At 35.9% G+C, this 57,671-nt stretch carries 58 protein-coding genes and 4 pseudogenes (1 of these 62 running past the window's edge); 56 read left to right on the plus strand and 6 right to left on the minus strand.

Annotation, left to right across the window (positions count from 1 at the left end; translation table 11 throughout):
• The 22 genes and pseudogenes from ACQKFG_RS24620 to ACQKFG_RS24725 form a co-directional block, all read left to right on the plus strand.
• Positions 1–95 (plus strand): annotated as a pseudogene (locus ACQKFG_RS24620) (transposase); the annotation flags it as partial.
• Between the two features lie 207 nt (positions 96–302).
• Positions 303–392, plus strand: a complete 90-nt coding sequence (locus tag ACQKFG_RS24625; protein WP_427563775.1) for a hypothetical protein — start codon at positions 303–305, stop codon at positions 390–392.
• A 497-nt stretch (positions 393–889) separates the two neighbouring features.
• Positions 890–1,903 carry a polysaccharide biosynthesis protein gene (locus ACQKFG_RS24630; RefSeq protein ID WP_427563777.1) on the plus strand — a complete coding sequence of 338 codons (1,014 nt, stop codon included), beginning with the start codon at positions 890–892 and terminating at the stop codon, positions 1,901–1,903.
• Positions 1,904–1,935: 32 nt separating this feature from the next.
• Positions 1,936–2,400, plus strand: a pseudogene (locus ACQKFG_RS24635) (NUDIX hydrolase).
• Between the two features lie 86 nt (positions 2,401–2,486).
• Positions 2,487–3,581 carry an undecaprenyldiphospho-muramoylpentapeptide beta-N-acetylglucosaminyltransferase gene (locus tag ACQKFG_RS24640; protein ID WP_427563651.1) on the plus strand — a complete coding sequence of 365 codons (1,095 nt, stop codon included), beginning with the start codon at positions 2,487–2,489 and terminating at the stop codon, positions 3,579–3,581.
• A 75-nt stretch (positions 3,582–3,656) separates the two neighbouring features.
• Positions 3,657–4,304 (plus strand): response regulator transcription factor, encoded by a 648-nt coding sequence (locus ACQKFG_RS24645; protein WP_427563653.1) that lies wholly within the window; start codon positions 3,657–3,659, stop codon positions 4,302–4,304.
• Complete coding sequence (locus ACQKFG_RS24650; protein WP_427563655.1) at positions 4,297–5,688, plus strand: ATP-binding protein; 1,392 nt, start codon at positions 4,297–4,299, stop codon at positions 5,686–5,688. Before ACQKFG_RS24645 ends, ACQKFG_RS24650 begins: the two co-directional genes overlap by 8 nt.
• Before the next feature lie 104 nt (positions 5,689–5,792).
• Entirely contained in the window at positions 5,793–8,102 is a 2,310-nt protein-coding gene (locus tag ACQKFG_RS24655; RefSeq protein WP_427563657.1) for a glycoside hydrolase, read from the plus strand.
• A 158-nt stretch (positions 8,103–8,260) separates the two neighbouring features.
• Positions 8,261–9,154, plus strand: a complete 894-nt coding sequence (locus tag ACQKFG_RS24660; RefSeq protein ID WP_427563779.1) for an LCP family protein — start codon at positions 8,261–8,263, stop codon at positions 9,152–9,154.
• Positions 9,155–9,439: 285 nt separating this feature from the next.
• Positions 9,440–9,784 (plus strand): hypothetical protein, encoded by a 345-nt coding sequence (locus ACQKFG_RS24665; RefSeq protein WP_427563659.1) that lies wholly within the window; start codon positions 9,440–9,442, stop codon positions 9,782–9,784.
• Between the two features lie 157 nt (positions 9,785–9,941).
• A complete protein-coding gene (locus tag ACQKFG_RS24670) occupies positions 9,942–10,358 on the plus strand; it encodes a bleomycin resistance protein (protein ID WP_427563661.1) in 417 nt (138 codons plus the stop codon).
• 974 nt (positions 10,359–11,332) lie between these two features.
• Positions 11,333–11,503 carry a DUF2283 domain-containing protein gene (locus ACQKFG_RS24675; protein ID WP_427563663.1) on the plus strand — a complete coding sequence of 57 codons (171 nt, stop codon included), beginning with the start codon at positions 11,333–11,335 and terminating at the stop codon, positions 11,501–11,503.
• Positions 11,504–11,867: 364 nt separating this feature from the next.
• Entirely contained in the window at positions 11,868–12,062 is a 195-nt protein-coding gene (locus tag ACQKFG_RS24680; protein WP_081109037.1) for a CDGSH iron-sulfur domain-containing protein, read from the plus strand.
• Positions 12,063–12,439: 377 nt separating this feature from the next.
• On the plus strand, positions 12,440–13,198 hold the full coding sequence (locus ACQKFG_RS24685) for a class I SAM-dependent methyltransferase (protein WP_427563665.1): 759 nt from the start codon (positions 12,440–12,442) through the stop codon (positions 13,196–13,198).
• A 340-nt stretch (positions 13,199–13,538) separates the two neighbouring features.
• A complete protein-coding gene (locus tag ACQKFG_RS24690) occupies positions 13,539–13,697 on the plus strand; it encodes a hypothetical protein (protein ID WP_427563667.1) in 159 nt (52 codons plus the stop codon).
• A gap of 301 nt (positions 13,698–13,998) precedes the next feature.
• On the plus strand, positions 13,999–14,508 hold the full coding sequence (locus tag ACQKFG_RS24695) for a YfiT family bacillithiol transferase (protein ID WP_214796044.1): 510 nt from the start codon (positions 13,999–14,001) through the stop codon (positions 14,506–14,508).
• Positions 14,509–14,696: 188 nt separating this feature from the next.
• Positions 14,697–15,239, plus strand: a complete 543-nt coding sequence (locus tag ACQKFG_RS24700; RefSeq protein WP_427563781.1) for a GNAT family N-acetyltransferase — start codon at positions 14,697–14,699, stop codon at positions 15,237–15,239.
• A 520-nt stretch (positions 15,240–15,759) separates the two neighbouring features.
• Positions 15,760–16,143: a DUF1259 domain-containing protein gene (locus ACQKFG_RS24705; protein ID WP_427563669.1), complete on the plus strand. Its 384-nt coding sequence runs from the start codon at positions 15,760–15,762 to the stop codon at positions 16,141–16,143.
• 258 nt (positions 16,144–16,401) lie between these two features.
• Positions 16,402–17,055: an ArsR/SmtB family transcription factor gene (locus tag ACQKFG_RS24710; RefSeq protein WP_427563671.1), complete on the plus strand. Its 654-nt coding sequence runs from the start codon at positions 16,402–16,404 to the stop codon at positions 17,053–17,055.
• An 11-nt stretch (positions 17,056–17,066) separates the two neighbouring features.
• On the plus strand, positions 17,067–18,338 hold the full coding sequence (locus ACQKFG_RS24715) for an MFS transporter (protein WP_427563673.1): 1,272 nt from the start codon (positions 17,067–17,069) through the stop codon (positions 18,336–18,338).
• Positions 18,339–19,065: 727 nt separating this feature from the next.
• Entirely contained in the window at positions 19,066–20,166 is a 1,101-nt protein-coding gene (locus ACQKFG_RS24720; RefSeq protein WP_349730193.1) for a CotS family spore coat protein, read from the plus strand.
• Positions 20,163–21,296, plus strand: a pseudogene (locus tag ACQKFG_RS24725) (glycosyltransferase family 4 protein); the annotation flags it as partial. The gene ACQKFG_RS24720 and the pseudogene ACQKFG_RS24725, both read left to right, overlap by 4 nt.
• A gap of 464 nt (positions 21,297–21,760) precedes the next feature.
• On the opposite strand, the gene ACQKFG_RS24730 reads toward ACQKFG_RS24725, so the two are convergent.
• Complete coding sequence (locus ACQKFG_RS24730) at positions 21,761–23,101, minus strand: nucleobase:cation symporter-2 family protein (RefSeq protein ID WP_427563675.1); 1,341 nt, start codon at positions 23,099–23,101, stop codon at positions 21,761–21,763.
• A gap of 247 nt (positions 23,102–23,348) precedes the next feature.
• Here ACQKFG_RS24730 and ACQKFG_RS24735 point away from each other — a divergent pair, with 247 nt between their 5' ends.
• Entirely contained in the window at positions 23,349–24,536 is a 1,188-nt protein-coding gene (locus tag ACQKFG_RS24735) for a PucR family transcriptional regulator (protein ID WP_427563677.1), read from the plus strand.
• Between the two features lie 112 nt (positions 24,537–24,648).
• On the opposite strand, the gene ACQKFG_RS24740 is transcribed toward ACQKFG_RS24735, so the two are convergent.
• Positions 24,649–25,839: a PucR family transcriptional regulator gene (locus ACQKFG_RS24740; protein WP_427563679.1), complete on the minus strand. Its 1,191-nt coding sequence runs from the start codon at positions 25,837–25,839 to the stop codon at positions 24,649–24,651.
• 237 nt (positions 25,840–26,076) lie between these two features.
• Here ACQKFG_RS24740 and uraD point away from each other — a divergent pair, with 237 nt between their 5' ends.
• The 7 genes from uraD (at position 26,077) to ACQKFG_RS24775 (ending at position 31,960) form a co-directional block, all read left to right on the plus strand.
• The gene (gene uraD / locus ACQKFG_RS24745) at positions 26,077–26,574 is read left to right on the plus strand and encodes a 2-oxo-4-hydroxy-4-carboxy-5-ureidoimidazoline decarboxylase (protein WP_349730197.1); all 498 of its coding nucleotides are present in this window, start codon (positions 26,077–26,079) and stop codon (positions 26,572–26,574) included.
• 13 nt (positions 26,575–26,587) lie between these two features.
• Entirely contained in the window at positions 26,588–27,571 is a 984-nt protein-coding gene (gene pucL / locus ACQKFG_RS24750; RefSeq protein ID WP_427563682.1) for a factor-independent urate hydroxylase, read from the plus strand.
• A complete protein-coding gene (gene uraH, locus ACQKFG_RS24755; protein WP_192206602.1) occupies positions 27,571–27,930 on the plus strand; it encodes a hydroxyisourate hydrolase in 360 nt (119 codons plus the stop codon). Before pucL ends, uraH begins: the two co-directional genes overlap by 1 nt.
• Before the next feature lie 30 nt (positions 27,931–27,960).
• Positions 27,961–28,500 carry a thiol peroxidase gene (gene tpx, locus ACQKFG_RS24760; RefSeq protein ID WP_427563685.1) on the plus strand — a complete coding sequence of 180 codons (540 nt, stop codon included), beginning with the start codon at positions 27,961–27,963 and terminating at the stop codon, positions 28,498–28,500.
• 620 nt (positions 28,501–29,120) lie between these two features.
• A complete protein-coding gene (locus ACQKFG_RS24765; RefSeq protein WP_192206600.1) occupies positions 29,121–29,879 on the plus strand; it encodes a carbon-nitrogen hydrolase family protein in 759 nt (252 codons plus the stop codon).
• A 265-nt stretch (positions 29,880–30,144) separates the two neighbouring features.
• Positions 30,145–30,996, plus strand: coding sequence for a hypothetical protein (locus tag ACQKFG_RS24770; RefSeq protein WP_427563687.1), 852 nt, complete (start codon positions 30,145–30,147; stop codon positions 30,994–30,996).
• A gap of 58 nt (positions 30,997–31,054) precedes the next feature.
• The gene (locus tag ACQKFG_RS24775; RefSeq protein ID WP_192206598.1) at positions 31,055–31,960 is read left to right on the plus strand and encodes a VanW family protein; all 906 of its coding nucleotides are present in this window, start codon (positions 31,055–31,057) and stop codon (positions 31,958–31,960) included.
• Between the two features lie 752 nt (positions 31,961–32,712).
• Here the strand turns inward: ACQKFG_RS24775 and ACQKFG_RS24780 are convergent.
• Positions 32,713–33,129: a hypothetical protein gene (locus tag ACQKFG_RS24780; protein WP_427563689.1), complete on the minus strand. Its 417-nt coding sequence runs from the start codon at positions 33,127–33,129 to the stop codon at positions 32,713–32,715.
• A gap of 239 nt (positions 33,130–33,368) precedes the next feature.
• On the opposite strand from ACQKFG_RS24780, the gene ACQKFG_RS24785 reads away from it, so the two are divergent.
• The 14 genes from ACQKFG_RS24785 (at position 33,369) to ACQKFG_RS24850 (ending at position 42,929) form a co-directional block, all read left to right on the plus strand.
• Positions 33,369–33,860, plus strand: coding sequence for a nucleotidyltransferase domain-containing protein (locus ACQKFG_RS24785; RefSeq protein ID WP_427563691.1), 492 nt, complete (start codon positions 33,369–33,371; stop codon positions 33,858–33,860).
• A gap of 172 nt (positions 33,861–34,032) precedes the next feature.
• Complete coding sequence (locus ACQKFG_RS24790) at positions 34,033–34,596, plus strand: MOSC domain-containing protein (protein WP_427563693.1); 564 nt, start codon at positions 34,033–34,035, stop codon at positions 34,594–34,596.
• A gap of 206 nt (positions 34,597–34,802) precedes the next feature.
• Entirely contained in the window at positions 34,803–35,381 is a 579-nt protein-coding gene (locus tag ACQKFG_RS24795; protein WP_427563695.1) for a hypothetical protein, read from the plus strand.
• A gap of 95 nt (positions 35,382–35,476) precedes the next feature.
• Positions 35,477–36,253, plus strand: a complete 777-nt coding sequence (locus tag ACQKFG_RS24800; protein WP_427563697.1) for an SDR family oxidoreductase — start codon at positions 35,477–35,479, stop codon at positions 36,251–36,253.
• A 151-nt stretch (positions 36,254–36,404) separates the two neighbouring features.
• Positions 36,405–36,761, plus strand: a complete 357-nt coding sequence (locus ACQKFG_RS24805) for a DUF6157 family protein (RefSeq protein ID WP_427563699.1) — start codon at positions 36,405–36,407, stop codon at positions 36,759–36,761.
• A 117-nt stretch (positions 36,762–36,878) separates the two neighbouring features.
• A complete protein-coding gene (locus ACQKFG_RS24810; protein WP_427563701.1) occupies positions 36,879–37,586 on the plus strand; it encodes a DNA alkylation repair protein in 708 nt (235 codons plus the stop codon).
• Between the two features lie 176 nt (positions 37,587–37,762).
• The gene (locus ACQKFG_RS24815) at positions 37,763–38,452 is read left to right on the plus strand and encodes an HAD family hydrolase (protein WP_427563703.1); all 690 of its coding nucleotides are present in this window, start codon (positions 37,763–37,765) and stop codon (positions 38,450–38,452) included.
• Positions 38,453–38,620: 168 nt separating this feature from the next.
• Positions 38,621–38,830 (plus strand): hypothetical protein, encoded by a 210-nt coding sequence (locus ACQKFG_RS24820; protein ID WP_076370451.1) that lies wholly within the window; start codon positions 38,621–38,623, stop codon positions 38,828–38,830.
• Positions 38,831–38,942: 112 nt separating this feature from the next.
• On the plus strand, positions 38,943–39,584 hold the full coding sequence (locus tag ACQKFG_RS24825) for a DUF4272 domain-containing protein (protein ID WP_427563705.1): 642 nt from the start codon (positions 38,943–38,945) through the stop codon (positions 39,582–39,584).
• Positions 39,585–40,101: 517 nt separating this feature from the next.
• Positions 40,102–40,899, plus strand: coding sequence for a fumarylacetoacetate hydrolase family protein (locus ACQKFG_RS24830; RefSeq protein WP_076370456.1), 798 nt, complete (start codon positions 40,102–40,104; stop codon positions 40,897–40,899).
• Between the two features lie 300 nt (positions 40,900–41,199).
• Positions 41,200–41,283, plus strand: a complete 84-nt coding sequence (locus tag ACQKFG_RS24835; protein ID WP_427563783.1) for a DUF3953 domain-containing protein — start codon at positions 41,200–41,202, stop codon at positions 41,281–41,283.
• Between the two features lie 42 nt (positions 41,284–41,325).
• Complete coding sequence (locus ACQKFG_RS24840; protein ID WP_192206585.1) at positions 41,326–41,538, plus strand: hypothetical protein; 213 nt, start codon at positions 41,326–41,328, stop codon at positions 41,536–41,538.
• Between the two features lie 208 nt (positions 41,539–41,746).
• Positions 41,747–42,166, plus strand: coding sequence for a VOC family protein (locus tag ACQKFG_RS24845; protein WP_427563708.1), 420 nt, complete (start codon positions 41,747–41,749; stop codon positions 42,164–42,166).
• 298 nt (positions 42,167–42,464) lie between these two features.
• A complete protein-coding gene (locus ACQKFG_RS24850) occupies positions 42,465–42,929 on the plus strand; it encodes a phage tail protein (RefSeq protein ID WP_349730212.1) in 465 nt (154 codons plus the stop codon).
• Between the two features lie 314 nt (positions 42,930–43,243).
• On the opposite strand, the gene ACQKFG_RS24855 is transcribed toward ACQKFG_RS24850, so the two are convergent.
• On the minus strand, positions 43,244–44,161 hold the full coding sequence (locus tag ACQKFG_RS24855) for a class I SAM-dependent methyltransferase (RefSeq protein ID WP_427563711.1): 918 nt from the start codon (positions 44,159–44,161) through the stop codon (positions 43,244–43,246).
• Between the two features lie 417 nt (positions 44,162–44,578).
• On the opposite strand from ACQKFG_RS24855, the gene ACQKFG_RS24860 reads away from it, so the two are divergent.
• Positions 44,579–45,082: an N-acetyltransferase family protein gene (locus tag ACQKFG_RS24860; RefSeq protein WP_427563713.1), complete on the plus strand. Its 504-nt coding sequence runs from the start codon at positions 44,579–44,581 to the stop codon at positions 45,080–45,082.
• A gap of 251 nt (positions 45,083–45,333) precedes the next feature.
• Positions 45,334–45,867 (plus strand): DinB family protein, encoded by a 534-nt coding sequence (locus ACQKFG_RS24865; RefSeq protein WP_427563715.1) that lies wholly within the window; start codon positions 45,334–45,336, stop codon positions 45,865–45,867.
• 501 nt (positions 45,868–46,368) lie between these two features.
• On the opposite strand, the gene ACQKFG_RS24870 is transcribed toward ACQKFG_RS24865, so the two are convergent.
• Positions 46,369–46,527: a hypothetical protein gene (locus tag ACQKFG_RS24870; RefSeq protein WP_192206579.1), complete on the minus strand. Its 159-nt coding sequence runs from the start codon at positions 46,525–46,527 to the stop codon at positions 46,369–46,371.
• Positions 46,528–46,692: 165 nt separating this feature from the next.
• Here ACQKFG_RS24870 and ACQKFG_RS24875 point away from each other — a divergent pair, with 165 nt between their 5' ends.
• From ACQKFG_RS24875 to ACQKFG_RS24900, 6 genes and pseudogenes are all read left to right on the plus strand, one after another.
• The gene (locus ACQKFG_RS24875) at positions 46,693–47,175 is read left to right on the plus strand and encodes a hypothetical protein (protein WP_427563718.1); all 483 of its coding nucleotides are present in this window, start codon (positions 46,693–46,695) and stop codon (positions 47,173–47,175) included.
• Between the two features lie 360 nt (positions 47,176–47,535).
• Positions 47,536–47,889, plus strand: a complete 354-nt coding sequence (locus ACQKFG_RS24880) for a hypothetical protein (protein WP_427563720.1) — start codon at positions 47,536–47,538, stop codon at positions 47,887–47,889.
• 390 nt (positions 47,890–48,279) lie between these two features.
• Positions 48,280–48,768: a GNAT family N-acetyltransferase gene (locus ACQKFG_RS24885; protein WP_427563722.1), complete on the plus strand. Its 489-nt coding sequence runs from the start codon at positions 48,280–48,282 to the stop codon at positions 48,766–48,768.
• Positions 48,769–49,024: 256 nt separating this feature from the next.
• On the plus strand, positions 49,025–49,303 hold the full coding sequence (locus ACQKFG_RS24890) for an ArsR/SmtB family transcription factor (RefSeq protein WP_076370470.1): 279 nt from the start codon (positions 49,025–49,027) through the stop codon (positions 49,301–49,303).
• A gap of 109 nt (positions 49,304–49,412) precedes the next feature.
• Complete coding sequence (locus tag ACQKFG_RS24895) at positions 49,413–49,796, plus strand: VOC family protein (RefSeq protein ID WP_192206572.1); 384 nt, start codon at positions 49,413–49,415, stop codon at positions 49,794–49,796.
• A gap of 444 nt (positions 49,797–50,240) precedes the next feature.
• Positions 50,241–51,423: pseudogene (locus ACQKFG_RS24900) on the plus strand (dicarboxylate/amino acid:cation symporter).
• 529 nt (positions 51,424–51,952) lie between these two features.
• Here the strand turns inward: ACQKFG_RS24900 and ACQKFG_RS24905 are convergent.
• Entirely contained in the window at positions 51,953–53,329 is a 1,377-nt protein-coding gene (locus ACQKFG_RS24905) for a sigma-54 interaction domain-containing protein (protein WP_342615873.1), read from the minus strand.
• Positions 53,330–53,675: 346 nt separating this feature from the next.
• On the opposite strand from ACQKFG_RS24905, the gene ACQKFG_RS24910 reads away from it, so the two are divergent.
• The 4 genes from ACQKFG_RS24910 to brnQ all read left to right on the plus strand — a co-directional run.
• Positions 53,676–54,683: a proline racemase family protein gene (locus tag ACQKFG_RS24910; protein ID WP_192206570.1), complete on the plus strand. Its 1,008-nt coding sequence runs from the start codon at positions 53,676–53,678 to the stop codon at positions 54,681–54,683.
• A 123-nt stretch (positions 54,684–54,806) separates the two neighbouring features.
• The gene (gene pruA, locus ACQKFG_RS24915; protein WP_427563725.1) at positions 54,807–56,372 is read left to right on the plus strand and encodes an L-glutamate gamma-semialdehyde dehydrogenase; all 1,566 of its coding nucleotides are present in this window, start codon (positions 54,807–54,809) and stop codon (positions 56,370–56,372) included.
• A gap of 231 nt (positions 56,373–56,603) precedes the next feature.
• The gene (locus tag ACQKFG_RS24920) at positions 56,604–57,563 is read left to right on the plus strand and encodes a proline dehydrogenase family protein (protein WP_427563785.1); all 960 of its coding nucleotides are present in this window, start codon (positions 56,604–56,606) and stop codon (positions 57,561–57,563) included.
• Between the two features lie 90 nt (positions 57,564–57,653).
• Positions 57,654–57,671, plus strand: partial view of a branched-chain amino acid transport system II carrier protein gene (gene brnQ / locus ACQKFG_RS24925; protein WP_192206569.1) — the 5' end (the start) only. Its footprint extends 1,344 nt past the window's final position; only the first 18 of its 1,362 coding nucleotides appear in the window; the start codon lies at positions 57,654–57,656; its stop codon lies off the right edge, out of view.

Below are 57,671 nucleotides of genomic sequence, written 5' to 3' on the forward strand. Positions count from 1 at the left end.
GGTTTAATCACCCGAAAAAACTAGTTGCCTTCGCTGGAGTAGATCCAAGTGTTCACTCATCAGGTAAGTTTACGGCAACCATTAATCGTATTACTGACAGTGAAAAGCTTAATCGACTGAAATGTAATCATGGTTTTAAGATAGAAATATTAGATTACAAACATTTGTCACAATATGAATTTTGAGCAGCTATTAAAGGCAGCTTTTTCTTCTCTAACTTATGTGTGCGTTAGTGATATCAGGGGCTGCTATTTGGTGGCCTTTTTGGCTTAATGAACTAAAGGGGTTGTCCACTTATTTTCATCTTTTTAGGGATTATTAGTATCGTATCTGGCCCTTTAGTTGTAGGGGGTTTTGAAGGAATGGCTGTTTCCATATCAGGTTTTGTTTAATTAGGGTTAGGAGCCATTACACAACTTATAAACAGTCTAATTATTTACAGGGCAAAAAATCATTTCTAAATTCCTAAAATAGCTACAGGTAATGAAATCAAAAAAATCTTATACAATTCATTAGACGGTAAATCCGTCTTTTTTTATGTAGTTTGTGTCATACAATAAGCGATTTTATAGAATACACTCAACAAATTCAAAAGCTATCAAAAAAAAGCAACAGTTTAAATAAGCAGAAATCGCAAAGTGGTTTCTGTTTATTTTTTTAAACTTAGGTTTTTATTTGCATGTTACTACCTAACTTATTAATAATTCAGAGTCTTATTGTTTATCATGTTTTTTTATAACTATTACGATTGTCAAACTAATGTAACAAACAAAAACTATTATATATCTAGAATAAAAAATCAAATATTCGTCATGATGGTTGTTACGAATTGTTATCATTTTTTCAATATGCAATGTAAAGGGATTGATTGAATTATTTTAAGATTTATATGGAGGGAAAAACATTGAATAATAGTACATTTTTAATTACAGGTGGTACAGGATCATGGGGTCTTGAAATTGTGAAACAGATTTTTGATCATAATCCGAAAGAAATTCGTATTTTTTCACGGAATGAAACAAGACAAGTTGAGATGCAACAACAATTTGCTAATGATGATAGATTCAAGTTCATTATCGGTGACATCCGTGATAAGGAAGAACTTATGCAAGCATGTGAGGGTGTCGATTATGTTTTTCATCTGGCTGCATTAAAGCATGTGCCTGTTTGTGAATATCAACCTTTTGAAGCCATAAAGACAAATGTACTTGGTACGCAAAATGTGATCGACGCAGCCATTGAAAACGATGTGAAAAAAGTCATATACGTTTCAACTGATAAAGTTGCGGATCCGTCAAATACTTACGGAATCACGAAGGCTCTTGGAGAAAAGCTAATTATTCAAGCAAATTTAAAAGAAACAAACACTAAATTTATTTGTGTAAGAAGTGGTAATGTTCTCGGATCCAGTGGCAGCGTTATTCCTATTTTCAAAAATCAAATAAAACAATTTTCACAAATAGGTATTACTGATCTAGGTATGACACGTTTTTTCTTATCGATTGAAGATGCCGTTCAATTATTGTTTAAGGCAACTAATAACGGTAAAGGTGGAGAAACATTTGTTATGAACATGCCTTCTATAAAGATAGCTGATCTAGCCAAAGTGTTAATTGAATCATCAGGTAAAAAAAATATTGAAATAAAGGAAATAGGTGTTCGTCCAGGAGAAAAATTGAATGAAACACTTTTTACCGAATGTGAAAGCAGCCGAACTGTATATTTTGATAATGATTATTTTGTAGTCCTGCCTTCTATTCCTATGCCAGGACTTCAAGAACATTATACTAGCAGTACGCCGGTAACCCTGAAGGAATATAGTTCTGCTACAAAGCAAATTTCAAATAGCGAAGTGGAACAAATGTTAATGAAAGGAGGTTTTTCGTCGTGGAACGAAAACTGACGATCTCATCCTATGTAAGGAGCTGATATAGGATGGGGTATGTTGGCGAATTAAGGAAAGCTGTAGGACATCGACCAGTTATTTTGGTTGGCGCGGTTGTGATTCTAATTGATAAAGGTAATGGTGTTCTATTACAACAACGTAAAGAACCGGAGGGTTTATGGGGCATTCCTGGCGGTTTAATGGAGCTGGGGGAATTAACTGAAAATACAGCAAAAAGAGAATTGTATGAGGAAACCGGACTTCTTGTAGTTAATCTCACCTAAGTTGGTGTATTTTCTGGAAAAGAATACTTTGTAAAATTGCAAAATGGAGACGAGTTTTATGCTGTAACAGTTGTTTATACTTCGAAAGATTTTAAAGGAGAATTGTTAGTATCCGATACAGAATCTTTAGATTTACGTTTTTTTAAGTTGGATGCAATCCCAGAAGATATGATGAACTCTCATAAAGACATTTTCCATAGTTTCTTAAAAAAAGGAAACTTTATTATTTGAATTGTAATAGGCTGAAGAAATACACGGATAGTATGAATGTATGTAGCATGATGATATTTGTTAATGATAAAGGCAGGGGAAATAAGTTGAAAAAAAGTATTGTTTTTACTGGAGGGGGATCTGCTGGCCATGTAATGGTCAATCTAGTGCTGATTCCGAAGTTTATTCAGGCAGGTTGGGATGTTCATTACATTGGCTCTGAGAACGGAATCGAGAAACAATTAATGACAAGTATCCCCTCCGTTCAATATTATAGCGTTTCAACTGGGAAGTTAAGGCGCTATTTTGATTGGAATAATGTGAAAGATCCCTTTAAAGTAATCAAAGGAATCTTCCAATCGTATCGGTTATTTAGGAAGGTAAAAGCTAATGTTGTATTTTCTGCAGGAGGATTTGTAGCTGTACCTGTCGTTTTAGGGGGATGGTTAAACAAAGTTCCAATCGTGATTCGTGAACCTGATCGGACACTAGGACTTGCCAACAAACTATCTCTTCCTTTTGCAACAAAAGTATGCACGACTTTTCCTGATACTGGACAAGACCTAAAGACCAATAAGACAATTCATATCGGAGGTATTATTAGAGATGAATTGAAAAAAGGCCATTACACTCGGGGGTTGTCCTATTGTGGATTTACAGAAGAGAAACCCGTGTTGCTAGTTATGGGTGGAAGTCAGGGCGCGCAACGTATTAATGAAACTGTCAGATCATGTTTAGATAAATTACTAACTGATTTTCAAATTGTACACATTTGTGGTAAAGAAAAAGTCGATCCATCAATTCAGGTAAGAGGCTATCGACAATTTGAATATATCAACGAAGAATTATCTGATATCATGGCTATGACCGATTTTGTGGTTTCAAGGGCAGGTTCAACAGCTATTTTTGAATTATTGTCTTTGCAAAAGCCAATGCTTCTTATTCCACTTTCCAATGGTGCCAGCAGGGGAGAGCAAGTCTTAAATGCTCAATCTTTTCAAAATGCTGGATATGCAGAAGTACTTTTACAAGAGAATTTGAACAATGATACATTTAACGATGCGATATACATGTTATATCAAAATCGTGAAAAATACATCGGAAATATGAAAAAGAATAAATATAACAAGGCAATAGATAAGCTAATTGATTTAATTAAGAAAGTGGCTGATAGAAGTTTTTGGCTCAGGAAATTTTTATAAATGTAAATACTAGTGTGTGATTAGTCAAGTTGAAGAATCAAATCTGTATCTAAATTCGATAACTCGGAGGAAAAAATGAAAGTACTAATCGCAGATGATGAAAAAGATATGTTGAAAATTTTAAAGGCTTATTTTGAGAGAGAAGGATTTCATGTTTTTCTAGCTGAAGATGGAGAAGAGGCACTGACTATTTTTTATAGTAACAAAATCAATTTAGCTATATTGGATTGGATGATGCCTAAGGCAAATGGTTTGCAAGTTTGTAAAGAAATAAAAAGTAATAGTGACACAAAAGTATTAATGCTCACGGCGAAAAGTGAAAATGAAGATGAGTTAGCAGCGTTAAAGATTGGAGCAGATGATTACGTAAGGAAACCTTTCCATCCAGGAATTCTATTAGCAAGAGCAAAGAAACTTCTTCGTAAAGAGAAGATTGTTCAATTAAAAGACATAAAAATTGACTTAGAAGCAAAAAAAATTTATAAAAAGGAAAAAAATTTGAATGCGACAAAAACGGAATTTGAACTTTTGAGATGCTTTCTAAATCATAAAGGGAGTATACTAACACGAAAAAAACTCCTTGATATCGTCTGGGGATTTGATTACTTTGGGGAAGAAAGAACGGTTGATACACATATAAGAAGGCTAAGAGATAAAATCGGAGAAGGCGTGATCAAAACTCATAGAGGGTTGGGATATAGTTTGGGGGAAGAAGATGAATAAGCTTGGAAGAAAGCTATCCCTAAGCATATCCTTAGCAGTAATCGTCATTTTTTCTATCTCAATCTTGCTTACTCAATATTTTTTACCTAAATATTACTTGCATAAAACAAAAGAGAGGTTAGAGCAAGTTTCTAATGAGATAAAAGAAATGGATAAGACTACATTTATTCATTCCAAAGAAACTATTGAAAATAAATATGGAATAACCATTGTTTACGTGCCTATTCATAGTAATGTAGATGAATTAAATGAAGAAGTATTTAGTCAATTATACAAAAAACGAATCACATTAAATAAATTTTGGATTACAGATGAAACACTTCAAAAATTGGCAGAAGGAAAAAAAGTGAATAAAATATATGACCAGGGAAAGCTAAAATCAAGCTTCTTTGCCAGTTTTATGCAAAGAGACGATATGCTCGTGCTAGTCGGCAATTCCATTGTACATTTTAGTGATACGGCAAAAATCGTCAATGAATTTAATTTATATATGTTGCTATTTTCTATTATCCTCATCGTTGCGTTAGTCTGGATATTGTCAAAAAAGATAACCACTCCGTTGAAAGAGTTAAAAGATGTTTCTAAAGATATTTCAGAATTAAAATTTGAAACTGTTCATATCAAAACAAATGATGAAATTGAGGAACTTGCCAACAGCATTAATTTGATGAGTGATAAGCTTAATAATGCTCATCAAGACTTAAAACGAAAAAATGTGAACTTAAAAATAGTTATGTCTGATCTTACGCATGAACTGAAAACACCGTTGTCTTTAATAAAAGCATATTGTGTAGGAATCAAAGATGGGCTAGACGACGGTACTTATATTGACACGATTATAAAACAAACAGATAATATTTCCAAAGTAATAGAGGATTTATTAAACTTTTCAAAAATTGAAAGAGATGAGATTGAAAAGACCACTTTTGATCTTATCGACTTATTTCATTCATGCCTTGTAAAACATAAAATTGAGATCGAAACAAAAGAAATAGATGTTAGAATTTCTAATTCTCATTTACTTCAATTATTTGTGTTGGCGGATAAAGAGAAGATCGAGATAGTGTTTAACAATTTAATAAGTAATGCGATTAAATATACAGAAGATCATAAAATTGACATTGAATTTGAGGATTTAGAACAAGAAATCGTATTTCAAATTAAGAACGGCACAAACGTACAACAAACAGAAAAGATTGAGAAAATTTGGGAGCCTTTTTATGTATTAGAAGCATCTAGAAACAAAAAAGCCTCTGGCACAGGCTTAGGGCTTGCTATTGTTAAATCCATTCTTATTCGTCATCATGTTAAACATGGAGTCTCGATTTTAAATAATCAGATACAATTCTATATTTGTTTTCAAAAGAACCCTTTCAATCATTAGGGTTCTTTTTTTATGAGCCCCAAAGCCAACGCAATTTTGTGGAGAATTGTAAAACTAATGTAACAAATAGAAGTTATATTTTAGGTGAAGAGGAGGAATGAAAATTGAAAAAAGTACTTATCGTATCACTTGTTATTACTTTAGTTGTTACTTTCTTTACCGGCTGTGCTAAAGGAAGCCCTCAGCAAAAAGCAATAAAAAAGCCTACAAATTTTAAGTTTAGCAATTTTACATTCGACGTTAACCCAGAAACATTTGAAGTTTTCATTGAAAAAGATGGAGTGACAGAAAGGGCCTCTATGCCTTTACCGAAAATGAAAGTATCGGACTTAAAAAAGGAGGATAACAAAATATCATGGAACTATCCTGATGAGAAAGTGAAAGTAAAAATGGAAAAGAAAGAAAATTATTTAGATATTGATATTAAATCAACAGGTGCAAAACAGTTCGAATGGCCAAAAATAAGTGCAGATAGTTATATGCTTCCTTTAGGGGAGGGAAAATTCATACCTAACAATGATAAATATTGGAGAGAATTTTTGAAAGATGAGACTTTGACATTCAGCGAGTCATTTTCAATGAGTTTTTTTACATTAAATATGCCTAAATATTCCATGGTTTATATTGCAAAAAACATGTTTAACGATAAGATTCATTTTGATACAACTTCTAAAATTGAATTTGGTTTTTCTCATGAATTTCCTGCTACGAATCAAAACAAAGAGTATGGATTTAGACTATATGTAACGAACAATGACCCTGTACATGTAGCACAAATATATAAAAACTATATACAAGAGAAAGGAGAATTCAAAACTTTAAAGGAAAAAGCTAAAGAAAATCCTAACATTAAGAAGCTATATGGAGCACCACATATCTACTTATGGAATGATGAAGCGATTACTGAAGAAAATATTCATTGGAATCAATTAAAACAACAATTAAATGGGAAGCTAGTTCAGTGGATAAAAGAATTGTCGAGTAACTATTCAGAAGATGGTTCAAAGGAATTTGAAGATGTAATCCTACAGGTGAACAGTCAAGAGTATATTGATAAATATCAAAAGAACGTCATCGTTATAGCCATCAATCAAGTATTGAAACTAGAACAGTTTTATAATGAACAGGTCTTTCAACATATAGATGCTGATTCCAAGAAATTAATTAAAAAGGGAATTGGAAATTTGAGTGAGCAAGAGTTGTATGAATTAAATAAAGGGTTACTTAAAGGTGAGCTGAAAGATAGCGTTGATGAGATTGAAATGTGGGGGAAAAAAGAATCTACGGATCTTTTAGATGATATGTATGAATCAGGCATAGAAAAAGCCTGGATTGGACTGCCAAACTGGGCAAACGGTTTAATGAATCCCGATATGGTACAAGAAGCAAATCAATTAGGCTATCTCATTGGACCTTATGATTCATATCACTCCATTCACCAAAAGACAAGCAAAGATTGGAACACGGCTTCTTTTAAAGATGAAACACTATATGATCAGGCCACCATTACAGGCGAAAATGGCGAAAAAATAAAAGGCTTTTTAAAAAGAGGGAGAAAGTTAAATCCAACGTTGACATTGCCAAGTGTTAAGCAGCGTGTAGACGATATTTTACGAGAGGGCATTCCATTTAATTCCTGGTTTGTAGATTGTGATGCGACAGGTGAATTTTACGATGACTATTCTCCGGAACATATTACAACACAAGAACAAGACATGAAAGCAAGATTAAAGAGGATGGATTATATTGCAAAAGAAAAACATATGGTAGTTGGTTCAGAAGGCGGCAACGATTATACAAGTAATGTGATTGCTTTTGCCCACGGTTTAGAAACCCCTGTGATTAAGTGGGGAGACCCGGACATGAGAGAAAACAAAAATAGTCCGTATTATGTTGGTGGATACTGGTCCCAAAAAGGAACGGTTCCTGAACGATACAGTAAACAGGTTCCGATCAAAGAATTGTACAAACACATTTATCTTGATCCAGCCTATTCCCTTCCTCTTTATAAGTTAGTATATAACGATTCCGTCATCACAACCCATCATTGGGAATGGGGAAGTTTGAAAATTAAAGATATGGTTGATGAGAGAAGACTATATGAGTTTTTGTATAATGTGCCGCCTTTATACCATCTCGATAAACAAGAATGGGATGAAAATAAAGATATGATCGTTTCCCATGTAAAAGACTGGTCAACTTTTCACCGTAAGGCGGTTACAAAGCAGATGACAGGATTTAAGATACTTTCAAAAAATCGCCTTGTTCAATCTACAGAATTTGACACAAATTTAAAAGTAGTAGCCAACTTTTCAGATAAAGACTTTATCTATAACAACGAAACCATTCAAGCAAAATCCGTTGTAATTTATGAAGGGAATTCCAAAAAGGTAAATGAACCTTTAAACAACTAAAGACAGACGTTCCACTCATATAGAAAGAGTTATATTTATATGGGTGGAGTGTCAAAATTAGAGCAATAGTTCAGCTATTATTGACTAGAAAGAGGATATACATGGAAAATTCAAAAAGTGAAAAACAAATAAAATGGAGAAAGTTTACCCTTATTGGAATGGTCTCGTTGTCAATCATCAGTGGTTTATTCGGTTACAGCATTTATTATGCCGTTGCAAAATCAGTATACCATATGTATAAACCACTGCATAGCGACACTAAAAAGCAGCCATTATTCAATTCACACAACCCGATATCTATACTGTTGTTAGGTGTTGATGAACGACCTGGTGATGTTGGACGGTCAGATTCGATGATTATCATGACCGTTAACCCAGAAACAGAAACAACGACAATGGTGAGCATCCCACGTGATACGAGAGCATTCATTGCATCCAAGAACACCTATAATAAAATCAACGCGGCGTATGCCTATGGCGGAATAGAAGGGACTGCCCAAACGATCGAACAGTTTTTGAATATTCCAATCCATTATTACATCAAAGTGAATATGGATGGGTTTAAGGATATTGTCGATGCGGTTGGCGGTGTTAACGTGAACAGCCCGTTCCCTTTTACTCTTGAAGGAATCCACATCTCGAAAGGAAAACAACATATCAACGGAGAAGTCGCCCTTAAATATGTACAGATGAGAAAAGAAGATCCTCGCGGTGACTTTGGTCGGCAACAGCGACAACGCGAGGTCATTAAACAAATTATTCATGAAGGCTCTCAATTAACTTCATTAGCTAACTATCAAAAGATATTAAAAGCACTAGAAAAAAATGTTCAAACGAACTTAACAATGGATCAAATGATTGCTATTCAACGCTCCTATAAAAGTGCTTCTAAGCATATTAAACAAATGGAGATCCCAGGTGATGGAGGTATGGTTGGCGATATATGGTATCATACAGTGAATGATGAAACAAGATCGACTTTATCCAACAAGCTTCGCCAACAATTGAATTTACCTAAGGGAAATTTAATGAAAGAGTCGAGTAATAATTAGGTTTAATTCTTTGGGGTAAAATCCTCAATAATACTATCGATCTTCAAGAATCGCTTTTCTTATTGAACTATAGGGAGCTGAGTTGAATAACGGAGGTAGTTGCGGCACCTCTTTTTCCTATTCCAAAGTTATTTTGTGAAGGATTGTACTTAAACTAACGGGTGCTTTACTTCAATAACAGGGGTTGCTGTGGCAGCCTTTTTCTTATGGCACTAACGGGGCAGGTTTGTTCAATAAGGGACTTGAGTACAAGCTGCTAAAATATTTAGAAATAGGCAGGGAAAGGTGAAGAAAATGTGTGGAATCAATTTCATTTTAGCTAACACCTATAAAGAAGCTTATAAGAAAGAAACATATGTAGAGTTTGAAGAGGGAATACACTCATATCTTTTAAGCAAGGAAAAGGACTCTAATAATGAGTTTGGTTTACTTCTAAATCTTAATATTTATGGTGAAACAATATTGTATAGAGACGAGATTAATGAATTAATAGGTATATGTGATGGCGTAATTAATAAATACACAGGGGAGGACAAAGAACAAAAAGTTAGACGTTTTGCTAAAGAGTTAAAGTTTTTTTGCATAGAAGCGTTACAGCGAAAAAAACATATATTTGCCATAGGTGATTAGTTTTAAAAAGTCTTAAACTTGGTGCGTTAGTACAAGATCGGAGCTGTCTTTAAGGCAGCTGTTTCTTATGGAACTATCGGGGCTAGATTGTTGAACAAGGAATGATATAGTATAAAGGGTACATTTATTAACAAAATTGGAAATGGAGATAAATATGATGTTTAGACTAAATACATTAGTACCAGAGTTATCAGTTTCAGATATAAATAAAAGTCTTAATTTTTATTTAAACATTCTCTTGTTTAAGTTAGAGTATCAACGTCCAGAAGATAAGTTCGCTATGCTATCACTAAATGACTGTCAAATTATGATTGAAGAGATAAATGGCTATTGGCAGACTGGGGAGTTATCATATCCTTTTGGGAGGGGAATTAACTTTCAAATAACGGTAAGTGATATTAACGAATTATATAAGAGTCTAAGAAAGCATCAGTATCCGATTAAGATGGAAATTCAGGAGAATTGGTATAGAGCAGATACTAAATTAAGAGGGCAGACGGAATTTTTAATCATGGACCCAGACGGATATTTATTAAGATTCGTCCAAACCTTGGGGGAAAGAGAAAATGAATGAGTTCTAGTTGTTGGTGATTAACTTGTTTTCTTGGAAAACTGCATGCACTAATTGTATCTCGTTCTTAACTAACGGGTTCTTTACCTTATTATCAGGAGCTGATCAGCAGCTCTTTTTTGTATGGAACTAAAGGGGCAGGCTAGTTCAATAAGACGACTGGGAAATGGTATAACTTAAATAGTCAAATTAAGAAATGAGTGATGATGAAGTCGATTTTAATGAATTGATGCAAGAGAAGGGGTGTATTTATTTGGAAAAATAATAGAACCCAAAGAAAATTCATTACGATTGCTTATTAATAGAAGCACGATCAACATCGATTTACCTATGGTGCAATTAGAATTTGAATCATATATTTCATATTCTGTTATCGATGAATGTTTTTCATATTCTATAGATAATTCTGAAATATCAAAGGGAGAGCTATTTCGGATATATACCAAGTCAAGGTACTTAGATTTTATAAAAGTAGCCACGAATGAACGAGAAGATATATGTCCCTCTGAAAATTACATTCATTATCAGTTTCCCTGCTTAAATCACACGATTGATGTTATTTCTTGTGAAGAACCAAAAGTAACCGTGGTTACAGGTTAAACTAACTTAGGGAATCCTTTTCTTGTTGAACTACCATGAAAATAAGATTCTTTAATAATGAAAAATGACAATATTTAAGAAGACCCTGCTCAATCGTTTAAAAAAAGAGGAGAGCGTTAATTAATTAGTCTATGGATTAGGGTTGACTGGATTAAGGTCAATATCAGTATTGACACTTCCAAACCATTTTCATTCTTTGTGGTGAATCACTGATTTTTGCGATTCATGGATGGCTAACGGGTGCGTTAGCTGAAGATCAGAGCTGTCTTTAAGGTAGCTTTTTCTTATTGAACTAAAGGGGCAGGTTAGCTGAACAAGAAAATGATATAATTTTGGCATAAAACGAGAACAAGAATAAGCTTAGGAGGATTGATCTTATGAGATACAAAGGTCAGGTTACTTATGATAAGGAAGTAGAGATGGGCTATATTTACTTTAGTGAACCATCTAAATATACAATTACTCATACGGAAGAACTTCCAGAAAACGATGATATAATGTTAGATTTTGGAGGGTCATTTGGCATGGCCAAAAATAGTATATCATAAGGGAAATGAAAATTTTAGAGAAAGATATTGACATCCTATTAGCTGGTTTAGTTCATTAAGAAGAAGCAAAAAAAGTCGATTCCTTAACGTTGAACTAACGGGCGCGATTCTTCATTAAGAAGGATTGCTTTTTCTTATGCAGCTAAAGGATCAGGTTAGTAGAATAAGCTTTTTGGAACTTTTTAAAGTAATATCCTCTAAAAATAAGGGGGAGGGCGATAAAATGTGGTGTGTTTTTATTGGTATAACACTTCTTTTTTTGGTAATTTCAGGATGATAATCAAATAGTATTGAGGAAGTAGAACTTATTTATCGTTTAAAGTTATTCCCACATGGCAAAAATGTTTTAAAAAAGAGGTGATTTATTATAGCTACTATTAAAGTTAATGATAATGGTTCATTACGTGTATCAGGGAATGTAGAGCTAGTCGATGGTGAAGGGAATAAAATTGAAACAAAAGAAGCCTTTTCCCTATGCAGATGTGGACTTTCCGATAATAAACCTTTTTGTGACGGATCCCACAAAAGTAATTTCGAAAGCGTAGTTAGGGCTGAATAAAGCTAGTGGGACAGAAGCTTTAGGGCACCCTTTTGGGAAATCGAACCCCAAAAAGTCGCCGGATTCATTTTTCTTTTACGAAAGAGTATGTTGTTGAACTATCGGGTGCGTTAGTTGAGAACCGGGGCTGCCATTTGGTGGCCTTTTTGCTTAATGAACTAAAGGGGCAGGATAATTGCATAAGATATTTACGGACGTAATACACATTGAAATAACCGTATTGAGTCTAAAGAAAGTGTATAATGTAACAATATTGTATAGAAAGTGAGTGATTTAATATGATAGTCAGCTCTTTACCTACATCTAACAAACTTGAGGTGCGGAAGTTTTAAGAATCCTATTAAAATTCTTCCGCATATAATATCGGAGGAAATGAAATGTTTAGTTATTATGGTGCATTAAGTACGGAAGTATATGATTTTACCAAACCAGTGGGGTATTCAATTGACGGTGATATTGAATATTATCTTGAAAGATTAAAAGGGACTAAAGGGAAGATACTTGAAGCTGCTGTCGGTTCAGGTCGATTCTTAATTCCCTTGCTTGAAAATGGATTTATTGTTGATGGCATTGACTATTCTACTGAAATGTTAGATTCTTGTCGAAAACGATGCAAAGAAAGAGGCTTAAATCCGAAGCTATATGAGGGTAACTTACGTAGTTTTTCTTTGGAATCAAAATATGAAGCTGTCGTTATACCTACAGGCTCCTTTTGCTTGATTGAAAATTTAATGGATGCTAAAGATGCTCTGAAATGCTTTTATAATCATTTAATGCCAGGAGGACGTGTAATTGTTGATTTGGAATTACCAAGCAATTGGCGTACAGGAGAAATTACTACTGCAGCCTTTCCTCTTTCTAACGAAGAAGGCATTTCATTAGAAAGCAAATCAATTGAAATCAACTGGGTCGACCAATATACCTTATCTTATTTAAAATACGAGAAATGGAGAAAAGGTAAGCTGGTAGGCACAGAATTACAGAAGTTTGCAATGAGATGGTACGGAATCGAAGAATTCAAACTTATATTAGAAACAATTGGTTTTTCTAATATTACTTGTTCTGCCGATTATACTTATAAAAAGGAACCATCAAAAGATAGCCTACTCATTACATTTGAAGCTGTACGAAAATAATATAAAAGCATATTTATGAAACTGGATGTTTGCAAAAGAACTGAGCGAAAAATAACGCTCAGTTCTTTTATTTATTTTAAAAAGACTTCTAACTAAACCTGCTAATAGTTTGTGAAGATTACACTTAAACTAACGGATCCGTTAGCTGAGATCAGAGCTGTTTATAAGGCAGCTCTTTTCTTATGGAACTAAAGGGGCAGGATAGTTGAAGAGTGCTGTTTGATCTTTGTTCAACAATTGGGTCATTTTCTTGAATAATAGAAGGGATCATTCGTAAGTAAATCGAAGTTAATTCAGAAGATGTTTTTACTCATTAAATTCAAGAAGAATAGAGGGGGATATGGGGAAAATAATTGCAAACGTAAGCAACACATTGGACGGTATCTTTACGGGGCCGAAAGGTGAAGAAAACAACATGGTAAGCTGGGCAATGCCTGGCATCGTGGATTCCACAAAGCATGGTCTTGTCATGTTCCAGAAGGGGCTGACGCAATCTTGATGGGGCGGGTCACATATGAAGGCTTTGCAGGATATTGGCCGTTCCAAGAGGGAGATTGGGCTGATGCCATGAATAAAACTCGAAAGTATGTAGTAACTAATAATAATGAGCTTACGGTAATTCACTGGGGAACGATGATACCATTTCTCTGCTTAACTATGATGTAATGTCGAAAATAGGGCCATTTAATTGAATAAGCTTTTGAATTACGAAGCAGTTTGTTGAAGTGATATAATTAAATAAAATTAAACGTTAATACCGAAATATAATGAAATAAGAATAAGGAAAAGGGGGATTGAAAATGGATGTAAGATACCCAATTGGGAAACTACAAGTTCCTGAAAAAGTAACATTAGAAAATATTCAAGAATGGCTAAAGGAAATCGAAACTTACACGATTCGATTAAGAGAAACTGTCGACTCATTAAGTGATGAGGAATTAAGCAGAACTTATCGTGAAGGTAGCTGGACAGTTCGTCAACTTGTTCATCACATTGCAGATTCTCAGTTGAACATGTATCAACGTTTGAAGCTGGCTTTAACAGATGAGAATCCAACAGTACCAGCTTTTGATGAAGAAAAGTGGGCTATTCAACCGGATACAAAGCTTCCTGTAGAAAGTTCTATTAAAATGTTAGAAGGTATAAATGAGCGCATCGTATCTTTAGGACATAGTTTAACTGAAGAGCAATTAGATCGAGCTTTTACTCACCAGATAAACGGTATAATAACAGTTGCAACTAAAGTTGCAAAATTAGCTTGGCACGAAGAGCATCATTTAGCCCATATAAAAATCGCATTATCAAAATAATACAATATGTATAAAAGTGGCTTATCGAACCTCGATAAGCCATTTTTAAAATTAAAATAAGGAATAATTACAGAAGTTTTATTCAACTAAAGGGGCAGGTTAGCTCCATAATAAACAAGTGATTTATCTATTAATCGTATATGTTAATATACAAAATAAACCAATAGAAAAATTAGGGGGATGAGAGTCTGTTTTTACATAATATTGATGAGGAGTTATCATTGAAACTGTTAGAATTAAAGGATGCAGAAAGAGTTTTCGAAAGAACAAATCAATCCAGAGAATACCTACGAGAATGGCTCCCTTGGCTGGATAATACAACAAAACTTGAAGATACAAAAGGGTTCATTAATATTTCTTTAAAAGGTTTTGCTGAAAACAAGAGTGTCAATACAGTTATAGTGTATAAGGGACAAATTGTTGGTGTAGCAGGTTATAACCAAATAAATTGGTCAAATAAAACTGCATATATTGGTTATTGGCTCGGAGAAGAATATCAAGGTAATGGAATTATGACAAGAGTAGCTAAGGCATTGACTGATTATGCATTTATTGAATTGAAACTAGATAAAGTGGAAATAAGGGTTGCTGTGGAGAATAAGAAAAGTAGAGGAATTCCCGAAAGAGTGGGTTTTGTTAATGAAGGTTGTATCAGACAAGCAGAATGGTTGTATGACCATTATGTTGACCATATCGTTTACGGTATGTTAGCTAAGGATTGGAATAAGTAGTCATCATACCTTAATGAACTAAAGGGTGCGTTAGCTGAAGATCGGAGCTGTCTTGGGCGGCTTTTTCCTATGGAACTAAAGGGGGTATTCTCAATTAAATTTCTCCAAAAAAATGAAGTCCATATTTATTTAATTCTTCTAGCATTCACTACAATTAATGGATTCTTTAATAAACCCGAAGACGAAGGAACACTAGATATTAGTATTGGTATTGCCCTTTTCATAGTTTTAATTCTAAAGATAGCATTGATTTTTTATGAAAAAAAAGCTTCTGATTAAGCAGTTATGACAAATTTTTAATCAACACAGTTTGTTTCAACTCACAAAAATTCTTAAAGAACCATCGGTTGCGTTAATTCATTAAAGAGCTTTGACATCAGCTCTTTTCTTATAGAAGCTAACAGGAGCAGGATAGTTTGAATAAGATATAAAAATGATTTTCATTTCAAAATAGATGCATATCCGTTTCGAATCTATTCATTGATTCATATCCTATTAATATTAGGGAGGGGATGAATAGATGGCATCTAATGATGAATTAATTTGTCAAAAGTTTGCTAGGATTATCGGCGGCCAAGAAGGATTTGCGGGTGGAAAATGTGTGACAACCATAAATCGAAATGAAATAAAAGCAAAAATTTTAGGAAAACGTTTTAGGGTGACCTCTTCTTTCTCATTTGAATCAAGAGATAAGACTGGACAAGCATTGTGCCTAGGTAGGGTAGCACTCTTGCAAAGTGAAGTCGAGAATTTTGTCGCTTTGATTCTTAAACAAGGAATAATAGTTTCATCGATACACAATGAGTGGCTATTTGATGATCCGAATTTGATATATGTTAATATCGAAGCTGTTGATGATCCATTAGTTTTTGCAAAGAAAGTCAGAAAAGCGTTAAAGAACTAACGGATTTCCCACTTGTCTGATTTTTATATGAGCATAATACACGGTGAAAACCCGGTTTTGTTGACCTGATATGTGCGTTAGCTGATGATTGGAGCTGTCTTTAAGGCGGCTTTTTCTTATGGAACCTAAGTACTAAAGGGGGATTTTTAACAAACGGTTGGAGTGGAATTTTTTAAGGAATTGTTTGACTTTTCTTTTAACTTTACTTAATATTCAAGTATTCAATAAAACACTTGAATAGATAGATGGTGATTTTACATGTTTAAGGATCGTAACTTAAAAGATTTATTGTATCAAGAGTTCGCAAGAATAGGTAAAAGTCTTTCTAGTCCAAAACGATTGGAAATTCTTGATATTTTATCTCAAGGTCCAAAGTCGGTGGAGGCATTATCTAAAGCTGCTAATATGTCTGTGGCGAATGTATCTCAACATTTACAAACCCTTGCTAATTCTAGATTGGTAAAGTTTCAGAAGAAAGGGAACTACGTCATTTACGAGCTGGCGGATGCAGCCATTTCGGATTTTTTAACTTCCTTGCATACATTATCAGAAAAACAGTTTGTACAGGTTCAACAAATTAAGCAGGAGTTCTTAAATGTCAATCTTGGCATGGATGGGGTTTCACTTTCAGAACTTAAAGAACGGATGGATAAAGGTGAAGTTATTTTGTTGGATGTAAGACCTATGGAGGAATATGAAGAAGCTCATATCCCTGGTGCAGTTTCTATACCAATTGAAGAGTTAAGTGAGAAACTTTCAACTTTACCAACCAATTGTGATGTGGTTGCTTATTGTCGTGGTTGTTACTGTTTAATGTCAGTGGAAGCTGTTGAACTTTTAAGATCCAAAGGTTTTAATGCATTTCGTCTAGAGGAAGGTGTACATGATTGGAAATTACAGAATGATAAATGAGGTATTAACAAATGTCCAATAAAGCATATCAATTGAACCGGAGTTATGTAGATTCTCAAGAAAAACAAAAAATGTTATACAAACGCACACTAATTATTGTAAGTATTTCTCAAATTTTTGGTGGTGCTGGGTTAGCTGCTGGAATTACGGTGGGAGCACTTCTTGCACAACAAATGCTTGGCACAGATGCATTTGCTGGACTTCCTTCGGGTTTATTTACTTTAGGGTCTGCAGGGGCTGCTTTAATCGTAGGGAGACTTTCTCAACGTTACGGTCGTCGTACAGGTCTAACAGCGGGTTTTATGATAGGTGGACTTGGGGCAATAGGAGTCATAACTGCAGCTATAATAAATAGTGTTTTCCTTTTATTTTCTTCCCTGCTTATTTATGGTGCAGGTACTGCGACAAATTTACAAGCTCGTTACGCTGGTACGGACTTAGCGAACAATAAACAACGAGCTACTGCTATTAGTATTACAATGGTGTTTACAACATTTGGTGCAGTTGCAGGTCCGAATTTAGTGAATGTAATGGGGGATTTTGCTACATCTATTGGCATTCCATCACTTGCTGGTCCTTTCATTTTATCAGCAGCAGCATTTATCCTGGCAGGTCTTGTACTTTTCGTCATGCTTCGCCCAGACCCATTAGTGATAGCAAGAACGATAGAAGCGTCCAACCAAGAAAGAAAGGTATTAGAACATTCGACTGATACTGAACAAATAGCAAACAAAAGAGGAATTATTGTTGGTGCGACAATTATGGTCCTTACTCAAATCGTAATGGTGGCTATCATGACAATGACACCAGTTCATATGGGACATCATGGACATAACTTGGGTGATATAGGTCTTGTTATTGGATTTCATGTATGTGCCATGTATCTCCCGTCACTGGTTACAGGTTTCCTTGTTGATAAGTTTGGTCGTACTGCCATGGCAATTGCCTCTGGAGCCACTTTGCTTCTGGCAGGTTTGATATCAGCGATTGCACCAGGTGATTCCATGATTTTTCTAGTAATTGCTCTTTCCTTACTTGGATTAGGTTGGAATTTTGGTTTAATAAGTGGGACTGCTCTGATTGTTGATTCAACTGAAACTTCAACTCGGGCTAAAACGCAAGGTAAAGTGGATGTTTTAATTGCATTATCAGGAGCTTCTGGCGGAGCCTTATCCGGAATGATTGTGGCTGGTTCAAGTTATACAACATTATCATTTATTGGAGGGTTATTATCTTTATTATTGATTCCAGTGGTTATCTGGTCCCGGGGAAGTAAAAAATGAGATTTGAACTAACAGATGCTTTAGCACAATAGGCGAAATAAAAAAGTCATTTCCTAACGTATAGGAAATGGCTTTTTTTGCTGGGAATTGCTCATCATACAAAATGCCGTAGTTTGGGTGCTTCCCCTTCGATGATAAAGGCTCTTTTCGTAAAGATTGTTGTTTTTAAAACTAAACTATTTAAGGTTGATTGGAGTGCAAGTGCGAGACTCCTGCGGGAGCACCGCGGAAAGCAAGCATCTGGAGGGAAAATCAACCACACCGCTTTACTTGGTAAATAGCAACAAAGTATGCGAAAACAGCCATGATAAAAAAGCGACAAACAAACGAAAGGTAAGCGTGTTTTAAAAGTTTGATCAGAACATGCTTTTATATATTCAATTGAATCATCCGAGGCGAGCTTGAATTCATCAATGAATTATTTGGAGCAGCCTATATTCCATTGACGATTCTAACGGGGCATATTTGCACTAGAACCCAATTACCTAACAATTTGGGTGAATTGTCTGATACAAAAGTTTTTTTCCCACATAGGTTAATAAAAAGTATGACTACTCCAGCTGTGTTGACTAATCACGGATATTTAATAAAGAACAATATTCAACATTAGAGTATAAAACTATGCTTGTATATGGATACAACCTGATATTGGAAATAATGAATCTGTCGTGACCTTATCCTTTATTTGGTTGAAAATACTTTTAAATATATTACAGGAGGGGTTTTCATGGAGAACGCAATAATTGTGCCTTGGGAAGAAGATGAACTTACTTATGAGTTTTTTGTTCCTGAATATATTGAGAAAATGGCACTGGAAGTTCTTGAACATTACGGTTTCTCCGTTCAGAACATGCATGTTGTTACAACAAAACCAGATAAAGGCGGCTCTATATGGAAAATGGAAACAAGTTCAGGGCCAAAGAGCTTAAAGCTTTTACACAGAAGACCTACTAGAAGTATGTTTAGCTTGGGAGCACAAGAATATTTAGTCAATGTTAAGGAAGCAAGAGTACCGCCCATCGTGAAAACCAAAGATGGAAAAGATTATGTTGAGGCTGGAGGGAAGTTATGGTTCGTCGCTGAGTGGATCGAATCATTGGCACCTGTAACAAAAGATTTGGAAGGAGCCAAACACCTTTGTAATGCTCTCGGCGAATTCCACCTTTTAAGCAAAGGTTATGTTCCGCCGCAACAAGCTGAAGTTGCATCCAGATTATATAAATGGCCAGCGACTTATGAAAAAGTCATTAACAAAATGGATTGGTTTCGAAACATTGCCAATGCATATGAAGAAATGCCTGCAAGCCCCCACTTGCTGAATGTTTTAGATCAATTCGAAGAACAAGCAAAAAGAAGCTTGGAAAAATTAAATGAATCAAGCTATTTAGAGTTAGCACAACAAGGAAATGAGTATTGGGGGTTAGTGCATCAAGATTATGGCTGGTCAAATGGTCAAATGGGAGCTAATGGTATGTGGATTATTGACCTTGACGGTGTTGCTTATGACCTTCCCATTCGCGATTTGAGAAAACTGATTACCGGCACAATGGCAGATTTATATAGATGGGATGCAACTTGGGTAAGAGAAATGATCAAGTCCTATCACGAGGCAAATCCAATTTCATCGCAGCTATATGATATCTTAATGATCGATTTATCTGGTCCAAATGAATTTTACAAGAATGTTAAAGAAGTAGTATATGAACCTGAATTATTTCTAAATGATCAAACAACAGCCATGATTCAAACAATTGTTGATACCGATCAGACAAAATGGCCAGTTTTAGAAGAAATTAAAGATGATTGGAAGGGAATAGAACAAACATGAAAATTTTAATGATTTGTACCGAAAAGCTTCCGGTTCCTCCAGTACTAGGTGGTGCCATCCAAACCTATATATCAGGCACCCTGCCATATTTAAGTAAAGTCCATGATATTACGGTTTTGGGAATTAATGACCCATCACTCCCTGATCAAGAAACGATTGATGGAAACCGTTATGTACGTGTACCAGGAAAAATATTCGAAGTATATCGAGAAGAGGTTATTAGCTATCTTCAAACAAATCATTTCGATCTAATTCATATATTCAATCGACCTCGACTAGTCCTTCCTGTCCGAAAAGCGGCACCTAATTCAAAAATTATCCTCAGCATGCATAATGATATGTTTAATCCAGAGAAAATCAATCCGGAAGAAGCAAAAGCTGCCATTGAAGAAGTTACAAATATTGTAACTGTCAGTGATTATATAGGCAATGTCATAAAAGACTTATATCCACAAGCTTCATCAAAGATTAGCACAATCTATTCTGGTGTAGACACCAATCGATTTCTACCCGGCAGTCACTCGAAAATGCAAGGAATTCGTAATGAAATACGTAAAGCAAACGGTCTTGAAAACAAAACGGTCATATTATTTGCAGGAAGACTATCCAATAATAAAGGCGTTGATAGGCTAATCCGGGCATTACCTGAGCTTTCAAGTAAATTTAAGGATTTAGCTTTAGTTATTGTAGGAAGTAAATGGTTCAGCCAAAATGATGTAACTGATTATGTAGCTTATGTAAGAGCATTGGCAAAAAAGCTGCCTATCCCAGTTGTTTCAACTGGTTTTGTCGCACCTAGTGAAATACAAAATTGGTTTGCTGCCGCTGATTTATTCGTGTGTACATCAATATGGCAAGAACCGCTTGCACGCGTCCATTATGAAGCGATGGGTGCAGGGCTTCCAATCGTAACAACGGCAAGAGGCGGAAATCCAGAGGTCATTCGTATAAGAGAGAATGGGCTTGTAGTAGAGAATCCAGAAGATCCCGGATGTTTTACAGAAAAGATTACAGAAATTCTATCAAACAGATCACTAATGGAAAAAATGGGCGAACGAGGCAGGGAACTTGCCCTTACTTTATATAAATGGGATCGAGTAGGATCTGATATACTTGAAGTTTGGAAAGAATGACTGTTTAGACCAATCAAGAGTTATGTGAACAATTTCTAAAGGATGCGAAAAAACAAAATGATTGGCGAGTATACATTTGCAGGACCTGCCCCTACTCCCCCTAATTTGTAAGCAAGTTAACCTTAAAGCTCTCCAGAACCACCCCAAGTTTCAATTTTATGCAACAATCTTTACAAAACCAGCCTTTATAAAAAAATTACAATTTAAGGGACCCCTTAGACTCAAAAAAAAATCGTTATCCACATTTTTCTCGAGAAGTTTTTCAAATGAAACAAGTCGAAAAGCCATCAGGCTTTACCCTGAAATTGAGTGAAAAAAAGCACCTTGCTTACCTATTAAATAGGCTGTTACAAGGTGCTTGCATTATTTGTTTGAAAATTATCTGAATAAGGTTATAATTAAAAGTGTTGGAGAATTTAGCCAACTATACACCCTTAGAGACTTGCCTTGTCCGCTATTTTCTAAGGGTGTATATTAATATTCTGGCTTATACTTGGTTGAATATCGGGTATGGAATGATGGTGTGTAATCGATGGATTTGATTTTCCATTCAGGATGGCATTTAACACAACTAGAGTTATTGTACCCATTACTACTCCATTTCCACATATTAATTGGACTGTTTCAGGGAATTTATCGAATGCTTCAGGGACCCCCTTGATTGCTAGACCGACTCCTATTCCAAGTGCAATCGTCAATTGATTGGAAGGTTTGCTCAAATCAGCTTTGGCGACCATCCCCAAAGCTGCAGATAGAAGCATTCCAAACATTGGTATCATAGCCCCACCCAGAACGGGTAAAGGGATCATCGTCGTAAGACCGGCAACCTTAGGCACAAAAGCTAGAATGATTAGAATACAACCTGCCGTGACTACTACCGAGCGCTGAGTTACCTTTGTCAGCAGGACCAAGCCAACATTTTGTGAGAAGGTAGAATGGTTAAAAGAGTTGAAGATACCACTTATGAAGCTCCCTATTCCTTCTGCCCGGAGCCCCTTTTCCACATCTTTTTCGGTTATTTCCTTCCCGCATACTTCCCCGAGAGTCAAAAAGACGCCTATGCTTTCAATAGCAATGATTAAAGATATGATTGTCATAGTGATAATAGATGAAAAGTCGAAGGTGGGTAACCCAAAATAGAAAGGAGTCACCATTGTAAACCAGCTGGCCTCTGTAAATCCAGAGGTATCGACCATACCTAAGAAACCAGCCAATATAGTACCAAGAACCATGGCGAAAAGAACTGAAACCGCTTTCAAGAAACCTTTAGTAAGTGTATTCAACAGAAGGAAACAAAGTAGTGTAAAACAAGCTAGCATTAGATTCATAGGATCTCCAAAGGTGGGGGAACCGCTTCCACCCGCTGCATTTTTCATGGCAACTGGCATTAATGATACGCCTATAATTAAAATGACGGACCCTGCAACAATTGGTGGGAAAAAGGGTATTAATTTACCAATTACTCCTGATAAAATAGCAACAATTACTCCAGATACCATAACTGCGCCTAAAACCCCGGTTATACTATGGACTGTTCCTATAGCTATTACTGGCTCAACCACGATAAAAGAAACAGCCATTAAGGCCGGTAACCTTATACCAAATCCTTTACCGCCAATAACTTGAAGCAAGGTGACTATCCCACATGCGAGTAAATCAAACGAGATCAGGTATATGATCTGTTCTTGTGTCAAGCCGATTGCAGGACCGACGATTAGTGGCACAGCCACCGCTCCTCCATACATTACACAAACATGCTGTAAACCTAACAATAGCGTGTTTACTTTGCTCAAATTTTCCATGATTGCCCCCTTTTAATTAGTAAGAGCCTTCTAATTATGTGGATTTAATGAAATCGCCTCCTTGTGTTTTTGTAAACGCTTCCCTATGGTTGATTTTGTTGTTGCTTATTAAGAAACGGCATTTACAAAATTAATCTGTTTTTATATTATCACCGCCCTAATGCTAAATCAAGACTATTTTTTGGAAAAATATGAATATTCTTTCAAGTTCATTCTGTTTATAATTAAGAAGAATAGGGGGAGAAATATGTATTTAACGATCGAAAAAGCTTTGAAGCTTCCTGCCCTAAATCAAGTGGAAGTTATTGGAGGGAATCAAGGGTTAGCTCGGGTAATTAATTCAGTAAGTATAATGGATCATCCGGATATATCATGGATTAAACGAGGGGAACTCCTACTGACAACTGGTTATGTGTTTAAAGATGACCTGAATGCTCAAATCAATCTTGTTAGGGAATTGTCGAAAAGAGGAAGTGCTGGGTTAGCTATCAAGATTAAGAGGTTTCTTTCTACGATTCCTCCTGGAATGGTAGAAGAAGCAAACAAGCACAATTTCCCATTACTGGAGATTCCTTATGAAATGCCTTTATCCGACTTATTATTCAGCTTTACATATGAACTTGTTAATAAGGAAAAAGTGAAAAACAATGGAAAAGGAAGTTTTGAAGTTTTTCATTCTCTTTTGAATGGGGAAAATAGGAGTTCATCTTTTATCCCCCAATTACAGGAATTTGGCTTTAATCCCGATAGGCCATATATTCTGCTCTTAATGAATGAAACGAAAGAAGAAGGGGATTCATTCTTTCCAATTGGTAGAATGTTGGAGAAATTAAACCAAACGGAAAAAAAAGATTTTAAGTATTGGAGTATCGACTTCGATGGTCAATTGATTATCCTACAAGGAAAAGGAATGGTGACTGATGTACACCTACTTCTGCAGGCTCAAAGAATTGCCGGCGTTTTAGAAGGTCTTATATCCGAAAATAATCCTGGCACTTCACTATCCATGGGGTTAAGCAAGGTGAAAAAAGAAATCTACAATATGAAAGAAGGGTATATTGAAGCTAAAAAGGCTATTCAACTTGGCTCGAGGGTCAACCCGACTACTATCAATGATTACGCAAGCATTGAAGTTGAAGATTTAATAAATCAAATCCCTAAGGATGCATTAACCCAATACGTGCTATCCATGATTCAACCGATTATTGTATATGATAGGGAAAATGAGGGGGAGTTGTTAAAAACGCTGGAAACATATCTATTTTCAAGAGGGAGAATAGAAGATGCGGCACGCGCTTTGTATGTTCATCGAAATACTGTAAAGTTCCGTTTGTCTAGAATTGAGGACTTATTGGGAGTTGATTTAAAATCGAGGGATATTGCTTTTAAATTGCAGTTTAGTATAAAAGCTGCGAAGTTATTATTACATGACTAGGTAAAGGAAGCAGGATTTGAAGGAATCGGGAATCAAGTGTCACTGAACTTAGAAAAAAACTGCCAGGGAATTAGGTTTCTCTGGCAGTTTTTCATATGGTATGGTCTATTTCTTATCGGTCATCCAGTAGACGTTTGGCATATAGGGCAAGTTTTAAAGTGAACAGATCATCATTGCTTAATTCCATTCCCAATAGTTTTTTTATGCTTTTTATTCGAAAATGGATAGTGTTTCGATGTACCCCCATTTTTCTGGCCGTTTCAGCAGGTCGAAGATTGCATTGTAAATATGCCTCCAAGGTTTTGATAAGGTCAGACTGGGTTTCATCGTCATGGTCCTTCAGCGGTGCTAAATTACCTGTAACAATATCCATGAGCATATTTTTGGGAGCATACTGCAAAATTTTAAATGTTATTAATTCTTTGTAGCTGTAAATTTCCTTTCCTGGGTTCAATCGTTTTCCCAAATCAATAGATTGTAAAGCTTCCTGTAAGCTATTAGCTAGGTTATTAATACCTGTATGATAGTTACCGACTCCCAGCGTAAGTTCCATTGGCAGGTGTTTAGATAAAGTGGAGATAATTTGTTGGCTTATCTGGGTGACTTGTGAATGAAAGTGGGTGTTCCCTAGATGGATGGTATCCAGATAAATGATAACTAGACTGCCCTTGATATTCCTTATGAGCTTATCGATTTTATATTGCTCGGTTAATGTTTCAATTGTCTTGATAAGCTGTTTATAATCAATGGAATCATTCCTTTGATTCCATTGCAGCGTTAAAGGTAAAACAGTACATATGTATCCTCCAGTAATTTGAGGGAAGCTGGATTTGACCTCCGTCATCCCTAAAGTCCCGTAACTTATATTTTCGGCACCAACTCCTGAAATATCTTCAATACTATAACCCGACTCTTTTTGTTCATTCTGTCTCGTTACAATTTCACGAAGTAGGGGAGACATGATATCTGATAGCGAAAACTCAGGGGGGATTCTGAGAATAGGCAAATTGGCCATATTGGCGATGCTGATGGTAGTTTGCGGAATTTCCTCCAGTTTGATGAACAATCCTGAACAATTCATTTTTGCTAATTCGATTACGAATTGGTCTAATTGTTGCGGATTATCTTGAAATAAGTATCCTGTTGTTAGAATCAATTCATTTGGCTTCAGCCAGGAAAGCACATCAGGAGCATCAAAGCTATTGATGGATTCTATTTCTCTATTAAGTCCCTGAATGCCAGCAACCACTTGGCATTGTTTGATCTGTGGTAATTTTAATGCATCAGTCATCGTTAAATGCATGATAGGTCCCCTTCGCTGTGCCTTTTTCTCTAATTTAACTAATTTTTCGAATATTGGCAACTGGAGCTGAGCTATTAGGATAGCCTGTTCTTTAAAGGTGAGTGCGGTAAGCACAAAGGGGATGGAAAAATATTAGCTTTTTCAGCTAATGACCTATAAATAAGCGCACGTATATAATTCAATTAAGTTAAGAATGTTTTGAATTATAAAAATAATCTGAAGAAGGGAGGGCCCGCATTGATATCTGACCTTAATAGCATAAATGAGTTGAACAAGGTGGAATTCATCCAAAAGTTAGGTTGGGTATATGAACATTCTCCATGGATAGCAGAGCGTTCATGGGATTACCAGCCATTCATTTCCTTAGAGGACCTAAAAGAGAAAATGGAAATAGTTGTGCAGAATGCCTCATTATCGGAACAGCTCCAATTAATTAAGTCTCACCCGGACTTGGCAGCCCGGATTGATATGGCTGAAGCATCAGTTAAAGAACAATCCGAAGCCGGTTTGAATTCGCTTTCTCCGGATGAATATGAAGAATTTCATGCGTTAAATAATCAGTATAAAGAAAAGTTTGGATTTCCGTTCATATTTGCTGTCCGTGGCAGCGATAAAACGTTGATAAAGGCAGAGATGAAAAGAAGGATTGGTTTGGATCAGGCAAATGAACTTAAGGAAGCGATCAAGCAAATCCACTTAATTGCTAGCCACAGGTTATCTGATTTTATTAAATAGGAGGAGGAATAATATGACAGTTCAAAATGAAAACAGAACGATGTATTACGGTAAAGGGGATGTATTTGTATATAGGACTTTTGTACAGCCTCTTACAGGTTTGAGGAAAATACCGGAATCAGGTTTCACAGAAAGAGATAACACTATTTTTGGATTTAATTGCCAGATTTCTCTGAAAGGGGAAGCTTTCTTATCTTCTTTTACGGAAGGAGATAATAGCTTGGTGATTGCTACGGATTCCATGAAAAACATCATTCATCGCCAGGCGGCCAATTATCAAGGAAATACGGCGGAAGGATTTTTAAAGTTCTTATGTGAAGTCTTCCTTGATAAGTATAGCCACATAGATGCAGTAGAATTGACAGCAAATGAAGTTCCCTTCGATCATGTACTTGTTCCAAAAGGGGAAGGACATGAAAATAGTGATGTTGTGTTTCGATGTTCCAGAAATGAGAGGGCTACCACTACAATCGAAGTGAAAAGGACACCTACTGGAAGCAAAATCGTCAAGCATTCAAGTGGAATAGTTGATGTCCAGTTAATCAAGGTTAAAGGAAGCTCTTTTTATGGATTTATTCAAGATGAATACACCACACTGCCAGAAGCTCAAGATCGTCCACTATTTATCTACTTGGATTTCGATTGGGAATATAGCCGCTGGGAGGATGCCACTGGAGCAAATCCAGAAAAATATGTAGCAGCAGAACAAATTAGTGATATTGCAAACACAGTGTTCCATGAACTGAATAACCGTTCGATTCAGCAGCTCATTTATCATATTGGCATCAGGATTCTGGAACGTTTCCCTCAGCTGGCAAATGTTCAATTTAAAACCAATAATCGTACCTGGGAAACAGTTGTAGATACTATTCCAAATTCAGAAGGAAGTGTTTATCAGGAACCTCGTCCTCCGTTTGGCTTCCAAGGCTTTGTCGTTACACAAGAAGACGTTAAACAAAAAAAGGCAGCCGATTCAACTGTAGGGGTTTCCCGATAATGGACAGTAAGCTGACCACACATGTTTTAGACCTGTCTAAAGGCCTGCCGGCAAAAGGGATGAAGATAGAACTCTGGGCCATAGCAGAACAGGGAGACCATTCTTTCATTAAAGAAGTCTGTACAAACAATGATGGGAGAGTGGATGATCCGCTACTTCAAGGGAATGATCTCAAACCAGGGGAGTATGAGCTTGTCTTTTATGTTGGGGAATATTTCAATGATGGAGCGAATGATCCTTATTTAAGGCCATTTTTAAATAAGGTCCCACTTCGCTTTGGAATAAGAAGTAATGAAGAACATTATCATGTTCCTCTGCTTGTTGCTCCAGGAGGATATAGCACCTACCGAGGAAGTTAGTAAATTAGTAAGGGAGTTGGAGGGTTTAATTTGGCATATGAGCGTACTGGTGTAGTGACTTTAGGCGGTAATCCAGTGACCTTAATTGGTCCTGAACTAAGGGTAGGGGATAAGGCCCCTGACTTTGCACTATTAACAAACGACCGCCGTAAAGCACATTTAACAGACTATAAAAATAAGACATGCATCATCACGACTGTTCCTTCGCTTGATACGGGTGTATGTGATTTACAAACAAAGCTCTTAAATGAAGAAGCAAGCAAAATGGGTGATGATGTAGCAGTGTTGGCCATCAGCGCAGACCTTCCCTTTGCTCAAGCAAGATGGTGTAAAGAGAGTAATGTGGAAGCTATAACCATTCTCTCCGACCATTTTGATTTGTCATTTGGTACTGCATATGGAACGTATATGAAAGAACAACGACTGGAATGCAGGGCAGTATTTGTAATAAATCAAGAAGGAACTATTAAGTATGTGGAATATGTACCCGAAGTCACGGATCACCCAGATTATGAATCCGCATTGCAGGCAGCGAAGGAAGTGATAAATAAAGCAGGTACAGCTAAATGAATATTTTCCCTCACGAAGGATATTAAAATTTCATTCTATTATTCGTAAGACCGTCCGATTCACAAAAACTGGACGGTCTTTTGAGGATACTGAATTAAATTGGAGCAGTTTTCCCGTGATTTCATTAATGCAAAAGGAGAAAAGTAGTTCTACCCAAGCTTTTCCTAAATGTAAAAATATAATAAAAATAACTAAATTTATCATCGATTCCTTTTATTTGAATAGTAACTCATGATATAATGAAAGTCCAATAGCTTAATATAACATGGAAGCGCTTCCTTTTTTGAGGGAGTGCCCTTTTTATGTTTTTCACTTACTAATTAACATAACGGCGCTAAAAACACCTGAAATAGAAATAAGTATAAGTATAAGTATAAGTATAAGTATAAACTCCTGTTTAACATCCAAAAACCATCATCTCCACTCCTTCCACTTCAATTTCTTGATGATACAATAAACAGCCCCTGCAACGGAGAATTTTGTAGTAAATGTGTGATATATTCCACATCAGCGAATGGCAAAATCTATCGAGGAAGATTAGTCGAACAAGCCAATCAATGTCTATGCTACAATCATGGCAAGCATGGCCATTAAAATAAGTTGATGTTTGGGAGATCACTATGGGAAAAATAAAAATAGCTTTATTACACCTATTGCCTATCGCTGGTGATGTGGAGTATAACCAAAAACTAATTGAACAAGCCATTCATATTGCATCAAATAAAAATGCCGAATGGATTATAACACCCGAACTATGTGTCAGCGGACTTCAATTCAATCATAAGATTGGCACCGGATGGATTAACAGGCAGCCTGATGCTTGGATGAGTGATATGAGCCGTAAACTAAAGAATTTGAAAAGCACTGTATTTTTAGGCTGCCCCGAAAAAGGCAGTAACGGAGAGCTGTATAATTCTGTGTTTGTCATAGATAAAAACGGTCATTTATTAGGGAAACAGAGAAAAATCAGTGTTATTGATGATTGGTCAGCTTCCGGGGATGTAATAGAGCCAATAAAAACAGACAATGTCGACGTTGGTATTATGATATGTGCTGACGCATATCACAAAGAAATTGCTAACAACTTATTTGAAAAAGGAGCAAAAATATTAATTGCACCATCTTCCTGGGGTCCCGGATTACATGGTCCAGAGGGAGAATGGGAACAAAGGTCATTAGAAACAGGATTGCCTGTAATTGTCTGTAATCGTACTGGCGAAGACGAAACTGTCCGTTTTTGGGATGCAGAAAGTATGATCATAAAAAATGGTGTACCTCTCCTAGCACATAAATCAAAACAATCAGCGATACTTACCTTTGAATGGGATTTACAAAGCATGGAATTAATATCCCCTTATTTCGACATCGATTACATATAATGAGAACTTAATTTACAACATACACGGCACTCATGTTCAATTAAAGGTTGCGTTTGTACATTCATGAAGAAACAGGAAAATGAAAAAACTTTGTTACAATGCATAAATGGAGAAACCCCTTTGGCCGTCCAGGGGTTTTTTTGATGGGTCTTTTTATGATTCCCCCAAACCCTGTGTAACAAGGAGGAGTTTAATTTCCAATTTTTCAAAGGTATTCAACTGATTATGTTCTGAAATAATAAGAAAAAAATGCGGGAGATACCAAATGAAAAACCATAAATTTTATCAAGTGATTATCGCTATTTTTATACTTGTCTTAATGGTCGATCACCCGGTCCATGCAACGGAATGGGAAGATGAAGAAGGACCAATAAGCTTTAAGATTGAGATGTTACCTTGGGAGATCGTGAACAACATTATTCCTAATAAAACTATTTTCACCGTTATTGATATTGAAACTGGTTTATCATTTAAGGTTCAGCGAAGAGCAGGCAGCCATCATGCGGATGTACAGCCACTAACCAAAGAAGATACGCAAATTATGAAGAAAATTTATAATAATAAATGGAGTTGGAATAGAAGAGCCATTATTGTATTGATCAATAATCAAATGATTGCTGCATCCATGCACGGAATGCCACATGGTGCCGGTGCTCTTCAAAATGGTTTTTCAGGTCATTTCTGTGTTCATTTCTCTGGAAGCATTACGCATCGTTTGAAAAACGAAGATCTTTCTCATAAATTAATGGTATTGAAAGCGGCTGGCAAGCTTGATGATTATATACAAACGGTCAGTCCCTATGAACTTATACGCATTTTTACCATTGCCGTTAATCAAGGAAATCAGAAATTATTAGCAATGACCTTATCAAATCCTGGACATAAAAGTGTCAATAAACTTGTTAAAGATATTACATATTTTGGAGTCGTTGACCCTTTAAGACAACCGCCGGAACAACTAAATGGGCTATTTCTCGTGGATGTACCCGTTCAAGTAGCTATTTATAAGAAGAGAGAAGGCAAAGAAAATAAGGTTATGCATTTTATGATCCGAAGGGAAAGTTTGACTGATCGCTGGTTCATTGATCAAGATTCGCTCCATGAAGACTTAAAATAAGATTGTGAAGTAAGGGATACATGCAATGATTAATATATTAGTGTGGGGGTGCATTCAAATGAGATTAACATGGATTGCCGGAATTTTACTATTCGTTCAACAAGTGAATATCTCTGAAAGCTTATCGGTAACTCAACACGGTCAAACCATTGCCACTGTCAACCGTGCTGATGTTACTATGCCCTCACTAAATGTTCCTATGGTGGACTTGGATAAATACAATCGGTTTATCGAAAAACTAGACCGCCAAGTGTACCAAAAACCTGTAAATGCCACTATCGATAAATATGGTAATATTCTACCTGGGCAGGTAGGTTATAAACTTTACCATCAGGCGTTTAATGAGCAATTTTATTCCTTTTTGTATAGTAGTAAAGCATACAAAATGGAAGTGCCTTTACTTGCCACTTATCCAAAAGTTGACATCGAATTGCTTGCTCAGATACGTGTTAAAAAAATAGGTGAATATAGAACCTATTTTAATAAGAACAATAAAAATCGTTCAAATAATATCTTGCTTGCAACAAAAGCCATTAATAATTATGTCGTGTTTCCAGGAGAGACGTTTTCTTTTAACCAAGCCGTTGGCAAGAGGACAGGAGACAAAGGATATATGCTCGCTCGGGTTATAGTCGAAGGAGAGTTTTCTGAAGGGATCGGTGGAGGGATCTGTCAGGTGTCATCCACCCTGTTTAACGCGATTGACAATGCAGGATTGCAAACCATTCAACGCTATTCCCATACTAGGAGCGTTCCTTATGTTCCATCTGGCCGGGATGCTACAGTAAGCTGGGATGGTCCTGATTTTAGCTTTAAAAATAAGTACAATCAACCTATCCTCCTACGAGCTACAACCCAAGGAGGAATTGTGAGCATCGCGGTGTATTCTTCAGATATGATTAATTATGAGGCCCGAAAAGTTCCCAATGCTTCAAAACACATATCAAAAGAAATTTCGGTGTGATTAATAAGTAAACGCAAGCACGTTCTGTCCGTAGACAATCCTCACTAAAAGAAAGATACTGCCCCATTAATACAATATTCCATTAAAAATAATGTCGGTAAAACGAGGAAAACCTGTTCGTAAAAGTACACTTTTACGAACTTTTTACTTTATCCGAGCTTAAAGAAATAAAACAGCATATCAAAGATTTAGGGGGAAAATAAAACACATAAGCATGTTGTGTGCTATAGCTTAAGGCGGCTTTTGCAGTTTAGCTGAATAAGTAGATGTTTTTGATGTGGTATTATATGGATATAAGAATTTGCATAATTTCAAGGGAGATGATTTAATGTCATTTAATATTTTAGTACCAATGATAATAATGGGTATCTTGATTCTTTGTGGCTTTGGAATTTTCAAGATTGCTAGAATCATAAAAAGGTAATAACTATATTTTTAACTATCGCGGCAGGTTCGTAGAATAATAAAATAAATGGGCAACTTTACTAAGTAAGGTGAATTAGTTTTAGATAAATATATTTGGAATGAAGTAAAACATAGACCAGTCCCATTTAACAGTAGAGATCCCCACGAAATAGAAGGGGACGATGCAAGTATGACAGTACAACAGAGAAAAAAGACAATTAATTAAATAATTGTCTTTTTTAACCTACATGGAATAGGGGAGAATGTGAAAGGGTTTCAGTATGTGTAGAAATTTGGAACTTCCTGACCCCCATCTCACTTTGGGGAGTTTCCTCTATAAAGTCTTTTTAAACATTAAATATCCGTGGCGTTGTAACGGAACAAATTGTTTTAACGGAACAAATGGATGAAAGGTTAATGGTGAAATTACCCATTGCTCTGTCATTAACTATCAATTGTCCGGTAACAGCATCAAAACTTCGTAACTCTACAAATATAGGTGTAAATGGTTCAGCGGTTGTAGTGAATCCAATGATTGAACCTATGATAGAAGTCCTTAAAAACTCACTTATTTCTCGTCGAGTCTGACATGCTTGTCCGATTGGCTGTAATGTTGTTTTATGACTCTTATCCATTCCTTTATGACAGCAGATGGATTTATCACAGCAGAATGATTTATCACAGCAGAATGATTTATCCTCGCTGAATGAATTATGGCCACAGAATGGGTTATGGCGGCATAATATATTTTGACAAGATTTCATATATATATCACTCCTTTATCTACTATATATATGAGATGAAAAAAAACATGCTTGTACAAATATACTAAATTCCCTGCCTTTATCTTATCCGTGCTTCCATTCGGCCATCGTATTTATATTTTTATGTGTTGGCTAAAAGATCAGAACTGGCTTTAAGGCAGCCTTTTTCATGAAAAAAAGGTTATTACAATACGTATGCAGAATAAGGTAATACTTAAAATCTTAGTACATGTATAAGGATGGATTATAAGAATGGTACCGAAGAAAAGGATATAAGCAAGTCACAATTAAAAATAATTCGTGAATTAAATGAAATTTGCTTATCACTTAATTTTGACCTGTGGCTACGAGGCGGATGGGCGATAGATTTTCTTCTTGGAAAGGTTACACGGTCACATTCTGATATTGATTTAGTTACTTGGATACAGCATCGTGAGCATTTGGAACAGGCGCTTGTTAATGATGGTTTTCAACTAAAGCCAGTCAGCGAGTTTCAAACAGATTTCCTCAAGAACAATGTCGATGTGAGTTTTGTATTTGTTACGAATTCGGATAATGGCGATATAGTCGCTAACGGATTTCCAGAATGGGTATGGAGGAAAGATGCCTTGCCAATGGAACCTTATAATTTACGAGGTATATCAATGAATGTTTTAAACCCATACCAATTACTTGAAGAAAAAAAAGTTTACGAACAAGGAACAGGAAGGACACTTCGTCAAGGATTTTAAAAGCATGGAAATTATTCAACAGATCATTGATGTAAATAGGTAGAAGTTAAATAAGGTTCTTATTGAGCTAACTAATGGAGGTTGCTGCGGCAGCCTTTTTATTATGAAACTAACTGGGCAGGATATTTGAACAAATATATCAAACTATAAGAATAAGGGGGAGATGAATGAAATGAATGACGAAAAAAGCGGCTCGGCCAGTGGAGTAGTAATAGCTGTTAGTAAAAGTGATAAACACACATTCAGTAAGGATAATTGCACTAGTATAAAGCTATTGAAAGGTTTGGGCGTTGAAGGAGATGCCCATTTAGGTAAAACCGTAAAGCATCGTTCACGTGTAGCGGCTAACCCAAATCAACCTAACCTGCGGCAAGTTCACCTAATACACTCAGAATTATTAGATGAATTGAAAGATAGGTTTAATGTTAAAGCTGGTCAAATGGGTGAAAATATCACCACAAAAGGTATCGAACTGCTTGAATTACCGAAGGATTCGTTACTATATATTGGGGAAACAGCGGTTATTAAAGTAACAGGCTTACGAAATCCATGTGCCCAAATCGATCAATTTAAATCAGGATTGATGAATGCTGTTTTAGACCGGGATAAGGATGGGAACTTGATACGTAAAGCAGGAATAATGAGCATAGTTTTGGAAAGCGGTGAGGTTCACCCAGGGGACGTGGTTAGAATTCAATTACCACCTTTACCTCATACACCTCTTGAAAGGGTATGAGGTTTTCAAAAGAGCCGTTTTTATTTTCAGTAAGACAAAACAAACTTAACTGGTTGCTTTATTTCTATTAGGGGGTTGCTGAGGCAGCCTTTTTCTTATGTATTGATGATATTAATCGCTTTAAAGAAAGTAAGGGGCAATAATTCAACAAGAAATCCGTTTGAATAATAGGTAAATTATGGTATCGTTAAATTAGAGGTGATTACTTGAGGAAATGTTTTCTTTTTATTAGCCTATTTATTGTTTTATCCTTTTTATCAGCCTGTTCATCAAATCCTTCTATAGAACTAGTAGATGTGGATGTTGATATTGTCAAAGATAAAAGTTTACTTGGTTCAATTGGGATAACTGAAGGAGAAAGAGAGGGGGATGAGCTGGTCCCGACAGCTTTATTTTATAAGTTCACCATTAAAAATACAGGTAATAAAACAGCTGGTGTTGAAGAAGTTGATAAAGGAATTGAACTTAAGATTGAGCCTAAAGACGAATTGAGAGCGGTGTCAGAAGACGTGATAGGCTTCAATATTTATGATCCCGAAGAGTATAACGCGAGTGGTGTAGGGTTCGGTCATTCCTTTTTATCAATTCTTAAGCCTGACGAAAAGGGTGAGTATACTCTTAACTACGATTTAGGTGTAAGTGAAGAAAATTCCCAAGTTCCACTACTTGTACCTTCAAAAGATAAATTAGATGAACTTAAGAAGCATGCATTGGATGCTTTTTTAGTTGTAACAATTGAAAATCAAGAAATAGCAAGATTTGACCTGAATAACCTTAAAAACTAACGTTAGCTAAAGATTGGAGCTGTCATTAAGATAGCTTTTTCTTTATGCGGCAAAAGGGCAAGTATAACTTAAATTTACTGTTGAAATGGAGGATTATGATGGGCCAAGTAAAAGGGAAAATTGCCATTATTACGGGAGTAAGCCGGCTTAAGGGGATTGGGGCTGCTATTTGTAAGGAGTTAGCTGAAACGGGTTACGATATATTTTTTACTTATTGGACGGCATATGATAAAAAAATGCCTTGGAGTATTGAATCAGATGAGCCCATGAAATTAAAAGAAGAATTAATAAAAAAGAGGGTTAAGGTATCATGTATGGAGTTGGATTTAACTTCATATGATGCACCTGAACAACTTATAAATGAAGTTTCTGAACAACTTGGTTATCCTGATATCTTGATTAATAACGCAGCATACTCAACTAACAACGATTTTTCAAATTTGACTGCCGAAGAATTGGATAAACATTACATGGTAAATGTTCGTGCAACGACACTATTAAGCAGTAAATTTGCTCAAAGGTTTGATAAGAAATCAGGCGGAAGAATTATCAACATTACATCAGGTCAGTCAAAAGGACCGATGCCTGGCGAATTAGCATATGCAACAACAAAAGGAGCAGTTGATGCTCTAACCATCACTTTGTCGGCTGAACTCGCCCCTTTAGGAATAACGGTTAATGCAATAAACCCAGGTCCAACTGATACAGGTTGGATGACAGAAGAAATACAAAGTAAATTAAAACCGATGTTTCCTTTCGGCAGAATAGGAAAACCGAGGGATGTTGCAAAAACTATTAAGTTTTTAGTGAGCGATGAAGCAGATTGGATTACAGGGCAGGTTATTCATGCAGAAGGTGGATTTAAAAGGTAAATTAAACTAAATCTTCTTTATTCAGATATCTTCAATAAAAAAAGGCTGCTGAGGCAGCCTTTTTATGTAAATAACGGATCGGGATACCGGAAGTGCGGGTTGGCATAATATGGTATATAAAAAACACGCTGCTAAATAAGGAGGTTGTTATATGAGTTATAAGAACACACTTATTACCATTTCAGAGGATTCAAAAGTTACTTCAGCAAAGGTACCTGTCATCAAAAACGAAAAACCCACAATTGCTTATATTGATCATGAATTAATTAATAATAACCCATATAAATTTACACAAGAAGACGTACAATTCAAAACATACTTAATCAAGAATCAAATAGAAGAGGAAAATGCAGCGGAACTTCGAGAACGGTTCTTTTCAAAATCCAAAGCTTGCTTCAGGGCTTCTCCGTTAGTGAAAAATTATGGGTGGGGAATTAATGCGAAAACAGCCTTTTTTTTAAAGGGTTATAAGGCCATAAACTTTTTGGATGTACTGAACGTGGATTGAGTACAATGGTATGTGATGGTCAAGCTGACAAATGGTAGTTTGTTATAGGATAATGGTGATATATTTGATGGGCAAAATATTAGGTGGGAAACTCCGAAAAGAAGGAAGTGCTAAGCGATGAATTTAGAGATGGTTATGCAGGAACTTGAAGCCCTTGGCAAGGAACGAACTAAAAAAATATACATATCCAATGGTGCGCATGAGCCGCTTTTTGGCGTGGCTACAGGCGCTATGAAACCAATCGCAAAGAAAATAAAAATAAGTCACCATTTAGCTGAAGAGCTTTATTCGACGGGGAACTACGATGCTATGTACTTTGCAGGCATTATTGCAGATCCAAAAGCCATGACTGAGTCGGATTATGATCGTTGGATGGATGCTGCGTATTTTTATATGCTGTCCGATTTTGTAGTGGCCGTAACTTTAGCAGAGTCGGATATTGCACAAGAAGTTGCTGATAAATGGATCGCAAGCGGTGAAGAGCTGAGAATGTCGGCGGGCTGGAGTTGCTACTGCTGGCTTTTAGGGAATCGGCTTGACGTTGAATTTTCAGAAAGCAAGATTTCCAAAATGCTTGATAGTGTAAAGAATACGATTCACGATTCGCCAGAACGAACGAAATCCGCCATGAATAATTTTCTTTACACTGTGGGGATTTCATATTTGCCACTCCATGAAAAGGCAGTCAAGACTGCAAAGGCAATAGGAATAGTAGAAGTCAAACGGGACAAGAAAAAAAACAGTTTTCTAAATGCTTACGAAAGTATTCAAAAAGAAGTCGATAAAGGAAGGCTTGGTTTTAAACGCAAATATGTAAGATGTTAAAAAATTAGCCTCGCAATATGAATCAACTATCGTGAAAAGGTTAATACCTTATCGATGATTTTGATTGGATGCATGAAAATATCCTTCTTAAACTAATGTGTGCTTTACTTCAATAAAGAAGGTTGCCGAGGCAGCCTTTTTCTATAGGTTTAATAGAAGTTCAAAGGGGGAAGAAAATGACACAATCATTGATTTTTGATATGGATGGTACATTGTTTCAAACAGATAAAATTTTAGAAATATCCCTTCAAGAAACATTTGATCATTTGAGGAATTTGAGTTTGTGGGAGCAAAAAACGCCCATTGAAAAATATCGAGAAATTATGGGAGTACCTTTACCAGTTGTATGGGAAACCTTATTACCTGAACATTCGGGCGAAATCAGACAACAAGCAAATGAATTATTCCACGAGAAATTAATTACTAATATTAATGTAGGTAATGGTGCTTTATATCCGTATGTAAAGGAAGTTTTTGGACATTTAAAGGATAATGATTGTGCAATATATATAGCAAGCAATGGGCAAATAGAATATTTAAATGCAATCGTAAAGTATTATCATTTAGATAATTGGGTTACGGAAACATTTAGTATACAACAAATACAATCTCAAACTAAGTCAGATTTAGTACATACAATAGTGAACAAATATAATGTTGAAAAAGGTGCTGTAATTGGTGATCGCTTATCAGATATTAAAGCAGCAAAAGATAATAGTTTAGTAGCGATAGGGTGTAATTTTGATTTTGCTCAAGAAAATGAGCTTGCGCAAGCAGATATCATCATTAACAGCTTAGTTGAATTGAAATCAGTTTTAGAAAAATTAAATGACAAAAGCAATGGGGGAAATAAGGTGAGTTGGTGAAGCTTTTTCTTTTTGCAACAAATGGGGCAGGATAGTTTAAGAAGATACATCCATCTGTATTATTGAGTGCCAGCGCATGTTATAATGAATGACTTAAGATAATTACTGTTTTTGGACGGATGCCAAGTAAAGCCTCCGCATAGCGATAAAATATGGAGGTGTAAGAGATTGAATAAACAATGGACGATTGGCAAAATTAAAGAATTTGTTGAAAACAATTCGGAAAGTAAGTTGCTAACGACGGAATATCACGGTTTTTCTCAAAAGTTACTATTTAAATGTACATGTGGTAGCAATTTTGAAAAAACGTTTACGAAGTTTAAAAATAATAAACAACGTAAATGTGACGTGTGCCAACCGCCTAAAGCTGCACGATAACGGATAGTGAATAAACGAAGTGCTGATTTCTTTATGGAAGTTGGCACTATTTTTATTTTAGGGGACTGAATGTGGATTTCCTAAAGGGATTTACCTAATAGTGAGGTGCGGAATGCGAAGTTCGAAAAATAGAAAAAAAAGGTCCGAAAAGATATTAAAGACCCTAAAGGTACCAATAAATAAACATTTACCCTTAACGGAGAATGAAGAAGAAGTTTCTCTTAGAACAAAAGAAGAGATCATTAACAGAATTATTCCTTTAGCGATAGTCTCAGCGAAAGCTATGGAGGCTCCGCCAGAAAAAATTGAGGAATTTATTGATAGATATAATGCTAACGAATTATTCACAGAAGAAGAAAAAAAGTTTTTAATGAAAAAACATCTGAATCAGAACGAGCTGATCCAGTACTCTTGGAAGTTGGAATGTATTTGGCTTCTGCTTTGGTCTGTAAATCTAATATCCGATATAGATGTTCCAGCCAATACGTGTAGTGCTGAATATGTTTTTGAGACGGTTTTTCTTCATTCTAAAAAAGAGTTGCTTGATAAATCCTCTATAAAACCAACCAGTGATATATTAGATAGCCTTGATTTTATTTATAGAGCACATTGGGCGGTACGGGAAGCCCAAATAAATCATTTGGAAGTTCCATCATCTCTAGATGAAGGCGTTGTATATGAAAGACACTACACTCTTAATTGGCTAGTAAATTATATGGATCAAGAATGGGAAGAAATAAGTACAGATACATAAAAGCACGAATACTTTTTTGCTTCCTTGGGGTAAATGTGGATTTTTCACCTAATTTAACAGGTGATGACTTCAAACAAGGAAGGTTGCTGAGGCAGCCTTTTTCTTATGGCACTAACAAGGCAGGTCAGCTGGACAGGGACGAATTACCAGTACAAAAGTTTTCATATTTTGAGATAATCAATAAGCACCAAAGATTTTGAATGTAATAGGTGTATTAGTTGCAATTGTATGCATGAAATTAAGTGAGCATTTCATGGGGAATGTATTACTAGGGCTGCCAATCGGAAAATTTATTGCAGCCTATATAAGGCAATACACAGATTATAAATAAATTGTAGGTTCCATAAAATACATAGTTAAATAATTTAATCTTATTGAACTAAAGGTCGGTTCAGTTGAAGATAGGCTTGCGACGAGAGCTCATTTTTCACGTAAAAGAACAGACATGTTATAGTATAGGAGAATCGGATTTTATTTTATCTGAGGTAATCTTAATCATCAAAGGAGTTTATTCATAATGCATGTGCTACAAAAAACACAAAAAATAGTTCGCTATCAGAATCAACAGGGCAATATACATTACGGTATTGTTGAGGATGAAATGATATTACAACTGTCTAGCAGTTTTGCTGAACTTGTCAACAAGGAAATAAAGTATGACGGGGTAGAGCTGAAATATAGTGACGTAAAAATTCTGGAACCTGTAAAACCTTCGAAAGTTGTTAATTTCGGCTGGACATATGCAGGTCATGCAAAGGAAACAGGGGGAGAGGCGAACCTTGTAGAACCATTTCTATTCTTAAAGCCGTTATCTTCGCTTATTGCAGATAAGGAGAAAATTATCCTTCCGCCAAACGAGCTATCCAACCAAGTTGAACTTGAAGGGGAAGTAGCCTTGGTGATTGGAAAGCGCGGAAAAAACATCAAAGAAGAAGATGCGCTTGATTATGTGTTCGGTTGCACGATATTTAATGACGTCACAGCAAGAGATCTTACAAAAAAGGATCCACAGTTTACGCGGGGCAAAGGATTTGATACGTTCGGACCTTTGGGACCGTGCATCGTTACCGGGGTAGATCCCACTAATTTGCGGATTGTGACCACTTTAAACGGCCGCGTTGTCCAGGACGGAAACACCAATGAAATGTCTCTAAGCATTCCGTTTCTAATCAGCTGGCTTTCACAGGTAATGACACTGGAGCCAGGTGACATTTTGGCCACGGGTTCACCATCTGGCAGCTGCCCGATCAAGTCGGGGGATGAGGTCGTTGTTGAAGTCGAGAACATCGGTCGCTTAACTAATGATGTTCAATAAGGTGTGCCAGCATTCTTCATAACCACAAATGCTTATAGTTAGTAAAGGTCGGAGCTGTCTTTTAAGGCAGCTCTTTTTCTTTATGCATCGGGTAAGTTAGTTCACTAAGTAATTTCCATTTTTTACACAAATAAAAAGATGTGAAATGGTATGATTGAAACAGAAACAGTAATTGTATAGAACCTAATTTTTAGAGGGAAATATATTCTTCCAAAATGGTTAGAATTATCTTAGTAATAATGGTTATTGTTTTATCAGGTTATATTCTAATAACTCGAACACTGGAGTTAACCGTATTATTTGTTTTTCCTTGGGGCACTAATTTTGGTGATAGGATTAGCCGAACTTCAAAAAGACAGAAAGGTTTTGGGATGCTATTGGTAAGTAAATATGCTTACGATGCCGTTTAAGGAGTGAGATAAAATAATGAATTTATTAAGCTTTTCAAAAGTGAAGATTTTAAAACTATCTATTCATGCATTATTAATAGGTGTTTTATTAACTTTAGTTAGTTTAATTGTTAATGATGTTATTTCAATTGTTTTTCATGAAAGAATGACATTGAATTTAATATTTATTAATGTAATTATGGCTTTTTGGGTTTTGTGGGCAATGCAAAATACAAAATATCAGAAATAATAAACTTGAGTTTAGTTGAATAAAGTGTTTTTTATTCAGCTAACAGGTGCTTTACTTCAATAATGGAGCTGCTTCGGCAGCTCTTTTTCTTATGGAACTAAAGGGGCTGGGTAGTTGAATGTGCAAAAGGGTAATTATGGATAATTAAAAGGGGAAAGATATATAAGTGGAGAATGAGTTTATTTAAGTAATAAAAGGAGGAGACAGGGTGAATAAAAAATTATTAAGGGTAGGAACTACTTATATCCCAGTTTCAAATGTAGAACTTGCTTCTGAATGGTATGTAAACAAATTGGGGGCAGAGTTAAACTATGAAGACGAAGACAAAGCAATTCTTAATTTTGCGAACCAAAGTATTTTCCTTGTTAAATCTAAAGAAAATCAAAGCTCAAATTTCTATGATATTTACGGTGTTGAGCGTTTTTCTATAACTTTTGAAGTTAATGGAATTAATGCTTTAGAAGCTATACATAGAGATTTTAGCCATAAACAGATTAAAGTTAGTGCGATTGAAAATAGAGGACACTCTGGGAAAAATTTTGTTTTCTTCGATTTAGATGGTAATAAATTTGATGTATGGAGTGAATTAAGTCCAATTTTCAAAGAAAAATACCTTATCTCGCAATAGAGAAGAATGTTTTCTGGTTGAACTAACGGGTGCGTAGTTGATGAAGAAACTTGTGCATACTTTTATCGTGAAATGTCATGCGGAGGCATCCAGATTGAAATGTAACAATATTTTCTCTTGAACCATTTTTGGTATAATATTTGGGCAGGTGAGAAGAATAATTTGAAGTTTGGCTATATGCATGTTTCTTTGACCAAAATTTGTATCGTCCAAAGAAACAATTTGAAGAATGGCTTAGTTTTTGGTGAAATGTGGATTCCTATTGTTAGGAAATAAAGAGTGAAAAGGAGAGATGTTAATGTCCTATATCGTTGATTTTAAAAATGTGTCTACGGTTGGTTTAGAGTCTTCACCTGTAGTAGAAGCGCTTGCTGGTTTACGTGCTAATGAAGCCCGGTATTTTATGAACAAATACAAGCATGAATTTACGGTTGTAGCAGCTAGCGAAAGTCAGGAGACGCTTGATTATGTGAACCGAATTTTGAAAGAAGAACGTGATATTGAGTTTGCGGCCAAACCTTTAGAAACTTCGCGTTTTCAATTGGAAAATATCAAATTTGCCTACGTCTTTTATGAGGACGGTCTAGAGGTCAATGTCATGTATACGGTTGATGGCCCTAAGAAGCGGGCTGTTGGTTTTAAGCTTTCTGAGGGGATGGAGGTACCAAAGGAGTTAGAAGGGAAGTTTAAGTTTGCTAGGCAGAAGTCCAAACTAGCTGGAACAATTCGGGGCTCGTTTTTTGTAATTAAAGGAGAATACTAAAGGTAAGCGAAAGCGCAAGTGGAGGAATCCGGCCATTGCAGTCTGTCACATCTATGCTGGGATCAGGCCTATATGGATGAGTGGATGGAGAAATAATATCATTAATTTCTCCAACTTAGCTGCTTCTCCACTTTCTATCGCAGATATTGATGCTGCACTCACTGAAGGTCCAACAGATAAAATAACTAAGCTAATAAAGATGCCAATCCAGCTTTATACTTTTCTTCAGTTACTTTCTCTTTTACAATTAAATGTAAAGTACAACCTCCCAATCATAAGGAGATTGGGAGGTAAGTCTGGTATTAACCGAAATATTATTTTTTTACAGCATGGATGTAATGAATCGTTTCGAACGCAGACAAATAGTCTGTACGACTACGAAAGAATTCATTATTAATAGTAACAGGTGATAAATGTTCATAAATGAGTAAACCTGAGTTTTCTAACATTTTCTCCGTCTCATCATAAGTAAAACATGATTTCATTGGCTCACCACTAGCTGAAGCCATTTGAACCATATTATGAACTCGATTAGACATTCCTTTTTCTTCAAAAAGTTTGTCGTCTGCATAATCAAAAACGATAGAACTTCCTGAGGGAACTTTGGTAAATAATCTATTAATCAAGTTGGCATTTTCCTCTTTTGTTAAATAATAAGAAACACCTAAAAGACTAAACAAAGTTTTTTCATTAGGCATAAAACCTTCTTCAACAAGATTTTGAACAGTGAATTCTTTGGTGAAATCCATTGAAACAAAATGAAGATTATCCGGAATTTGATAATCAGCATTTGCTAACCTTATCTTTTTAAAGTCTTGTGTGGCTGGATAATCAACTTCAAATATTTCTACACTGTCGTTTAATTCTGGGTGTCGGAAACAAAAGGTATCTAATCCAGCTCCTAGAATGACATACTGTTTAACGCCTAGCGACATTTCGTGAAATAATACATTTTCGCAATAGGCAGCACGTGCCAAAGGCGTTGGAGAAAGTTGAACTTGTGTAATCCATTTTAAAATTTCATCTGGATGATCTTGAAACTTCCTTGCAATTTTATTATTAAAGAATTGAATTCCTTTAATCATGTTCTCACTAATATCTGCAAATTCTTTTTGGGTAATTAAATCCTTTGCAATAAAATCATCAAAAATTTTGGGTGTGCCATATTTACTGTGGTATGCTCGACCAAATGCTGATATTAAGGAAGTTAAGCTTGATTCATTTTTCTTCATACATTAATCCTCCCATATAACAAAAATAAGATTCCCCTGGCCAGGAGAATCTTATTATAAACACATAAAATTTAACTGTAAATTATAGCATAAATAAAATTTTTTGTCAATTTTTTCGTTTTATTATAACTAATGAATTTCTATGTAGTAAATATGGTAGAAATTTTATTTTAAGTAATAAAGGATTTGTTCAACAATCGGGCGCGATTTTTTAATAAGAATCGCTTTTCTTTAAGCAACTAACGGGTGCGTTAGCTGAAGATCGAAGCTGTCTTAAGGCAGCTTTTTCTTTTGGAACTAAAGGGGCAGGTTTGCTCAAGAAGGATATTAGTAGCGATAAATAGAATGCTTTATACAAACTTAATCGTATAGAAAAACTCTTCTGATTTCATGCAAAATAAACGGAGGGAGTAGCTAATGAATATTCGTATTTTAAAAGAGTCCGATGCCCATTTATACCAGGAAGTGCGATTGAATGCATTGAAAATTAACCCAGAAGCATTTGGTTCAACATATGAGAGAGAGGTGGGATTTTCATTAGAAACGGTAAAGGAGCGAATGAAACCAACTAGGGACAAGTACATTGTAGGTGCTTTTGATTATAGAAAATCTTTAGTTGGAATTGTTACTTTTATACGTGAAAACAATATCAAAACTAGACATAAAGGGAATGTTTTTGGGATGTACATATCTCCAGGCAATCGAGGTCAGGGTTTAGGAAAATCATTAATGAATGAACTTATAAGAAGGGCGAAGAGTTCTTATGGATTGGAACAAATAAATTTAACTGTTGTATCTGATAATGACTCCGCAAAGAAACTATATAAGTCTTTAGGATTTGAGGTCTATGGTACAGAACGAAATGCCTTAAAGTATAATGGGCACTATTTTAATGAGGATTTGATGGTTCTAACTATCTGATTATTGAGCTAACGGGCGCGTTAGCTGAAGATCGGAGCTGTCTTTAAGGCAGCTTTTTCTTATGGAGCTAAAGGGGCAGGATAGTTGAAGAGTGCTGTTTGACCTTTCTTCAGCAATTGACCCTATTCATGAATGAAAGAGAAGGGATTATTTATAAGTGAGTCGAAGTTAATGTTAGAAGATGATATGTAGTTTAGCATTGGGACGTACATTAAAGAGAAAGAAAAATTATAAAGAAAGTGGGAGATCTATTGGATACAAAAGTGGTATTGAAGCGATTCGAACAGGTGGCTACATACTATATTGAAGAGTTAAGTAAATATTCGCTGGATGAGTTTACAAGAAAGCCTTCTAAGGATGAATGGTCATTAGGACAAATGTACAATCATTTAATAAAGAGCACCCTTCATCTTCAATTGAAAGCCATTAAGCAATGCGCTAACGGCACTACTTCCGATGACGGAAAAAAAACAGAAATAGGCGAATCGATTTTCAAAGAAGGAAAGTTTCCTCCAATCAGGTTAAAAGGTCCGGATACACCGGATTTCACACCGCCAAACCCTACAGGAAAAGAAGAAGTAAAGGAAGGACTGCTTCAAATCATTGAGGAAATGCAAGAGATAGAGAAAAAGCTCTCTGACATTCCGGCCAGCCAGAAAGTTCAGCACCGGAGAATGGGATATTTAAATGCAGAGGAATATTTTCAACTAATCGAAATGCATTTCCGGCACCACTTACGGCAAAAAGAACGTATCGATCAGTTTCTTTTAAAAGTAAGTAAGTAATCTTTATTGCTGAAGTAGTTATCGACCGTCGGAATATCAGCAGAAGCCCAGTTGAGGAGTTTAAAGAGCTGAGAGGGTGCCGCTTAAGTTAAACCAATAAACAGTTTACAACGAAGGTTGATTATGAAACGGTTGAATGACGAATAGAATTGTCCCGTTAAAGTGCGCTTTAATGGAGTAACGAAAAAAGCCCGATTTCTCAATTTTAATGCTGAGAAATTGGGCTTTTTAGTATCGGAATTTCCTTAACATTATAAATCCGCATATTCCTGACGCTACCCCTTATAGAACTATTGGGCGCGTTAGCTGAAGATCAGAGCTGTCTTTAAGGCAGCTCTTTCTTTATGGAACTAAAGGGGCAGGATAGTTGTAGAAGGTCTTTATTGTTCAGATAGAGAATAGCATTAGGTACAGGTTGATTAAAGAAATTTAATATTAGGAGGACAAAATGGTTGATAATAGTTATGAGAAACAACAACTGAAAAAAGTTAGAACTTATATTTACATCACGATAGCATTACTTTTTTCAATGATATTTATATTTGTTAGCATGTTATTTTTGTATTTTCCTATGATAGGCATTTTAGACATTGTGTATTTTCCATCAAAACTCGCAATTTTTTCATTCTTAATTTCAATTGTATTTTCTGTTTTAGCCATAAAAAATCTCTTTGGTAAGATATTGTTCATATTAAACATATTTCTAATGCTATTTATGATTTTTTATGGGCCATAATAGATAAAGGCTGTTTTCGCATACTTTGTTGCTATTTACCAAGTAGTGCGGTATGGTTTGATTTCCCCTCCAGATGCTCGCTTTCCGCGGTGATCCCGCAGGAGTCTCGTACTTCCGCTCCAATCAACCTTAAATCGTTTTGTTTTAAAAACAACAATCTTTACGAAAAGAGCCTAGATGAAAGAAGACACTCTGTTGTTGCTATTAATTTAATATTATTGCTGTTATTAGCGGCTTGCCAACAATCATCAGAAAATTTGAATTTTGAGGGTGATAGTGAAAATGGGTCAGCAAAACTTAATGTAGTAAAAACTGATAACGATAAAGAAACTAAAAAGTTTGCATTACAGTTCAAAGGAAAAGATTATAAAGCTGTTGAAAACCTTGAATATAAGATTAATGCTCCTAATTATGCTTGGGGCATGGGCGATATTGAATTGAATAGTACTGGTGAATATAAAACACATAATAATGAAAAGGGAGAATTTTCTACGTCAAAAGCTGATGTTATCGATATAGAAGTGAAGTGGAATGGAAAGGTTGAAAACTTTTCGTTAAACAATAAGGAGTAACTTTTTGCATTTAAAAGGAAGATGATCTGTGTGGACTTAAGCTCTTGAATAATGGATAACAAAGTTCTTGTTCAACTAAGAGGTGCTTTACTTCAATAAAAATCCACAATACTCCAACATAATGCATCATGTTAATAACTTTGGATTATTACTTTTTTCTGTTCATGAACTTTATTTAAGTAAGGTTGATGAAGATTACGCAACCAAAAGATGTTTGAAATGATAATATTTGGTTATTTTTAACTATTTGAATAATTAGTTCATTTTGATATTATAAAAGGGATAAAGATTGGAGGAGGAAATAACATAAAAAGCTTATTTTCAATCTTAAGTACGTTTGTGTTAGTTCTGGTAGGTGGAATGGCATTTAGTACTTCTACTGCTCAAGCAAGTGTTCCTCAGTATTCTTTTCAAACAGAAGATGGAAAATGGGATGGAGAAATTGGAAATCCTAACAAAGGTAGTGACTTAGAGGTAGAACTAGTTTCCCCCATTTATTTAAAGACCGCTTCTGGAAGTGTGTTATTGACTAATTATAGTAACTTATGGGCTCGTCTTTGCAATGCGAGTACTGGAAATTGCACAGGCTATCATAGCTTAGCAGGTGGAAGTACAGTATTCACAGGTATGAAAATTGGTAAATTTTATGTTGATGTGAAAGATGGATATTCCTCTGGCAAAGTATATGGAAAACTACAAATCATTTTCAAATAACTTTTATTACTTGCTACTCATTTTCAATGGGTAGCATTTTATTTGAAAAGTTTCGTAAATAAATTAATATTTAAATCGTTTTGTATAATTTACTAGCATTGAATTTTACAACTTCCTTTTTTTTAGATGAAGGGAAGCGTACTGACATCACTAGCACGTTCACCAACGCTGCAAAGGGTATGGCCTCAATACTACAAGATGCAGGAAATGTTGTTTGTGAGTTTGATACTTGGTTATTGAACAAACGGGTGCATTTTGCTGAAGATCGGGGCTGTCTTTAAGGCAGCTTTTTCTTATGGCACTATGGGGGCAGGATAGTTCATGAAGGGCAAATGAAAGTTTATGTCGAAATAATTAAGAGGTTTGATTAAATGTAAAAGAGGTATAACAATGACTGTTTCCTTAAATCAAATTTCCTCAGATGAAAAGCATATTCTTAAGAATTTATATTCCCTTTATTTACATGACCTTTCGGAGTATACCGAGGGTTTAGACATATCATCAGATGGTTCATTCGAATTTGATTCATTTGAATTAATTTGGAAGAGGGAAGGGTTAACACCATATTTTTTGAAAAAAGATAAGATGATTGTAGGGTTTTTATTACTATTGGAAAGGCCGTTTTTAAATAAGGAATATGATTACAGCATTAATGATATTTTTATTTTGAAAAAATATAGAAGAAAGGGTATGGCCCTTGCATTATTAAAGGAATTGTTTAAACAAAAAAAGGGTTGCTACTTTGTTGTTGAATTAGCCAAGAATATTCCTGCCGTTATATTTTGGAGAAAAATTTTTAGTGTGCTGAAAATAGATTTTGATGAAAAAAAGAAAATGATAGATGATGAAGAATGTTTGATGCAATCCTTTCAAATTTAAACCGGATTATTAACTACAAGGGATGCTGCGGCAGCCTTTTTCTTATGGAATGAACAGGGCGGGTGCTTATAAATTTAACTAGTGTGATGATCCAATGAGGATTTATGCATTTTTTTATCATTATATTTATAAAATGGGTAAAACTACAATAATGTGACTTGAACTTGTTAAGAGTGCATGATACGGTTCCTTTATCATGCAACCATACAGTTGCTTGTTCTTGACAAGCAACCTTAGGGTTGCTTATACTCGATATATGAATTGGGACAAAGACGCTATATTCAAAGCACTTGGAGACTCGACTAGGCGGCTTATATTAGACGAACTATCCGAACGCAACGAACTGACGTTGTATGAACTTACGGTACGTCTCATTATGAAGCACGACATTTCCATTTCGCGACAAGCGATAGCTAAACATCTTTCTGTATTGGAAGATGCAGGGCTCGTAAAATCAAAACGAAAGGGAAAGTATCGAGTAGTTATATTCAACAACGAACCACTTAAAAATTTGCTAAAAGGATGGATCGAGTAATTTTATAAATCGGAACAAGACTTCTGGCAATTGTGTGGGTCCGTTTTGCTCGCAGCCGGATTGTTAGCACAGCACCATGCGTCACAAATATCAAAGGAGGTAAAACATTATGAAAATCATTGTTACCAGCATATTCGTACAAGACCAAGACAAGGCACTGGAATTTTATTCAGAAAAGCTGGGATTTGTAAAAAAGCAAGACGTTCCAATGGGAAAATTCAGGTGGATCACGCTTGTTTCTCCTGAAGCTCATGACGGTACTGAGCTTTTACTAGAACCGAATGAGCATCCTGCCGCACAGGAGTATCAAAAGAAGATATTTGCAGATGGCATCCCGGCAACAATGTTTGGCGTTGCAGATATTCATGAAGAGTACAAACGATTATTGGAAAACGGCGTGAAGTTTACTATGGAGCCGACAAAAATGGGCGAAGCCACAATAGCTGTCTTCGACGATACATGCGGCAACCTTATTCAGATATTGCAGCAGTAACTTCATTGGTTTGTTTTACGTTGGGTGAAGTGCTTTAATCAACAATTAAACAGCTTTATGGTAACCCCGTCCTAATTTTAGGACGGGGTTATGCATGTTTAAGAAATTGTTCTCATTCTGCAATGGAAATGTGCCATTGTGGATCATCTAAACTAACGGGTGCGTTAGCTGATTAAGGAACAATAAAAGATGTCACGGGAATTAATAATTAATTCTTATAACTTTATAGTAATTCTGTATTTTACTGAATCATGATAAAAGTGATACAGTTTTTGGTATATTTACAAATATTTTTGAATGGGGAGGTTGTCTATGGAAATGTAGATTCAATTTTTAAAGGCCATTTCTTCATTCTCATTCAATAGTTAAATGAGAATGGAAAGACCTATTTATTGACATATTGTGTGATGAGGCTATTAATCTTTCGTTCAGGGAGGACAACATATGAAAAAGTTTTTTGCTTTTCAAGTATTAATAGCACTGTTTATTGGAGCACTTATCGGACATTTTTTTCCTGTACTTGGCCAATCCCTAAGGCCAATTGGTGACGCTTTCATTCATCTTATTAAAATGATTGTTGTGCCTATTGTTTTCACCACTATCGTCATTGGGTCATCAGGCGACGGAAACATGAAAAGATGGGGTCATTAGGACTTAAAACAATTATTTGGTTTGAATTTATTACCACTCTGATTCTAGGTATAGGTCTTATACTTGTTAACATTTTAAAGCCTGGTGCCGGGCTTAATCTGTCCCACCTTGCTCAAAAGGATATCACACAATTAAATGAAGCGTTACCAAGGTTGTCGATTTTAAAACGATGCTTGTTAACATCATTCCAAGCAACATTGTTGATGCGATGGCAAAAAGTGATTTATTAGCTGTTATATTCTTCGCCATTTTATTTGGTGCAGCCGCAGGAGCAATTGGCAAAAAGTTAGAGCCGGCAATGAAGTTTATGGAATCAGTTGCAAATATCATGTTTAAACTGACACAAATGGTAATGGTAACGGCACCGATTGGTGTACTCGCTCTCATGGCAGCCTCTGTAGGTCAGTATGGCATTGCCCTTTTAATCCCTATGACAAAGTTGATTGGGGTTGTGTATCTTGGGCTTGCTATAGTTATTTTCGTTCTATTCCCATTAATTGGTTGGTTTTTGAAGATTTCTTACTTTAAAGTGTTTCGAATGATATGGGATTTGTTCCTTATCGCTTTTTCTACAACAAGTACGGAAACCATTCTGCCTCAGTTAATGGAACGAATGGAAGCATACGGTTGTTCGAAACGCGTTGTTTCATTCGTTATTCCTTCTGGGCTATCACTGAATTGTGATGGTTCGACACTGTACCTTTCAGTTTGCTCTATTTTCTTGGCGCAAGCATATGGCATCCCGATGGATTTTGGCCAACAGTTGATTGTAATGGGGATTCTTGTTGCAACTTCAAAAGGAATTGCCGCTGTTCCATCCGATTCGCTAGTTGTCCTTTTAGCTACAGCCTCAGCAGTAGGGCTTCCTGGAGAAGGCGTTGCAATTATTGCAGGAATTGACCGTGTGCTGGATATGGCACGTACTGCTTGTAATACACCTGGACATGTTCTGGCTTGCATTGTGGTTTCGAAGTAGGAAAAAGAGTTCCGTCAGGGAGAATGGAAAGCTCAATCCGAACAGTCAAGCATTCGGCAGGTGCCACCAACATTTTGATGATAGGTTATGCAGCATCATTACAGCAGAAGAATGGGGAAAAGCAATGATGCAAGCAGTAAGGACCTGATATTCTCATAAAACAACAATCTTTAAATCTTCAAGATGACTATTCATGCCCCATACTCATGACTTTCAACAATGGGGAGACTCCTGCGGGAGCAGCGGGACAGGTGAGACCCCACAGGCGTTCACGCCGAGGAGGCTCACCGCCCGCCCCGCGGAAAGCGAGCATTGGAGGGGAAATCAACCACACCGCATTACTTGGTGAATAGCAACATAGTATACGAAAACAGCCTTTTCTTATGAGGCAGTTTACTTCAATAAGTACAAAAGTAAAATTTGAATACTGTAAGTAACATTGTTTTTTGATTGCATGATAAAGGGCACCCAAAGGGATGCCCTAATATTACAATTTATTTTTTTGTGTGTTTTTAAAGGTGAAAAGAAATTAAAGTCCATACTTATTTATCTTTTTGTAAAGAGTAACTCTTGAAAAGCCTAATTCCTTAGCTGCCAATGTCTTATTACCGTGCGTTTTTTCTAATGCCCTTTTTATTCGTTCTTTTTCTATTATGCTTATCTCATCTTGAAATGTGATAGTAGCATGTTCAAACGCTATTTTTTTTGCCTTTTGTGGAAGAATATTCAATATATCATTGGCTTGCAATACAGCGTCATCAGTCATGACCACAAGTCTCTCTACAAAATTTCTTAATTCTCTTATGTTACCAGGCCAGTGGTATGAGGAAAATAACTCTATCATATCATTCGATTGAAATTGTATTTCTTTTTGATATTTACTAGAGAACTCTTCTATAAATAAATTTACCAGCTCTGGAACATCTTCTAATCTCTCTCGAAGTGAGGGAATATGAAGGGGAACCACATTCAGACGATAATATAAGTCTTCTCTGAATTCCCCTTTTTCCACCATCTCCTCCAGCATGCTGTTTGTAGCTGCTATTACCCTTATGTCTACTTTGATCGCTTTTGTGCCACCTACTCTATATATTTCTCCTTCTTGAAGAGTTCTCAAGAATTTAACCTGGATATCTAAAGGCATTGTGCCTAGTTCATCTAAAAATAGTGTACCGCCATTTGCTTCTTCTAGTTTTCCTGCCTTGCCACCCTGTTCAGCTCCTGTAAACGAACCTTTTTCATAGCCGAAGAATTCGCTTTCAAATAAGGGCGAGGGGATCGCACCACAATTAATAGGAACAAATGGCCTTTTTTTTCTAGAACTTGACTCATGAATGGCCTGTGCAAAAAGTTCCTTCCCTACACCGCTTTCTCCTAATATCAGTACTGTTGCGTCAGTTGCTGCTACTTTAATAGCGGATGCCTTTATCTGATTAATAATTTTGCTGCTGCCTTTTATGCTGGAGAACGGTAAGTTTTTAGCCTGATTTATGATTTGCTGTTTTAAATCCTGTAGCTTCGAGGTTGTAACGGAAAGCTTATCATTTAGTTTTACGGTAGCTGTTATATCACGATCTACCGATATGGCGCCAATCAGGTTGCCGCCATGGTCAAAAACAGGAGAAGAACTGATTGAAATATGCTTATCAGGACGAGGTTGATGATAAACATCAAATATCGGCTGTTTACTTTTTAAGATTTCGTACAATTTAATGTCCTTCATTTGAAAATAGTTCTCTATGTTTTTCCCTATTATTTCATTTGATTTAATTTGATAAGTATTTTCTGCTGCTTCATTCCAGTAAACAACCCGCCCCGTTTTATCAACAGCTGTGACTGCATCTTTACTGGTTTTTAAAATAGCTTCTAAATAAAAAAGGATATTATCTCTGCTAAAATCCGCTATTTTGATCTGCCTCCTTTTACGGCTCTTTTGTGTAAGTTTACAGGTTTACATTATGTAAATAATATTTACACTTTTTATAATATTTTAAAAATGAAGTCTATTCAATATTTATATTTAGAGTTTGATTTTTTTTTTAATATTACGTATTAATCTTGCTATTGTACCATCCCTTTAATCCAGCTCCATCAGTTCATAATAAGGAAAATACACGTTATATAAAAGAGAATGACTTATTGTTGATTTTGTTTTTTTGATTGAAGTAATGCTGGAAAAAAAGTTTTTGGCATGCAAATTGCATTATGTCTAGTGGAATGCAAATTTTTGTGAAAAAAGAGAAGGTGTAGTGATGATCAATTTTTCTAAATTTATTGAAACAATCGATACCCACACAATGGGTCAGCCAACAAGAATTATTGTAAGTGGGGTTCCAAAAATTTCAGGAGATACAATGTTAGAAAAAAAAAATAATCTTAAAAAAGAAATACCTTGGCTAAGAAATTTATTAATGAACGAACCACGCGGTCATCAGGATATGTTTGGGGCTATTCTTTGTGAACCTTCTCAAGAAGGTTGTGATGCAGGCTTAATATTCATGGACAGCGGTGATTATCTTAATATGTGCGGTCATGGCACAATCGGCACTATTACTGCAGGTATACAGTTTGGCTTGTTACCTCAAAAGGAATTGTTTTTTCTTGATACACCGTCAGGCAAGGTGGAATGTACGGCTAAATATAAAGATCAGAAAGTTAGTGAAGTGTCGTTCCGGAATGTGCCATCTTTTGTTCTTGAAAAAAATGTGAATATTTTTATTGAAGGCTATGGAACCATCAAATTAGATATTGTATTCGGCGGCAGCATATTTGCTATTGTAGACGCGTCACAATTTAATTTGAAATTGGAAACAAGCGAAACTCTTGTCTTATCTAAACTTGGTATGAGAATAAAACAAATGCTTAATGAGCAATTTTATTTTGAGCATCCGCAAAACCCCAATATTTGCACGGTGGATCTTATAGAGTTCAGCTTAAAAAAGGAGAAGAATCATTATCGCAATGTTGTTGTTTTTGGGAATGGACAAATTGACCGTTCCCCATGCGGTACAGGTACTTCAGCCAAATTAGCAACCCTGGATCTTCAAGTTGGTGAAAGTATTATTCAAGAAAGTATTATCGATTCCAGATTTATAGGTAAAGTAGTTGGGAAAACGACAGTATCAGGTTTCGATGCCATTATTCCTGAGATTACAGGGGCAGCTTGGGTTACCGGATTACATCGATTTGCTTTAGAAGAAACCGATCCATATCAACAAGGCTTTACCTTAAATCAACAGTTTGTATTGGAAAATGCTTAATGCAGGAAGCCGATGACAGTGAAGTATACCTATATGGCATGCTTCACTTAATCAAAGTTTGATGAGGTTCCCACATTATTTAAAGCCTGTTTATGAACTTATTATCTATAAAGGAGAAACTACATGACTATAAATACTACATTACAAGAAAAATATAAGCACGAGCCATTCACTGATTTTACGATTGAAGAAAATAAAAATGCATTTAATCAAGCCTTAAAAGTTGTTCAATCTGAGATGGGTAAAGGCTACCCCCTAATTATCGGGGGCGAGTCAATTACAACAGATGAACAAATCATTTCGATTAACCCAGCTAATAAGGAAGAAGTAATTGGAAGTGTTTCCAAAGCAAATAAAGAGTTGGCTGAAAAGGCGATGCAAGCCGCGCTAGTTGCTTTCGATACTTGGAAAAAAGAAGATCCTGAAGTACGGGCGAATATTTTATTTAGTGCAGCAGATATTCTCCGCGAACGAAAACATGAATTTTCTGCTTATCTAGTGAAGGAAGCCGGTAAGCCATGGAAAGAAGCAGATGCAGACACGGCAGAAGCGATTGATTTTCTGATTTTTTATGGACGCCAAATGATGCAATTAAAAGGGGGGACTCCTGTAGAAAGTAGAGAAGGAGAAGCAAATACTTTTAATTATATTCCACTTGGTGTAGGGATCATTATTTCCCCATTTAACTTTCCATTGGCGATTATGGCTGGAACTGCGGCAGCAGCAATCGTAGCAGGGAATACCATTCTTTTAAAGCCGTCGAATAATACACCTGTAATTGCAGCTAAATTTGTGGAACTATTACAAGAAGCTGGCCTTCCTGAAGGAGTAATCAATTACATTCCAGGAAGTGGTGCAGAAGTAGGTGATTACCTTGTTGATCATCCTAAAACCCGCTTTGTATCTTTCACAGGTTCACGTGAGGTTGGCTGCCGTATTTATGAACGTGCCGCAAAAGTACATCCAGGCCAAATCTGGTTGAAGCGTGTGATTGCTGAAATGGGTGGAAAAGATACTGTTGTAGTAGATAAAGATGCTGATTTAGATTTAGCGGCATCCTCGATCGTGTACTCAGCATTTGGATTCTCGGGGCAAAAATGTTCGGCTGGTTCACGTGCGGTTGTACACCAAGATGTCTATGACGAAGTTTTAGAAAAAGCAGCTGCTTTAACAAAGGCTTTATCAATCGGTAATCCAGAAAACATGAATAACTACATGGGTCCAGTTATTGATCAAGCTTCTTTTAACAAGATTACAAAATATATTGAAATTGGAAAAGAAGAAGGCAAGTTGATAACCGGCGGTGAAGGGGACGACTCTAAAGGCTACTTTATCCAGCCGACTATTTTTGCTGATGTTGATGAAAAAGCCCGCATTATGCAGGAGGAAATTTTTGGTCCTGTTCTGGCTTTCTGTAAAGCCCGAGATTTTGATCACATGATGGAAATAGCGAACAATACGGATTATGGGCTAACTGGAGCGTTGCTCTCAAATAATCCTGATCATATTAAACGGGCAAAAGAAGAATTTCATGTAGGAAATCTTTATTTTAACCGTGGCTGCACAGGAGCGATTGTTGGCTACCAGCCATTTGGCGGTTTTAACATGTCAGGATCAGATTCCAAGGCAGGGGGCCCTGACTATCTTATTTTACACATGCAGGCAAAAACGATTAGTGAAACAATTTAAGAAATAAGGCAGCTTTTATGCTGCCTTTTATAAAGGATGTTAGCAACCGGTTTGAAAAATATTTTTCTCTACGCCTCTCACTTTTGTGAATGGTTTGCTTATAAGAAAAATAGAAGTGAATTTTATTAAGTGAAATTCTGGGATTAACGCTAAATATAATTAAATTGGTAAAAAGTCCAGTTCAAAATGATGGAGGTCACTACTTTGACAATAACAAAAGATTTTTTTATTATGCTTTCTCAAAATAAGATGCTTAATAGCGGTGCAAAACGATGGGGGCTTAAACTTGGTGCCCAGTCTGTCGTAGCAGGAACGAATATTGAAGAAATGGTGAAGAGTGTTAAAGAATTGAATGCAAACGGAATTTCTGCAACAATCGATAACCTTGGTGAGTTTGTATTTGAAAAGGAAGAAGCCTTGCAGGCGAAAACCAAGATTCTTGCCGTTATTGAAGCTATTTATGAGCATCAATTGGATGCCCATATTTCCTTGAAGCCTACTCAACTGGGCCAGGATATTGATTATAGTTTCTGCCTTGAAAATCTATCGGAAATTGTTGAAAACGCGTACAAATATAATGTATTCATCAATTTTGATATGGAAGATCATGGTCATCTTCAGTCATCATTTGATTTAATTGATGAACTTTCCAAAGACTATGATAATATTGGAACGGTTATTCAGGCTTATTTTTATAATGCGAAAGATATGATTACAAAATATAAAAATTTCCGGTTAAGAATCGTAAAAGGCGCTTATAAAGAATCTGAAAATGTCGCATATCAAGACAAAAAAGATATTGATCAAAATTTCATTGAGTTAATCGAGTATCATCTCCTGCATGGTAAATTTACATCCATTGCTACACATGATCACCAAATCATTAATCATGTGAAAAAGTTCGCGAAAAAGAATAACATACCAACAGAGAAATATGAATTCCAAATGCTTTACGGCTTCAGAAAGGATATGCAGTTGAGTTTAGCCAAGGAAGGATACAATTTTTGTACTTATGTTCCATTTGGAGTGGACTGGTATGGATACTTTATGCGCCGTTTGGCCGAGCGTCCCCAAAACCTTAACTTAGTAGCTAAACAGACATTCAACAAAAAAACGAAAACCCTAATCGGGATCGGGGCGGGTGCCTTTCTATTAGGAAGATTAAGCAAGAAGAAACCAACGAAAGTATAAAGAAATATGCAGCCATTTATTACAGGATATTTTAGGAAGGGCTCTTTCAGCCGTTCCCACAGCTTTAATAAGTATTAAGGGGGAATAACAATGGATAAGAAAGTGTCC

It is taken from the genome of Peribacillus sp. NPDC076916 (assembly GCF_050269675.1).
Lineage (GTDB): Bacteria > Bacillota > Bacilli > Bacillales > DSM-1321 > Peribacillus > Peribacillus aracenensis.

Excerpts from the sequence above, each read along its gene's own strand:
- ACQKFG_RS24630 (WP_427563777.1), top strand. The coding sequence starts at position 890 with ATGGAGGGAAAAACATTGAATAATAGTACATTTTTAATTACAGGTGGT.
- ACQKFG_RS24645 (WP_427563653.1), top strand. The coding sequence starts at position 3,657 with ATGAAAGTACTAATCGCAGATGATGAAAAAGATATGTTGAAAATTTTA.
- ACQKFG_RS24650 (WP_427563655.1), top strand. The coding sequence starts at position 4,297 with ATGAATAAGCTTGGAAGAAAGCTATCCCTAAGCATATCCTTAGCAGTA.
- ACQKFG_RS24660 (WP_427563779.1), top strand. The coding sequence starts at position 8,261 with ATGGTCTCGTTGTCAATCATCAGTGGTTTATTCGGTTACAGCATTTAT.
- ACQKFG_RS24670 (WP_427563661.1), top strand. The coding sequence starts at position 9,942 with ATGTTTAGACTAAATACATTAGTACCAGAGTTATCAGTTTCAGATATA.
- ACQKFG_RS24675 (WP_427563663.1), top strand. The coding sequence starts at position 11,333 with ATGAGATACAAAGGTCAGGTTACTTATGATAAGGAAGTAGAGATGGGC.
- ACQKFG_RS24685 (WP_427563665.1), top strand. The coding sequence starts at position 12,440 with ATGTTTAGTTATTATGGTGCATTAAGTACGGAAGTATATGATTTTACC.
- ACQKFG_RS24690 (WP_427563667.1), top strand. The coding sequence starts at position 13,539 with ATGGGGAAAATAATTGCAAACGTAAGCAACACATTGGACGGTATCTTT.
- ACQKFG_RS24695 (WP_214796044.1), top strand. The coding sequence starts at position 13,999 with ATGGATGTAAGATACCCAATTGGGAAACTACAAGTTCCTGAAAAAGTA.
- ACQKFG_RS24705 (WP_427563669.1), top strand. The coding sequence starts at position 15,760 with ATGGCATCTAATGATGAATTAATTTGTCAAAAGTTTGCTAGGATTATC.
- ACQKFG_RS24710 (WP_427563671.1), top strand. The coding sequence starts at position 16,402 with ATGTTTAAGGATCGTAACTTAAAAGATTTATTGTATCAAGAGTTCGCA.
- ACQKFG_RS24715 (WP_427563673.1), top strand. The coding sequence starts at position 17,067 with ATGTCCAATAAAGCATATCAATTGAACCGGAGTTATGTAGATTCTCAA.
- ACQKFG_RS24720 (WP_349730193.1), top strand. The coding sequence starts at position 19,066 with ATGGAGAACGCAATAATTGTGCCTTGGGAAGAAGATGAACTTACTTAT.
- ACQKFG_RS24730 (WP_427563675.1), bottom strand. The coding sequence starts at position 23,101 with ATGGAAAATTTGAGCAAAGTAAACACGCTATTGTTAGGTTTACAGCAT.
- ACQKFG_RS24735 (WP_427563677.1), top strand. The coding sequence starts at position 23,349 with ATGTATTTAACGATCGAAAAAGCTTTGAAGCTTCCTGCCCTAAATCAA.
- ACQKFG_RS24740 (WP_427563679.1), bottom strand. The coding sequence starts at position 25,839 with ATGCATTTAACGATGACTGATGCATTAAAATTACCACAGATCAAACAA.
- pucL (WP_427563682.1), top strand. The coding sequence starts at position 26,588 with ATGACAGTTCAAAATGAAAACAGAACGATGTATTACGGTAAAGGGGAT.
- uraH (WP_192206602.1), top strand. The coding sequence starts at position 27,571 with ATGGACAGTAAGCTGACCACACATGTTTTAGACCTGTCTAAAGGCCTG.
- ACQKFG_RS24765 (WP_192206600.1), top strand. The coding sequence starts at position 29,121 with ATGGGAAAAATAAAAATAGCTTTATTACACCTATTGCCTATCGCTGGT.
- ACQKFG_RS24770 (WP_427563687.1), top strand. The coding sequence starts at position 30,145 with ATGAAAAACCATAAATTTTATCAAGTGATTATCGCTATTTTTATACTT.
- ACQKFG_RS24775 (WP_192206598.1), top strand. The coding sequence starts at position 31,055 with ATGAGATTAACATGGATTGCCGGAATTTTACTATTCGTTCAACAAGTG.
- ACQKFG_RS24780 (WP_427563689.1), bottom strand. The coding sequence starts at position 33,129 with ATGAAATCTTGTCAAAATATATTATGCCGCCATAACCCATTCTGTGGC.
- ACQKFG_RS24785 (WP_427563691.1), top strand. The coding sequence starts at position 33,369 with ATGGATTATAAGAATGGTACCGAAGAAAAGGATATAAGCAAGTCACAA.
- ACQKFG_RS24790 (WP_427563693.1), top strand. The coding sequence starts at position 34,033 with ATGAATGACGAAAAAAGCGGCTCGGCCAGTGGAGTAGTAATAGCTGTT.
- ACQKFG_RS24800 (WP_427563697.1), top strand. The coding sequence starts at position 35,477 with ATGATGGGCCAAGTAAAAGGGAAAATTGCCATTATTACGGGAGTAAGC.
- ACQKFG_RS24805 (WP_427563699.1), top strand. The coding sequence starts at position 36,405 with ATGAGTTATAAGAACACACTTATTACCATTTCAGAGGATTCAAAAGTT.
- ACQKFG_RS24810 (WP_427563701.1), top strand. The coding sequence starts at position 36,879 with ATGAATTTAGAGATGGTTATGCAGGAACTTGAAGCCCTTGGCAAGGAA.
- ACQKFG_RS24815 (WP_427563703.1), top strand. The coding sequence starts at position 37,763 with ATGACACAATCATTGATTTTTGATATGGATGGTACATTGTTTCAAACA.
- ACQKFG_RS24825 (WP_427563705.1), top strand. The coding sequence starts at position 38,943 with ATGCGAAGTTCGAAAAATAGAAAAAAAAGGTCCGAAAAGATATTAAAG.
- ACQKFG_RS24830 (WP_076370456.1), top strand. The coding sequence starts at position 40,102 with ATGCATGTGCTACAAAAAACACAAAAAATAGTTCGCTATCAGAATCAA.
- ACQKFG_RS24840 (WP_192206585.1), top strand. The coding sequence starts at position 41,326 with ATGAATTTATTAAGCTTTTCAAAAGTGAAGATTTTAAAACTATCTATT.
- ACQKFG_RS24850 (WP_349730212.1), top strand. The coding sequence starts at position 42,465 with ATGTCCTATATCGTTGATTTTAAAAATGTGTCTACGGTTGGTTTAGAG.
- ACQKFG_RS24855 (WP_427563711.1), bottom strand. The coding sequence starts at position 44,161 with ATGAAGAAAAATGAATCAAGCTTAACTTCCTTAATATCAGCATTTGGT.
- ACQKFG_RS24860 (WP_427563713.1), top strand. The coding sequence starts at position 44,579 with ATGAATATTCGTATTTTAAAAGAGTCCGATGCCCATTTATACCAGGAA.
- ACQKFG_RS24870 (WP_192206579.1), bottom strand. The coding sequence starts at position 46,527 with ATGGCTAAAACAGAAAATACAATTGAAATTAAGAATGAAAAAATTGCG.
- ACQKFG_RS24880 (WP_427563720.1), top strand. The coding sequence starts at position 47,536 with ATGGCATTTAGTACTTCTACTGCTCAAGCAAGTGTTCCTCAGTATTCT.
- ACQKFG_RS24885 (WP_427563722.1), top strand. The coding sequence starts at position 48,280 with ATGACTGTTTCCTTAAATCAAATTTCCTCAGATGAAAAGCATATTCTT.
- ACQKFG_RS24890 (WP_076370470.1), top strand. The coding sequence starts at position 49,025 with ATGAATTGGGACAAAGACGCTATATTCAAAGCACTTGGAGACTCGACT.
- ACQKFG_RS24895 (WP_192206572.1), top strand. The coding sequence starts at position 49,413 with ATGAAAATCATTGTTACCAGCATATTCGTACAAGACCAAGACAAGGCA.
- ACQKFG_RS24910 (WP_192206570.1), top strand. The coding sequence starts at position 53,676 with ATGATCAATTTTTCTAAATTTATTGAAACAATCGATACCCACACAATG.
- pruA (WP_427563725.1), top strand. The coding sequence starts at position 54,807 with ATGACTATAAATACTACATTACAAGAAAAATATAAGCACGAGCCATTC.
- ACQKFG_RS24920 (WP_427563785.1), top strand. The coding sequence starts at position 56,604 with ATGCTTTCTCAAAATAAGATGCTTAATAGCGGTGCAAAACGATGGGGG.